Source organism: Brachyspira pilosicoli, from assembly GCF_036997485.1.
Lineage (GTDB): Bacteria > Spirochaetota > Brachyspiria > Brachyspirales > Brachyspiraceae > Brachyspira > Brachyspira pilosicoli_C.
In genome coordinates this window covers 346,030-403,700 of record NZ_JAWLPU010000002.1, presented here as the reverse complement: position 1 = coordinate 403,700, position 57,671 = coordinate 346,030, and the positions used below count along the sequence as shown (strand labels likewise).

Sequence of the window (57,671 nt, the reverse complement as noted above, 5' to 3'; positions counted from 1 at the left end):
CATCATACAGATTCTATAATATCATCAAATAAAGACAACATAGAAAAGTTTATGACTTATGTAGATTCTGCTAATGTATACTGCAATACTTCAACAAGATTTTCTGACGGGTTTAGATATGGTTTTGGTGCAGAAGTTGGCATTTCTACAAACAAAACTCATGCAAGAGGTCCTGTTGGTTTGGAAGGTTTAACTATATACAAATATAAGCTTTTTGGTAATTACCAGATAGTGGACGATTATGTTAGCCATAGAGCAAGTTTTAAACATAAAAGAATAAAATAATATAAAAAAACGATATATATTTAATATTGTTTTTTAGTTTGTTGCTACTTTAAAAACTAAAACAACCAAAAGAATAATTATCAATATACCTATTATTCCAATAATTAAAAGTCCCCATTTTAAGAATTTAATTATTTTTTTAACTGAACTACTATCATCTAAGACACCATTTTCTATTCCATTAAGTCCGCCTACTATCAAAAACAATATATCTTCTAACCAACCTGCAATAGGCAAAGTATCAGGAACTAAATCTACAGGTGAAACTGTATATATAACGGCTAATATTAAAGGTATCCAAGGTTTTATACCAGATTTGGCAGGTTTATTTGTATATTCAGTCATAAGAACCTCTATTTTTGGAAAAAAATATTTACGAAATTTATATTGAAATATATTAATAAGCTTCAGCAATCTCAAGCATTCTTATTATAAGATTATTTCCTGTCTTTTTTGCTATACTGTAAGCTGTCTCTCCGTCTTTGGTTTTAAGATAAATATTTGCTCTCTTGTTTATAAGAAGTTTTACCATTTCAGCATTTTCTTTTTCTATCGCCCACATCAAAGCAGTATATCCATTTCTGTCAGCTATATCAAGTTTAGCACCTTTCTCTACAAAAAGTTTAGCTATTTCTGTATTATTGTTATTAATTGCTAAAACTAAAGCAGTATGTCTATCATTATTTACCACATTAAGGTCTGCTTTTCTCTCTATAAGAAACTCTGCTACTTGCATATTTTCTTTAGTGATTGCTTTTAGAGACGCTATTCTCATAAGAACAGTATTGCCTTCATTATCTTGTACATTTATATGAACTTTTTTATTATATACATAGTCTTCTACTTTACCTATATGACCATAACTGCCCCAAAATAAAAAACCTTGTTCATCGGCAGTTATATTATATAAATTCGATTGAATTAATGTAAAAAATATTAATAGTAATAAAGTATTTCTCATTTTATAACCTCAATAATATATAAGTATAACAAAATATTCATTTTTCTCAATATTTTTGTTGTTTGAGAAGAATAAATACTTTTTAGTTTTATAAAGTTAATCAACATCAGTAAAAATATATTTCTAATTTATTAAAACACCAAAAAATTATTTTATTATCTCAATTAAGATTTTTAATGTAGTTAATAAAGATATAGTTACAAATATTGGTTTTATAACTTTTATTCCTTTTTTGATTGCAAATTTAGCACCGAAATATGTTGATGTCATTATAAACGGTATTACAAATATCCCAGCCATATAGTTAACTTTTCCTTCTATTGCGAATATTATTAATGAACATAAATTGCTTGTAAGGTTTAAAGCCTTAGCATTACCAGAGGCAAGGAGAAAATCCATTTTATAATAAAGTACAAAAAACATTATTAAAAAGCTTCCTGTACCTGGTCCAAATACTGCATCATAAAAACCCAAAAGAAAAGCAAAAAACATTCCTATTATATAATTTTTTGTTTTGAGCTTATTTTCGTCAAATAAGTTTTCAGAGCCGAAAGTTTTTGAGAATAATGTATAAAGCCCTACTAATAAAATAAGTATCATTATTAAAGGCTGTAATACTTTAGCATCTATAAGTACAATAATCTGAACACCTGCAATAGAGCCTAATATTGTCATTGGTATCAAAAATTTTATTAGTTTGGTTGTTAGTTTTCCGTTTTTGAAGAATGTAAAAGCAGAAACTACAGCTCCTGATGTAGAAGTGAGTTTGTTTGTGGCTAAGGCAGTGTGTGGAGGAATGCCGGCTATTAAATATGCAGGCAAACTTATAAGTCCTCCGCCTCCTGCAGCCGCATCAACGAAACCTGCTATAGAACAGCCTATAATCACTATAATTAAATTTTCTATACTAAGCATGATAAATAATACCAATAATTTTTTTATTTTTATTAACGAAAGATATTATATCTATGATGATTTTTTGTCAAATGATTGTTATAAATATAATGTGGATTTGTTTATATATGATAATCTTATAAATATTCTTTATAAGTAATAATAAAATATTTTATATTCCCAATGTATCAGTAAATAATGTTTAATAAATAATTATTGACTTATTTTTCATATTATTATATAGTACTTTTCAAGTAAACATAAGTTTTAATTATGTAAATTAAACATAATATTAAAATATAAACAAATTAATGAAACAACTTTTTCTATGTTTTATATTTTTTATGTTTTTTATTTAAAAAATATTTAATGGTATTTACAAAAACAAAAAAAGAGTTATCATATTACAGTTTACATAATAAATTTGAAGCTTGATATGATTATAAAAGAAGTGCATATAACAGATGCTAAAAATGTTGTTGATTTTATAAAAAAAGTATCAGATGAGAGTGATTTTTTAATATGTGCATCTGATGAGAGAGAGATGAGTGTAGAGAAAGAAAGTGAGTTTATACAGGCGATAGAAAAATCTGTATTAGAGAAAATGTTTTTGTGTGAGATTGATGAAAAGATAGTTGGAATATGCAGTATTAGAGGTGTTAATAAAAAAAGGGTAAAGCATAGGGTAAGTTTAGGTATAAGTGTTTTAAAAGAATATTGGGGACTTGGAATAGCTTCAAAGCTGCTTGAGTATACAATAAATTATTGCAAGGCTAATGATTTAAAAAAGATAGAGTTGAATGTAAGAGTTGATAATAATAGAGCAATAAGTTTATATAAGAAATTTGGCTTTGAAATAGAGGGAGAGATAAGAAATTTTTTTTATTTGAATGGAATTTACTACAACTGCTATTTGTTTGGGCTTTTACTATGAGTGATATTTTTTATATAGTTTTAGCTAAAAATAGTTAACATAATACTTGACTTTTTATAGTAATATGTTACCTTATATATCAACGGTATAATTTTGATTTTATTTAATAAAAAAAATTGGAGTAGGATAAAAAAATGAAAAAGTTTCTTGCTGTTATTGTTATATTGTGCTTATTTGCTCCGATTACTCTTTTTGCTCAAACACAAATTCCTATACCGACAATAGGTTTAAATGTTACGCAAGCTCAAACACCTCAGCAAGTTAGCTTAGGTCTTCAAATATTATTCTTGCTTACTATACTTTCACTTTCTCCGTCTATTATAATAATGACTACAAGTTTTGTGAGAGTTTCTATAGTTTTAAGTTTTGTTCAAAGGGCATTGTCTTTACAAGAAACACCTCCAAGAGCATTAATAATGGGGCTTTCTTTGTTTTTAACATTTTTTATAATGATGCCAACATTAACTCAAATAAACAATGAAGCTCTTCAGCCTTATTTAAACGGTACTATAGGAGTTAATGATTTATATAGCAGAGGAATACAGCCTATAAGAATGTTTATGTTCAACTCTTTGAGAGGTGAAAACGGTATGAAGAGTTTGGATTTATTTTTAAGTATCAGCGATAGCAATGTTAGATTAAGAGATATTCAGTCTGTAGAAGATTTAGCAAAGATTCCAACTATAGTTGTTGTGCCTGCATTTATTATTAATGAGCTTACTATAGCATTCAAGATGGGGATATATTTGTTTGTTCCTTTTATAGTTATTGATTTGGTTGTAGCTTCAATATTAATGGCTATGGGTATGATAATGCTTCCTCCAATTATGATATCGTTGCCTTTAAAAATAATATTGTTTGTGGCTGTCGATGGTTGGAAGCTATTAATATTGCAGCTTGTGCAAAGTTTTAATTAGAGAATTAATAAGAGGGTGAATTATGAATGATACTTCTATTATTGTTTTAGTTCAAGAAACATTATGGACTTTTATGCTTCTTTCAGCTCCTGTTTTAGGAGTTTCTATAATAGTTGGTCTTATTATATCTATTATACAGGCTACTACAAGTATTCAAGAGCAAACTTTGACTTTTGTACCAAAAATGATAGCTATGCTTGCAGTTATATATTTTTTAGCCTCTTGGATGATTAATTATATAAGCGGTTTTACGGTTAGACTTTTTAATATATTGCCTACTATAGCAAGATAAATAAATAAAAATGGAATAGTTAGAAGATGGATAATTTTGTTAATTTCTTTCAGATTTACCTTCTCATAATGGTAAGATTTTTGGCTATACTCATAGTAGCTCCTTTATTTTCTTCTAATGTTATTCCTAATACTATAAAAGCAGGATTAGCATTTATAGCAACAGCAACAATTTTTCCACTAGTAGCAAACACATCAGTTCAGGCAGCTCCTACTTTTTTGGAATATTTTTTAAGTTTGTTAAATGAAGCATTGATAGGTTTACTAATAGGTTTTTTAATGTCTATGATATTTTTAGCTTTTCAGGTTACAACTAACTTCTTTGAAATACAAATGGGTTTTGGTATATCTGAGGCAGTTGACCCTATAAGTCAAATTACTGTTCCTGTATTAGGTCAGCTTCAGGCTTTAGTTGTAATACTTATATTTATAGCTATAGATGGTCAGAATTGGGTAATAAGAACTTTATATAATAGTTTTAAAGCTATGCCAGTGTTGAGCGATGCTTCAAAGGCTGTATTTTTAGGTTCTTTTCAAGGTGTAATAGACAGAATGATTTATTATATGAGTTCTATGTTCTCTATTGCCTTATCACTTGCTTTGCCTATAATGCTTACTTTATTTTTACTTTCATTGAGCTTAGGGTTGTTGGCAAAAGCTGCTCCTCAAATGAATGTATTAATGCTTGGTTTTCCTATGCAAATAGCTGTTGGGATTGTAGCATACTATATACTTATTCCTGTATTAATTACTAATTTTATGAAGATAATGCAAAACACAATTGCAGATATTAATAATTTGTTTGTTTTTTTGTCAGGAGGCACAATATGATAATGCTTGCTTCTTTGATGAAATATTTACAAGTAAAAGATTTGTTCATTTCTATAAGAGCTAAACTTTATAGAAAATATTTGCGTTTAACAGGCAGAGGTTTTGCACTAACTTTATTTGCATCTGCTGAAGATGAAGGAAGAACAGAACTTCCTACAGAGAGAAAAAAGAGAAGAGCAAGAGAAGAAGAGGGACGTGTTGTAAACTCTGTTGAAATTAATCAAACTTTGGTATTGGGTGTTACCACTGTTTTAATAGCTTTACTTATAGGTTATCTTACTCACACATTATCACAGTTTTTTATTGATATTTTAAATAGAATTGCAAATGCTGATACAACAATGACTATGGACGGTTTGCCTGATATATTTATAGAAATAGTTTTATTAATAGCAAAAACAGCTGGTATAATTTTGCTTGCTGCATTGATTATTGGTGTTGGAGTAAATTTAGCGCAAACACAATTCTTATTTACTACCAAGAAATTAAAACCAAATTTCAAAAGAATAGCACCTACATGGTCAAATTTTAAAGAGAGAGTTTTTATATCTTCTCAAAACTTAATGAACTTAGCTAAAATACTTTTTAAAATGCTTGTTATAGCAGTATTGACATTTACAACAATAAACGGCAGGCGTAATGATTTATTTAATATGGTTCATATGGAATTAGCGCAGGCTATGAATGTATTTTTCTTTATAGTTTTAGAGATGATTGGAAAGGTAATGATATTTATGATAATAGTTGCTGTTGTGGACTATTATTTTCAAAGAAAGCAATATATCAATAGTTTAAAGATGACAAAGCATGAGATGAAAGAAGAGTTCAAAGAAATGGAAGGAGACCCTTTAGTAAAGAATCAGCTTCAAGAAATGGCAAGAAAGATTGTAAGCAGAACAATGCTCAAATCAGTACCAGAGGCAGATGTAATAATCACAAACCCAACGCACTTTGCCGTTGCTTTAAAATATCAAAGCGGTGATTATGCACCAATAGTAACTGCAAAAGGGGTTGATAATATTGCTTTAAAAATAAAAGAGATAGCAAAAGAACATGAAGTAGAAATAGTAGAAAATAAACCTTTAGCCCGTGAGCTTTATTATAATGTTGATATAGGGCAGTATATACCTGAGAAGTTGTTTCATGTTGTGTCAAGAATACTTGGCGAGGTATATAGAATACGTAATGAAAAAATGGCAAGGGCTATATAGGAGGAAATGAAAAGTGGCAACTATTAATAATGCTAAATCACTTTTAGATTCGATAAAATTACCTACAAATCTTAGCAGACACAGTGATATAATGTTTGCTATAGGTGCGGTTATGGTAATAATGATGCTTATTATACCGCTTCCTTCTATGATTTTGGATTTTCTTCTTATCATAAATATAGTTATATCTTTGCTTATACTTCTTATGGTTTTGAGTATAAAGAGTGCAAGTGAGTTTAGCGTATTTCCTTCTGTGCTTTTGGTGATGACAGCATTTAGGCTTGCATTAAACGTTTCTACAACAAGAGCAATACTTACGCAAGGTGCTAATTTTAATGGTAAGGTTATCACTTCATTTGCTGAGTTTGTAGTTGGTAATAATATAGTTGTTGGTGTTGTAATATTTATCATACTTATAATAGTTCAGTTTGTAGTAATTACTAAAGGTGCTACAAGAGTATCAGAAGTAGCTGCAAGATTTGCATTAGACAGTATGCCTTCAAAGATGATGGCTGTTGAAAGCGAACTTCAAGCTGGAGCTATTACAGATAAAGAAGCAGAAGAGAAGAGAAAAAAGATAAGAGGCGAGAGTGATTTTTATGGTACTATGGACGGTGCTTCAAAGTTCGTTCAAGGTGACGTTATAGCGGGTATCATAATCACTATCATAAATATAGTTGGCGGACTCATAATTGGCATGACAATGAGGGGAGAGCCTTTTGCTCAGGCTGCTGACGCTTATACTCGCTTTACTGTGGGCGATGGTTTGGTAAGCCAGATACCTTCTTTCTTTATGAGTTTTGCTACTGGTTTGCTTGTTACTAGAAGCAGCAGTGAGGATAATTTGTCTACACAGATTGCTGTACAGGTTTTTGCTAAACCAAAGAATTTATTTATTGGTGCAGGTTTTGCATTCTTCTTAATGTTCTTACCAGGTTTTCCAAAGATAGCATTATTTGTTATAGCATTAGCATTATTTTTAGCAGGTTATGCTCTAAGAAAAGAACAGCAGGAGCTTGGTCTTAATGAAGATGGTACTAAAGCAGAAGTTCAAGAACAGCCTCAAAATGGTCCTTTAGATGTTAGTCCGTTATTAAAAATCGAAAAAATAGAATTATCTATTGGTGTATCATTAGTACCTTTAGCAATGGAAAATGAGGGAGGGGATTTAATACACAGAGTAACTCAGGTTCGTAGAGAGCTTGCTTTAGAGATTGGCTTATCTGTACCTCCTGTTCGTATAGTAGACAACCAGACTATAGAGCCAGATGAATATATCATTAGCATAAATAATACAGAAATGGCTAGGGGTTTTGTTCGTCCTAATATGCTTCTTGCTTTGAATGCTAATTCTAATGAAGGTCCTACTGCTGATTGTGAGAGCGTTAAAGACCCAGCTTTTGGGCTTCCAGCTTATTGGATTAGAGTTGCTGATAGAGACGTTGCTGATAGAAAAGGTTTTATGTTGTTTGATCCTACTGCTGTTATAGCTACACATTTTACTGAAACAATTAAAAGAAATGCTAATCTTCTTATCGGACGTGAAGAAGTACAGAATATGCTTGATCGTATTAAAGATGATAATAAAGCTCTTGTATCAGAAATACTTGCTTCTAAACCTCATAATGAAAGCCCTCTTGGATATATACAAAAAGTATTGCAGAATTTGCTTCAAGAGGAAATACCTATCAGAAACAGTGTTGCTATATTAGAAGGTATTGCTGATGCTATAACAATTATGGGAAGCGAACAGGCTACTGAATTGGTAAGAAGCAGATTGGCTCCTCAAATATCGCAGCTTATAGCTGATGATCAAAGAAATATAAGAGTTATTACATTAAGTCAGCAGCTTCAAAATAATATAGCTCAAAATTTAGCTGACAGCGGAAATATACAAGGCTCTCAAATGATAGCTATGAGTTTTGAAAGTATGCAGGCTCTTATAAGAAATATAAAAGAGGCAGTAAAATTAGTTCAAGAGTCTGGAGTTGATGAAATAGTATTCTTAGTTTCACCGCTAATAAGAAGACCTTTGTATCAGTTTATTGCTAAGAATATTGGTAAGTATAAAGTAGTGGCAACAACTGAGATAGCACAGGGGTACAATGTAAAGGGTGTTGCTAGCATAAAATAAATAATTTTTTAATAAAATATTATTGGAGTTATGATTATGAAAACTATAAAAATCTTTGGAAAAAACAGAGAAGAAATTGAAAAACAGGCTAGGGATAAATATGGTGAAAATTATTTTATTATTAGCATAAGAGAATTAAGCAGAAAAAATATATTTGGTGTTATAAAAAAAGAATTTGAAGTATCTATCGGCGTTTTAGAGCAGTATTAATTTTTGGAGTTATTAAAATGGTTGACATAAAAGTAATCAATGGAAAAGACAGAAATGATGCATTTGCTAAGGCAAGAGTTGAATATGGCAGCAATTTTTTAATATTATCAAGTAAAGATATTCAAGTTGGCGGTTTTTTGGGCTTTGGAAAAAAGACTGAGCATGAGCTTAGAATAATGCTTAATAATTCTATATATGAAAGAAGAAATACTGAAAGGACAGATAACAGAGAAGAAGATGAGGAGTATTCAAATAAATTGAATAGTGATAGAATAGAAATGAATAAGCATAAAACTACTGAAGTATTAGATGCTAGTGAGATGGCTAATAGAATTATTAGTATAAATAATGCTTTAAAAAAATCTGCTCGTGAAAGAAATGAGAGTTTAATTAATAAAAAAGATACTCCTGCAGTTAATATTAGTGAATTAGAAAACACTGAAATTACAAATAAAAATAAACCTTTTAAACCTATGCAATTTGAAGAAAGATTTGAGGAAAGAAAAGTAGTAAATAATAATTTAAATGATTTTAATAATAATTTTGGTATGATGGGTAGTGCTTTATTGAGTGATTCTGATACTTCATATTCTAGAAATATTCAAAAGGAAGATGATTATTCATTATACGATTCTCAATATCAACAAAAAAATAATGTAGACAGCATAGAAGCAAATGTAAAAAGAATTGTTCAAGATCAACTAAAAGATATAGTTAAAGAATATTTAGAAAATAATATTCCAAACATAGATAGAAATAATTTTAACTCCAAGAATTATAATAGAAAAGAAAAAAGCAATAATGGTTTTTATCAAAACAATGATTATGATAGTATATTTCAAAATGAAGAGAGAAGTTTAAAAAACACTATAGAAGAAATAAAAAACTATAGAAGAGAGGATAACCATTTAAACACTTCTGTTAATAAAAATAATTTAAATAATAATAATTTTTATCAAGATGATTTTGATGATGAAGATTCATATTCTGATAGAAATATTATTACTAATAAAGATTCTTCCGTTACAGATAGTATGGAAGAAAGTTTTAATTTCTTAAGACATAGAGAGTTTCCAGAAGAAGTTTTGCTTGAATTAAGAGAATATTTACTTACATCAAGCAATGCCAGATTCTTTCAATCTAAAGACGTGATAAAAGAGGAGATAGAGAGATATTTTTCAAGCAGATTGCTCCTTGCAAATGGAATAGATATAGGTTCTAAAAAGAAGATAGTGGTATTTGTTGGACCTACTGGTGTTGGTAAAACTACCACAATACCTAAAATAGCAGCTCAGTATATGAGGTCAGGTAGGAGGGTATCTTTTGTAACAATAGATAATTATAGAATAGCAGCTGTTGATCAGCTTCAAAGATATGCAAGTATAATGAAAGTTCCTTTTACAAGTGCTAGTACTCCTGAAGCTTTGAGAGCAGAGATAAGAAAATTAGACAGTTCATCTTTACTCTTTATAGATACTATGGGACGTTCTCCTAAGAGTGTTGAGGAGATAGTATCTATGTCTAAATATTTTAATACTGTTGGAAGATTCGATATGGACGTGCAGCTTGTAATGAGCTCTACTGCTAAATACAAAGATGCTCTAAAGATTATGAATGCATTTAAACCTGCAAACTATAAAGGTATTATTTTAACTAAAGTAGATGAAACTGATTATTTAGCTTCATCTTTATGTGCTATATCAAAAAGCAAGGTTCCTATTACTTATGTAACTTATGGACAGGGAGTACCTAAAGATATTGCTCCTGCTAAAAGATATGCTCATAAGATGATAGAAGGTTTATTTGGAAATGATAGATAAAAAATTAATTTATATAGGAATTATAAAATATTATGAAAGATCAAGCAGATGAATTAAGAAAGATGATGGAAGTAAAAGATAAACGTCCTCAGCGTATAATTAGTGTAACTAGCGGCAAAGGCGGTGTTGGTAAAACTAATATTGCTATTAATTTAGCTATAGCATTACAGCAATTAGGAAAAAATGTACTTCTAATAGATGCGGATCTTGGACTTGGAAATGTTAATGTTATATTAGGAACTATACCTGAATATAATTTATATCATGTTATAAAGGGTACTAAAAAGATACATGAGGTTGTGCTTGAAACGGATTATGGAATTAGATATATTGCCGGAGCTTCTGGGTTTTCATCTTTGGCAAACTTGTCAAGCAGAGGTTTAACTAAATTAATAAATAGTATGGACTCTTTAAATGATGCTGATATTATTATAATTGATACGGGGGCTGGTATATCTGATAATGTTTTATATTTTTTGCTTTCTTCAGATGAGAACATTGTGGTTACTATACCAGAGCCTACAGCTATACTTGATGCTTATGGTGTGATAAAATCTATAGCTCCGGAGGATCCTAAATCTGATATTAAAATTTTAGTTAATAGAGTAACTAAAGCATCAGAAGGTAAGGAAGTAGGGGATAAAATTATAGAGGTGAGTAAGAGATATTTAGATATGGATATTAAGTATTTAGGTTATGTGCTTGAGGATAAAACTATAGCCTATTCTGTATCACAGCAGCTGCCTTTTTATCAATATGATAATAAATGTCATGCTTCTATTTCTATATACAATATAGCTAAGAGAATTATTGATATGGAATATGATGAAGAAAGAGATACTAAAGGATTGTCTGGATTTATGGAATCATTATTTGCTTTTGTTAGTAGAAGAGAAAATAGGATTTATTAAATATTGAAATTATAGAGGGTTTTTATTTATGAATGATTTTATGGCTAAAGTAAAAAATTATTTTTCCAGTAATTTTGGTAAATTATCACTTATTATAATGGGGTTATCTTTTATATTTACTTTTTTATTTTCTACTTTGTTTAGAAATAGAATAGATGTATCTATTATAAGAGCTTTTATATCTACGGTAATTACTGGTATTATATTATATATTTTAGCTATTGTACTCAAAAAGTTTTTATCTGATGCTATAGAATCTTCTGGAGTTTTTGACAGTAATACAAATAATAATCAAGCTGGAAATAATGAAGGAATTGGGGAAATTAAAGAAAATACAAATGATATTGCTAATACTCCTACAGAAAATACAAATGATGAAAACAAAACTTTTGAATCTTCTTCTGCAGATATTAATGCAGCTGAAGACTTAAAAATGGAAGATAATAATGCGGCAGATAATAATATAGTTCCTAGTATTGATAATATAAATGTTGATAAAAATAAAAAAGTAGATTATCATAATATGGGTGATATAGGCGACATAATATCTTCCGTTACTGATAATTCAAATGTTGGAGAATCAAGCGATTATTTTCCTCTCAGAAAAGAAAGTGCAGATGCGGTTAGTTTAGAGAGGGAGGTAAAGGAAGACCCAGAAAAGGTTGCTAAAGCGGTGAGAACTATGCTTTCTAAAGAAGAGAAAAAAGAAAGTAAATAAAAAAATAAAAAGTAGAGTATCATTATGAAAAAGAATAAGAAAGGCATAATACCAAATATTACAGATGATAATGAGCAGGAGTATTGGATTGAGTATAAAAAAACACTATCTCCACATATAAAAGAAGCATTAGTAATAAAATATTCTAATTTGGTTAAATATGTTGCTAATCAAATAAATTTTAACATGAAATCTACACGTGATATAGAATTTGATGATTTAGTAGGTTATGGTGCTATAGGTTTAATAGATGCTATAGAGAAGTATGACCCAAATAAAGAGGTTAAATTCAAAACCTATGCTACAACAAGAATAAAAGGCTCTATTTATGATGAGCTTAGAAAAATAGATAAGCTTCCAAGGTCTATAAGAAGAGAAATAAAAGATATAGAAATTGCAAGAGAGTTTTTAGAAAGCAAATTAGGACGCAATGTTAACTCTCAAGAGATAGCAGATACTATGGGAGTGCCTTTAAGTAAAATTAATGAGACTATGAGATATTCTATAGAAGCTTCTACTACTTCTTTAAGCGAAGTTTGGTATCATGGCGATGATTCTGATGAAATATCTATAATGGATACTTTAAAGGCAAGCGATAAAAATAATCCTGAATATCTTGCAGAGAGAAAAGATGTTCAGAAAAAGATTGTAGAGGCTTTAGATAAATTACCTGAAAAAGAGAGAAGTGTTCTTATATTATATTATTATGAAGAGTTAACTTTAAAAGAGATTGGCAAAGTATTAGATGTATCAGAGAGCAGAGTATCTCAGCTTCATACAAAGGCTGTGCAGCAATTAAGATACAGCCTTTCAGAGATAAAAAAACAATTACTATAGTAGGTGGTTTTTTATGAATGAATTAAAAAGAAAAATTTTACAAAGTGATTTTTACAAAGATATTTATAATAATCAGAATTCGCGTTCTATAGAATTGGAAGTTGAGAATTTGGAAGATGGTATGCATCAGGCTGCTGCCATATTTCAATGCCCAGTATATGAGTTATCTTATAAAATTATTAGAGATAGAAGCACTGGTATTTTTAAAAAGCTTCATTTTACTCCTTATTTAATAAGATACACACATATAAAATATGATAAATCAAGCATAACTTATGGACATACTGTTGATTATTCTACTGCTTCACATTTGGGTAAAGATGACAGCGTTGTTATAGATAAAGATACAAGCATAGTAGTGAGAGTAAAAAGAGATGGAGTATTTTTAAAGGTTTCTCCTCCTACTGCAGACGGAACTAGAATTGAAGACATGAAGGCTTTAGAGAAAAAATTAATAGAAGCTGGTCTTAAACATTATGATTCCAATTTAGCTAAAGAGATTTTACATGAACAAAAAGGTGAATATGTAAAAATAGCCGATTGGGACCCTTCAAAATCCGTATACAATGCTAAGATTACATATACTATTACAGAAGATAATATGCAAGCCTATATTACTGTGAGTAAGCCTAATAATGGCGGAAGAGAGATTGACTTGCAAGATGCTAAAGAGTTATTAGAAAATAGCGGAATTGTATTTGGTGTAAAAGAAGATAATATTTCAAAGCTTTTAGAAGAGGGTACTTTTAATGTTCCAATACTTGCTGCTGAAGGTCTTTACCCAAAGATTGGTCAGAATGCTAAGATAGAATATTTAGTTAAAGTTAATAAAGATGTTATACCAAAATATATAGATGAAGATGAATCTATAGATTATAAGGATTTGAGTATAGTTGAAAATGTATCTGAGGGACAAAAATTAGCGCATAAGATTCCTGCTACAGAGGGAGAGCATGGTATTAATGTTTTAGGAACAAAGATAGAGGCTAAAGACGGTAAAGATTTAGATTTAAAAGATATACTTGGAGATAATGTTGTTATAGATGGAGATTATATAGTTGCTGGTATAAATGGACAGGTTTTATTAAAGGGCAAGTTATTAAGTGTTGAGCCTGTATTTGAGGTTTCTGGAGATGTAGGACCTGAGACTGGTAATATTAATTTTATAGGAAGTGTACTTGTTAAGGGAAGTGTTAGCGATAATTTCTCTATAAAAGCTGAAGGCAATATAGAAGTTAATGGTACGGTTGGCAAATGCGACCTTGAGGCTAAGGGAGATATTATAGTAAAACTCGGTATTCAAGGTAATGAGAATAGTTTTGTTAGAGCGGGAGGAGATGTTATTGCTAAGTTTATACAGTTCTCAAATGTGGAATCAGCTAATAATGTTATAGTTACTGAGGCTATACTTAATTCTAATATAGATTCAGATAATAGAATAATACTTACAGGTAAGAGGGCTTCTGCGAGCGGAGGAGTATTAAGAGCTTTATATGAAGTTAATGGGAAGGTATTAGGTTCTCCTTCCGGAACCAAGACTGTTATAGAAACAGGAGTGAGTCCCGCCAAGAGAAGAAATATTGCTGCTATGGACAAAGAAAAAGAAGAGCTTGATGTTTCCATAGAAGAGATAGAAAGAAATATTAAATCATTAGAACAGGCCGCTAAGGTGAGAAAATTAGATGATGAGAAGACTGAGCAGTTGCAAAGTTTGAAAGAACAGCTTGAGCAGGCTAATAGCAGAAGAGAAGAGATTGTTTTAGAAAGAGAGGCTTTATTGCAGCAAATGGAAATAGAGAAAGTAGAGTCTACAATAAGTGCCGGTAAGGAAGCATTGGCTGGAGTTAAACTCATTATAGGAAGTGCTGAATTTGATATTAGACAAACCTATAAAGCTGTTACTTTTTATGAGGATAAGGGCTTAATACAAATTGATAAATATAGAGGTGAGCCTAAAAACGATAATAAGAAGAATGATATTTAATTTGGAGTTTTAATTTTGGCTAATAAATATTTTAATATAAGCGATTTTTATAAGACTGCTATAGAATGTGCAATAGATGCTGACCCTAGAGGAAGAGATATTGTAGAAAAAGAACTTGATATAGTAAAAAAAGATTATGAGGCTATAAAAGACAAAAGAAAAAAAGAGTGCTTTGATAAAGATAATTTGTTTAATCCATACTCTGATAGCAGAATATTAAATATTGCAGAAGATAAAGAAATAAAAAAAATATTTTGCGGTATTGATATGCAAACTTCTGAGCTTTTGCTTGCTGACAGATTAAATGAAAAAAATGCAAAAATTGATTTGATTGTTACTCACCATCCTAATGGTTATGCTTATGCTAAGTTTTATGAAGTAATAGCTATGCAAGCTGATAAAAACTATCTTAATGGTGTTAATATAAATGTATCCGAGGCGCTCACTAATAAAAGAATGTATGGAGTGGAGCGTTCTGTTTCTCCTTCCAATCATAATAGAGATGTTACAGCTGCTAAGCTTCTTAATCTTAATTATATGTGTATGCATACATTAGCAGATAATCATGTTGAAACTTTTTTAACTAATCTTGTAAAAGAAAAGAATCCTTATAAACTTTCTGATATATTAGATTTACTTAATGATATTGAAGAATATAAAATATCATCAAAAAATAATAATCCTCCTAAACTTTTTAATGGAAGTGAAAAAAACAGAGCTGGTAAAATTGTTGTAGATATGACTGGAGGAGCTTCTTTTGATATTGGAATGATTTCTGCTTTAGCTAATGCGGGTGTTGGTACTTTGGTTGTGATGCATTTATCTGATAATCATATAGAAGAGTGCAAAAAATATAATATTAATATTGTTTGTGCTGGGCATATGGCTAGTGATAGTTTGGGGCTTAATTTGCTTTTTAAAGCTATGAAAGAAAAAGCTAAAAAAAGTTTTGAAATACTTCCTGCTTCTGGATATACATTTGTGGAAAGATAATGAAAAGTAAATATAAAAATATTTTGTTTGATTTAGATGGTACTATTACAGATTCTGCTAATGGTATCACAAATGCTGTTAAATACGGCATAAAAAAAATGTCTGAGATTTATCCTGATTTAAATATTGTTTTACCTGAAGATAATATTTTAAGAAAGTTTATTGGACCTCCTCTTGATATTAGCTTTAAGAAATATATTTATGATAATCAAGATAAAGCAATGGAGTTTATAAAGTATTACAGAGAAGATTATAATGGTAATAATGGTCTTTTTAATTGCACACTTTATGACGGCATATATGATTTAATAAAAACTTTGTATAATAATAATTTTAATACTTATTTAGCAACTGCGAAACCTTTAGAATCAGCTGTTAGAATAATAAAGCATTTTGATTTGGATAAATATTTTACTAATATGTATGGAGCTATTTTGGGAGGAGCTATAAAAAATAAACTTGATGTTTTAAAAGAGGCTTCTCTTAAAGAAAACTTTAATAAAAATGAAACTATTATGATTGGCGACAGAATAGATGATATAGAAGCTTCTAAAAATATGGGGTTTGATTCTATTGCTGTGAGATATGGTTTTGGTAATGATGAAGAGTTTAGAGATGCTACATATATAGTAAATAATACTAAAGAGATTTTAGATATTATTATCACTAAATAAAATTTCTTCTAATACTTTTAAGCTTTTTAATTCTCTATGTATATGATTGTATATTGATTTTTGTAATATATCTTTTATTGTTGTTATTGAATTATGATAAAACTTTATTATATCATTGTTGTTTACTATATCGAGCATAGAAGAATGTTTTATTAGTTTCATGAATGTTATATCATTATAATCTAATTCTATAGCATCTTTTATATTTATTTTGCAATTGCTACAAACCAAGCCTCCTTCATTAATGGAATAATAATTTGCATTTTCTTTTTCGCACAATACACAATTATCTAACAAAGGAGAGAGTCCTGCTATATAAAGCAATTTTATTTCAAAGGCTCTTAATAAAATATTTATATAATATTTTAAATTATTTTGATTTTCTTTTTCATTTCCTTCTAATGCATATAATGTTTTATCCATTAAAATAAAATATCTTTCATCAAAATCTTTTGCAAAATAGAGTAATAATTCTCTTATATAAAATACTGCCAATGATGAATAAATAGATTTTTCTAAGATATTATAATTTTTTATTATATTTGATTCTTTTAATATTGAGAGGCTGTCAGATTTTTTTTCGTATATGTTTATGTTTAGTTTTGATATGCTTTCTAAATCAGAGCCGAAAGCTTTAGAGTTTTTTTTAGCCTGGTAGCAGATAGAAGATATTATATTTTTTTTTGTGAGAAAAGAAGCTATAATAGATGAGTTTTTATAATTATTGTATGATAATATAAAAGCCTCATAATTTTTTATCAAATTAAATTCCTTTTTAAAAATTAAAGGGCAGATCATAAATGACCCGCCCCAACTTATGCCTACTTAAGCATTAAGCTTGATGTATAGCGTTGCTAGGACAAACAGCTTCACAAGCTCCGCAATCAGTACATTTGTCTGGATCTATTTTGTAAATATCTCCTTCGCTAATTGCATCGAAAGCACACTCAGGAAGACATGATCCGCAAGCTACACAATCGTTATTTATAACACGTGGCATAATTTACCTCCATAAAAAAATTAAACTGTACGAGCATTATAACATAACTAAAAAATTATAGCAATATTACATATTATACAAATATACAATATATTTAATTCTCTTTACTATCCTCTAATTTTTCAACTATAACTTTATCTATTCTAGCTCCATCCATATCAACTATCTCTAAAGACAAATTTTTCCATGTTATAGATTCTCCTTCTTTTGGAACATGCTGTAATAATTCTAGTATTAGTCCGCTTATAGTGTTATAGTTGTTTGAGATGTTTTCATCTTCTATTTCAAAATATTCTAAAAAGTCATAAATAGGGCATTGTCCGTCAACAAAATATCCGCCATTTTTTCTTTTTCTTATGTCCATATTTTTATTTGTTTCGCTAATAGAACCAACCAAAGCAGAAAATATATCATGCTGTGTAATCATACCGTCTATATTTCCAAACTCATCTGATATAAAGCCTATTTTTGTATTATTTTTTTTCATCTCTTCTAATACTAAATAAACTTCCATATTGTTGTGAAAGTATGTGGCCTTTTGTGCATATTTTTCAATTTTTGACTTGCTGTTATTTAACTTATCAAATATTTCATTTATTTTTATAACACCAATTATATTATCTAAAGTTTTGTCTATTAGGGGGTATACAGTATAAGGATTTTTGGATATTGTTTTTTTTATTTCATCATTAGTCATATTTATATCCAAATACACTATATCAGCTCTATGAGTCATGATTGATTCTATTTTTCTGTCTCCCAAGAAGAATGCTCTTTCTATAATATCTTGTTCTACTTCTTTTACTTCTCCGCCTTGTTTGCCTTCTTCTATCATAGATTTTATTTCTTCTTCTGTAACAGGAGTTTTTTCGTCTTTTATTCCTAAAGTTCTGGAAACTATAATAGCACTGTTTGACAATATCCACACAAATGGAGCTCCTATTTTTGATAATATAGTCATAGGGCTTGCTACTGCTTTTGCTATTTTTTCCGGCATAACCATACCTAATCTTTTTGGTACTAATTCTCCAAATATTAATGTGAGGTAAGTAACTAATGCTACTATTATCACTTGAGATATTACATAAGAATATGCTGCGGGTATATTTATTTTTATTAAAATGTTTGATAAATCTTTTGATATAGTGTCTCCAGAGTATATACCTGTTAGTATACCTATTAATGTTATACCTATTTGTATGGTTGATAAAAACTTATCTGGTTCATTAGCTAAATCTAAAGCTATTTGTGCTTTTTTATTTCCCTCTTTAATATCTTTGGTTAAAGAGCTTTTTCTTGCTGATATTATAGCTATTTCAGACATAGCAAATATTCCATTTAAAAGTATAAGTATTATTACAATAATTATGTCCATTTATTATATTTCCTTACAAGCAGTAGATTTTTATTAATGAAAAAAATAAGATTGATTTTGAATATGTTATTACTCAGCGGCATATTTGTTAATAATTTCCTATATATTAATATTTTATAATATATAGGAAAAATTACAAGAGCTATTTTTGTTAGTGTTTTTTAATTATATAAAATACATAATTGCTAAAAATAATTAAACATGTATAATTAGTTCCAAAAAAATTAGGGATTTTGATTATGAAGAACTATTTGGAATTATTAAAAAAAGTTTTGGAAGAGGGTGAAGACAATAAAGACAGAACTGGAGTTGGTACGAGAAGAATATTTGCTCCGCAGTTAAGATTTAAATTTGAAGGCAATAAAATACCTATTATAACTACAAAAAGAGTATTTATGAAAGGTGTTATTATAGAATTATTATGGTTTTTGCAAGGCTCAACAAACATAAAATTTTTGCTTGAGAATAATGTTCATATATGGGACGAGTGGGCTGATGATATGGGAGAACTTGGACCAGTATACGGAAAGCAGTGGAGAGCTTGGGAAACTAAAGAAGGAAACAAAATAGACCAAATTTCTAATGTTGTTAATACATTAAGAAATAACCCTACAAGCAGAAGAAATATTTTGAGTGCTTGGAATGTGGGAGAGATTGATAAGATGCATTTACCTCCTTGTCACATGATGTGTCAATTTTTTGTTAATAATGAAGGCGGTATAATAACGCATTTATATCAGCGTTCTGCAGACTTGTTTTTGGGAGTTCCTTTTAATATAAGCTCTTATGCCATACTTACAAGACTTTTAGCTATGCATAGCGGACTTAAAGCTTCAGAATTAATAATGACATTTGGTGATGCTCATATTTATAATAATCATATGGAACAAGTTAAACTTCAGCTTTCAAGAGAGCCTTATGAACAGACTACAGAATTATTTATAGAAGAGCGTCCAAATATATTTAGTCATGTTTATGAGGATTTTAGATTAGAAGGCTATAAATATCATCCAACTATAAAAGCGGAGGTGGCAGTTTGATAGTTTCATTAATCGCTGCTGTTGATTCAAAAAACGGCATAGGCTTAAATGGTTTAATGCCTTGGGGACACATTAAAGAGGATATGCAGTTTTTTAGAAGCACCACCACAGGATATGCTGTTGTTATGGGGAGAGTTACTTTTGAGTCTTTAGGTTTAAAGCCTCTTCCAAATAGAAAAAATATTGTTATATCATCTAATAAAAATGAGCTTTCAGATAAATACGATAACCTTTTTTATGATGACAATTTTGAAAATGCTATTTCTAAGTTATTATTAGAAAAGCATAATCAAATATTTATTATAGGAGGGGAGTCAATTTATAAAAGAGCAATGGATTATGCAGATAAAATATATCTTACTCATATAAATAAAAATTATAATTGCGACAGATTTTTTCCAGAAGTAGATAATAAATTATTTTCTTCAAAAACATTAAAGAACTTTGTTTATGATAATGTAGATGTTAGCATTGTAGAATATACTAAAAATTTTTAATATATTTAATTTATCTTAAATAAAAAACATCATTAGTAAAATTTAGTATTATTTTTTATTTGCACTTTCGCGAAGCGTATCCGAAGTGATATAAGGTTCTTTGACGAAGTCCACACCGTGTGCGGCGGGAAAAAGAACAATATAATTTTTATAGTATAAAAAAATTAATGTATGTTAAAAATCTTTTTTAAGTTTTTATTTGTGGTGGCTTTGCCTCCTGCGAAGCGTGCCCATAGGGGTACACGCCCCCAGTTCTTTTACCAAGTAGGTACCTTTCGGTATTGGTATAAAAGAACCAAAAGAACTGTATTTTTTAGTTAAAAATAGAAATACTCTTTTACATTATTATAGATATTTATAATATATAAAATTAAAACATTTGCACTTTTTGCAACTTTGACGAAGTCCGCACCGCGACCGTAGGAAGTGCCTGTGGTACGAAGGCGGGAAAAAGTTGATAATATACTAATAAAAATGTACAAAATATAGTTTTTAGATATTTAACAAAATAAAAAGTGTTATGTAATTTTTACTTTATAATATATAATTTTGTTATCAATAAATAATAATGAGGAATATTATGAAGAAATTATTATATTTACAAGTTTTGTTTATTTTGTTTATTTGTGTTTCTTGTGCAAATAAAAAAGATAATAATTTACAAGTGTATTATAACGGTAATATTATCACTATGGAAGGAAACACAGAAGAGACTCTATATGCTAAGGCTTTAGAAGTAAGCAACGGAGTAATCACAAAAGTAGTATACACTGATGAAGAAGCAAATAATTTAATTAAAAATAAATCAGTAATAGACTTAAAAGGTAAAACTTTAATGCCTGCCTTTATAGACCCGCATAGCCATATAATAAGTTTTGCTCAAGCCCTCACAACTGTAGATTTATCAGGCTGTACAAACATAGCAGAGATTGATTCAAGATTAGAAGACTATATAAAAAATAATAAGCTTACAAACGGTGCTTGGGTTATAGGTTTTGGTTATGATAATAATTTGCTTCCAGGCAAAAAAAATCCTACAAGAGATGATTTAGATAAAGTTTCTACAAACTTAGCTATATTTATTACGCATGCATCTGGACATGTTGGAAGCATGAACTCTAAAGCATTAGAATATTTTGGTGTAGATGAAAATACTCCAGATATAGAAGGCGGAGTTATAGAAAGATATCCTAATAGCAGAAAGCCTACTGGTTATATGGAAGAGGCTGCTTTTATGAAATATGCAAGAGAGGTTGATTTTAAAGTTACTGATGAAGACATGATGAACTTTGTTAATCAGGCAGAAGATGTTTATTTAAGTTATGGTATTACAACTGCTCAAAACTCTTTAATAGTAAATGGTGATTTGCCTTTAATAGAGAATATGATAACAAATAATAGATTTAAAATAGATATAATAGGTTTTATAGATTTAAAGAATGCTCCTAATATTTTTGATGAACATAAAGATTTAATTGGTAAGTATAGCAATAGATTTAAAATATCAGGCTACAAAATATTTTTAGATGGTTCGCCTCAGGCTAAAACTGCTTGGTTAAAAGAGCCTTATATAACAGGGGAGAAAGGCTATAGAGGATATCCTATACATGATTATAACACTGTAAAGGAATATGTAAGAAAATCTTTTGATGATAAAATGCAATTACAGGCTCATTGTAATGGAGATGCTGCTGCTGAACAATATGTTGATGCAATATCAGAAGTTATGACTGAGAGAGGCACTACAAACAATTATAGGGCTGTGTTGGTTCATAGTCAAATAGTAAAAGAGAATGAATATAAAAGAATGAGTGAGTTTAATATAATACCTTCTTTATTTGTGGCTCATATATATTATTGGGGAGACACTCATATAGCAAATTTGGGAATGGAGAGAGCTTCTCAAATAAGTGTAAGCAAAACTGCATTAGATAATAACTTGCCTTTTACATATCATCAAGATACACCTGTTATAAAACCTAATATGATAGAGACTATAAGCTGTGCTTTAAATAGAACTACAAAAGATGGAGTATTACTTGGAGAAAATCAAAAGATAGATGCTCTAAATGCTTTTAAAGCTATTACAATAAATGCTGCTTATCAAAATGGAGAAGAGGATATAAAGGGAAGTTTGAAAGAGGGGAAATTGGCAGATTTAGTAATACTTTCTGATGACCCATTAAAAATAGATGCAAAAGAAATTAACAATATAGAAGTTTTAGAGACAATAAAAGAAGGAAAAACCTTATATAAAAAATAATATTTGCATAGATAAAGAGGTGAAAATAATATGGTTAGTATAATATCAGATATGGATGGAGTAATATACAGAGGAAATAATTTAATAGATGGTGCTAAAGATTTTATTAATATGCTTTTAGAGAAAAATGTATCTTTTTTATTTCTAACAAATAATGCAGAGCAGACACCAATTGATTTAAAAAGAAAATTAGAATCTCTTGGTATAGACGGTTTGGAGGAGAAACATTTTTTTACGGCTGCGCAGGCAACAGCAAAGTTTATAAAGACCCAACAAGAAAATGGAAGCGCTTATGTTATAGGTACAGGCGGATTAGTAAGCGAGCTTTATAATATAGGCTATAGTATAAATGATGTTAATCCTGATTATGTTGTAGTTGGTAAGACAAGTGCTTTTAATTATGATATGCTTAAAAAAGCTGTTTCACTTATAAATAAAGGTGCAAGGTTTATAGGCTGTAATCCAGATATAACGGACCCTGCTCCAGACGGCGAACTTATACCAGCAGTTGGACCAATACTTGCTGCTATAGAAACTGCCACTGGAAAAAAGCCGTATATAGTTGGTAAGCCAAATCCTGTTATGATGTCTATTGCCAAAAATAAAATTAATGCACACAGCGAAAATACTGTGATGATAGGCGATAGAATGGATACAGATATACTTGGGGGGCTTGGTGCTGGAATGAGAACTTGCCTAGTGTTGTCTGGAGTTACAAAAATTGATATGTTAAAAGAGTTTCCTTATAAGCCAAATTATGTGTTTAATTCTGTAGCTGAAATAGATGTAGATAAACTTTAAGCTGCTACAAAACTTATTGTTTTTTACAGATATATAGTATTTTTCACAATAAAAGATATATAAAAAAGTTATAGCCCTATAAATATAATTTTTATGTTATTGAATAATTTTTAAAACTGTTATAGAATTGTTTACTAAATTACTAATAAAATTAAAATAAATTGTTTAACTAAATAGAGAAATGGCTAAGAGTATTATAAATATAGTTAATATATCAAAAAGATTTATAGACAGAGTTTTGCTTGATGATGTTAATTTGCTTATAGAAGAGAAATCTAAAATAGGTATGATAGGCAGAAATGGAGCAGGCAAGACCACTCTTTTAAAAATTCTTATGGGTATTGAAGAGGCAGATGATGGAGAAATAATATTTTCAGATGATGTGAGGATTGGTTATCTTCGTCAGCAGGGGGATTTTGATGAGAGCGAAAAGGTTATAGATTATCTTGTAAGGGTTAGCGGTAAGGAATCTTGGAAATGTTCTAAGATAGCGAGCAGATTTGGAATTGACCATATAAAAGTAAATTATAATATAGGAAGTTTATCGAGCGGTTATAGAATGAGAGTGAAGCTTGCTGAAATGATGCTTGAGGAGCCTAATTTTTTAATACTTGATGAACCATCAAACTTTTTAGATTTAAATACATTAATAGATTTAGAAAATTTTTTAATGGATTATAACGGAGGTTTTTTAATAGTTTCTCACGATAGGGAGTTTTTAAAAACAACTTGCGATAAGACTGTTGAAATAGAAAAAGGCAAACTTACTTATTTTCCAGGCAATATAGAAGATTATTTTGAATATAAAGAAGAGAAAGAATATACAATAAAAAAATATAATAAGAATGTAGAAGAGAGAAAGGCACATTTAGAGAGATTTGTTGAAAGGTTTAGATATAAGGCATCAAAAGCAAAAGCAGTTCAATCTCGTATAAAACAAATAGAGAAATTAAAAACTATAGAGATTAATCACCCAGCAAAGAGTGTAAGAATAAGGCTGCCTGAAGTTGAATCTAAAAAAGGATTTGCCATTATATCTGATGATTTATCTGTGGGCTATGGTGAAAAGGTGGTAGCTACAAGCAGGAGAATGGAGATACCGAGAGGAAGCAGAGTTGCTGTGCTTGGAGAGAACGGAGAAGGTAAAACCACTTTTTTAAGAACTATAGCAGGAAGGCTTAAGCCTGTATCTGGAAGCTATAATTATTCTTATGGTATAAAGCTCGCTTATTTTGGAGAGGATACTTACAAAAACATCACTGCAAATGATAATGTACTTTCCTATTTAAAAAAGAATGCTAAACAAGGACTTCTAACTCAAGAGCTTTTAACACTTTTAGGAAGTTTTTTATTTTCTGGAGAAGATGTTAATAAAGATGTTAAGGTGTTAAGCGGAGGCGAGATGGCAAGGTTGTCTTTGCTTTGTGCTATTACACAATGTGCAGATGTACTTATATTAGATGAGCCTACTAACCATTTAGATTTTGAAACTGTTGAGGCACTTGCTAATTCTTTGCGTGATTATGGCGGCACTATATTTTTTACTTCGCACGATAGAACTTTTGCAAGTCTTCTTGCTGATACCATAATAGAAGTTAAAGACAAAAAACTTTCTCTATATAATGGCGATTATGAGGCTTATGTTTATAAGGTTCGTTTGGAGGCATTGGAAGAAGAAGAGAGAGAGTTAGAATATCAAGAAGCTAATAACAGTAAAGAAGCAAATATTGCAGAAAAAAATAATAGCAATTACGAAGAGCGAAAAAAGATTAGAAATAGGCTTTCTAAGGCTGAATCTATGTTAAAAAAATATGAGAAGGAAATAGAAGATTATAAGAAAGAAGAAATTGATATATTAAAGTTTTTTGAAAAAGATTATAATGATGATAAGAGCAAAAGGTTATTAGAGGTTAAAAAATTAATAGAAGAAAAAGAAAATGATTGGCTTTTAATCAATGAAGAGATTGATAGTATAAAGGCTATGTTGGAATAAAAATAATAAAATATAAAAATAGGTGTATTGGAGGATTAAAATAATGAGAATTTTTAAAAATGCTAAAATATATTCTATGGATAAAAATGATAGCATTTATGAAGCTGTTGCTGTTGATAATGGAGTTATAGTTTTTGCAGGAAGCAATGAAGAGGTATTAAAAAAATATAAAGATGCCACTGATATAATAGATTTAGAAGGAAAAACAGTGATACCTGGATTTAATGATAGTAATGTTAATTTTGTAATTTATGCACGTTTTAATACTATGTTAGATTTAGGTAATTGCAAATCTATAAAAGAGGTTATTGAGATTGCTAAGAAGGCTGAGAAGTATGATAATTGGCTTATAGGAAGAGGCTGGAATCAGGATTATTTTGAAGAGAAGAGAATGCTTAATAAACATGACTTAGATGAAATATCCAACGAATATCCTGTTGCTTTTAGAAGATGCTGCGGAGAGATGATAGTGGCAAATAGTAAGGCTCTTGAAATTTGCGGAATTACAGAGAGTATGCAATCTGATACTATAGATTTTGAGAATGGTCTTATCTCTTCTAAATCTATGAGTTTAATATTGTCAAAAATAAAATCTCTTGAGATGGATCAATTAAAAGAGATAATATTAGATACACAAGAAGAGTTTTTTAAGATGGGTATTACATCTGTACAGGCTGATGATTTAAGGGGGCTTACTGATTTTGATTATAAAAAGGTAATAGATGCTTATCAAAAACTTCATAGAGAAAAAAAATTAAAGATAAGAGTATGTGAACAGGCAGAGTTTATTAACAAAGAAGATATAGATGATTTTAGGCAATACTATTACTACCAATATATTAATGATAACAGATTTAAAGTAGCACGTATAAAACTTGTTATAGATGGCGGTATAGGTTCAAGAACCGCTTTACTTAGAGAAGATTATAATGATGCTCAAGGTGTTAGAGGGGTGAGCCAGTACAAACAAGATGAGCTTGATGAGTTGGTAAGATATGCAAATAGTTTAGATTATTCTGTTATTATACAGGCCACTGGGGACGGTGCTATAGAGATGGCATTAAACTCAATAGAGAAAATTAAAGATACTAAAGATTTTAAATATAGAAGAAACGGTTTAATAAATTGTCAGATAACAGATAAAAAATTATTAGAGAGAATAAAAGAGTTAAATGTTTGTATATATTATCATCCTATATTTTTGAATTATGATATGCATATAGTTGAAGAGCGTGTTGGCGAGGAGAGGGCTAAAACAAGTTATGCTTACAAAACCGCTATGGATATGGGGATTAATATAGGTTTTGGTACTGCTGGTCCTGCTGGCGGAATTAATATAATGGAAGGTATTCACTGTGCTGTTAATAGAGAAGATTTAAATGGTTGGCCAGAAGGCGGTTGGATGCCTGAAGAGAAACTTACTGTTAAAGAGGCTGTTTATTTATATACTATGGGAAGTGCCTATTTGTCTTCTGAAGATAAACTTAAAGGAAGTATAAAAGAAGATAAATTAGCAGATTTCATTGTATTAGATAGAGATATTTTTGAAGTTGATAAAAAAGAAATAAAAGATATTAAAGTATTAAAAACTATCATTGATGGGGATATTGTATATAGCAGTGATAATTGATTTTCTTATTGATTAAATAATAAATTAGTATATGATTATTATATTATGTTTATAGAAGATTTTAAGTTTGTATTTCTTTTTGTAGTTGTACCTGTGCTAATATTTTTTTTAGTTACTTCTCGTTTTAAAGTAAATAAAGTATTATCTGTATTTACTAAGAACACTAATTTTAAAAACGATAAAAATTATAAAAGAATATCAAAGCTGAGAATATTTTCTGCTTCATTTTTAATACTTGCATTATCATTATCAATATTTGCATTAATGCAGCCTAAATGGGGTATAATAGAGCAAAAAATTAAAACTGATAATTATATGATAACTATATTATTAGATTTATCTCGTTCTATGGAGGCTGATGATGTATGGCCTTCAAGATTAGAAAGGGCTAAATTGGAAATAGAAGATTTTGTAAAGAATACTGATAATCTTTCTGTAGCTTTAGTTGGGTTTGCGGGCACTAGTTTTGTTGCTTCGCCTTTCACTCAAGATATGGAAACTTTTTCTTATATATTAAATGAATTGAATACTAAATCTGTAACTTTGCAGGGCACTAGAATTGCTGATGCTTTGGTTACTGCAAAAAACACTTTTAATGTTAATATTCCAGGCAAGAAGTCAATTATACTTATAACAGACGGTGAAGACCATGCGGGGTATTTTGATAATATATTAAAAGAGTTAAAAGATAATGATATTAGTGTTTATACTGTTGGGGTTGGTTCTGAACTTGGAGCTGCTATAAAAAGCGATATTGGATATTCTGAAAAAACTGTTATATCAAAAAGAGATGATAAAACATTAAAATTAATAGCAGATTCTACAGGCGGTAAATCCTATATTTCTGATAATGTATCTTTAAAAGCTATATTTGATGATATAAAAAATAATATGGATAGCGTTTCAACAATAAAAAATAATAGAAGCTATAAAGATAGATTTCAAATATTTTTGCTTGCTTCTACTATTTTAATTATAATTGCTAGTATATTAAATATATTGACTCAAAAAAGAGTTCTTTACAAAAATAATAAAAGTAGTATCATTAAAGATACCAAATAAATAGGTGATTTGCATTGTGTTGTTTAGAATAAAAGTATTACTTCTATTTTTAATATTATTTTCAAGCTCTTATGCTTTATCTTTAAATGAGTTTACAGCGAAGATTGATGTTGATAGAGCTAATAGATTATTAAGAAAAGGAGATTATGATAATGCCATAAGCTTGTATGAGAAGGCTTTAAGTAAGTTGCCGAAATCCCCTGAAATATATTATAATATGGCTACTACTTTATCTTCTATGGGAGATATGGAGTCAGCAGTTCAAGCATTTGATATGGCTAAAAAAAATTTTACAGAAAAAACTCCTAAAGATATAAAAAACTCAACTTATTATAATGCCGGTATAAGCAAAATAGAAATGGAAGATTATGCTGGCGCTATAGAAGAATTAATAGAAGCTTTGGTTAATAATCCTAATGATAATAATGCAAAAAGTGCTTTAGAATATGCCAAAAAGAAATTAGAAGAGCAGAAAAAAAATAGCGGAGAGTCTGCCCAAAATAACAATAATGATAATCAAGATAATGCCAACTCTAATCAAAATAGCCAAGATAATAATGATAATCAAAATAATCAGGATAATCAAAATAGTAATAATGGCAATAATCAAGATAATCAAGAAAATCAGGATAATCAAAATAATAATCAGAACAATGATAATCAAGAAAATAATAATCAAAATAATAACCAAAATGACAACCAAGACAATAATGAGAATAATCAAGATAATAATAATGGAAACAACAACCAAAATGATGAAGAGCAAAATGCACAAACTGATATTGATAGACTGTTAGATTCTTTGAGACAATATAGAAAAGATAAAGAAAATGATGACCAATATTATGGCGGAGGAAGAATTGATAAAGACTGGTAAAGTAATAACTATTGTATTATTTTTATTAAATGTTTCTGTCTTATTTTCTCAAACTACAATTACGGCTAAACTCTCCGATGAAAAAATAGGTGTGGGTGAGCTTTTTAGTTTATCCGTAACTATTAATAATACAAAAGGAAAAGTTACTATACCAAACATAGACGGTTTACTATTAAGAGGAACTTCGCAAACAAGAAATATGACGTTAAGCGGGGGAACTTTTAAATCTATTCAAACCTATAGCTATACTTATGTGGCAAATAGGGTTGGAGTATATAAAATAGATAATATCACTGTAAAAATAGATAATACAACTTATAAGGCAAATCCGGTTGTTTTAGAGGTTGTAGATGATCCTGTTAGAACAAAACAAAATGATGCTCCTGATTCTGATTCTTTTGATAGCTTTATGAATTATTCTGAAGATATACATGTTGAAAATACAATAAATAAAAAAGAAGTATATTTGTATGAGCCTATATATATCACACAAAAAGCATATACTCATGTTCCTGTTAATGTAGTCGGCATATCTAAAATAGCTGACAGAACAGATTTTATTTCTTATACAGATTCTTCTGAATACAACTCTTTTACAGAGATAATTGACGGCAAGAGAGTGAGTGTTATACCATTAAAAAAAGAAGTATTATACGCTTTAAAAGAGGGAGATAAAAGTATTATCACTACTGAATTTGTTTTTGAAAAGAATAATATGTTTTTTGATAGAGTGCTTTATGGAGAAGAAGAGTATAATATAAAGGTACTGCCTCTTCCTGATAATACTGGATACAAAAACTTTTCCGGCGGGGTTGGTGAGTTTGATTTTACTGTTAAGGCTAATAAAACTAATTTAAAAATAGGCGAAGAGGTTGTTGTTAGTTTAGAGGTTTCTGGAGAGGGAAATACTTCTATTATAAATATGCCTAGTATTGATACAAACATCAATAAATATTTTTCTGTTTATCAGCCTAAAACTTATGAAACTAATTGGTTTGAAGATGATAGAATGATGGCTAAAAAGACAAAACAATATGTGATGGTGGCTACTAATAGCGGAGAGTTTAGCTTGTCAAATATCGCTTTTTGTTATTTTTCTCCAGAGGCTAAAAGTTATAGTAATGTTTATTCAGAAAATATATCTTTTAATATGATGGGCGGCAATATTGACTCTTCTTCTTTTATTGATAATAATAATCAGCCTAATGTTATTAATATTAGAGATACTTACATTAAAAAAAATGAAAAATATTTTAATTTGTTAAACATCAATATTATTTATATATATATTCTTATTTTGATAATATTTTCTTTTATTATAGTATTTTCAAAAAAGATTAAAACATTATCTTTGGCACATTCAAATAATAATAAAGAGTCTGGTATTAGTATAATGATTTCAAATTATAATGAAGGAAATAGAGAAGAGTATTGTAAAAGTGTTATTTCGTATATAGAAAAAGAGATTAAAAAGAAATCAAATACAAACTCCAAAGATATTTATTTAGACTTAAAGGGCAGAGTAGAAGAAGAAAAAATAAAAGAGATAAAGTCTATAATAGATTCTTGTGAGAGAGAGCTTTATTCTGGAAATAAACAAATTGAAAATATAGATTATCATAGTAAGGCTATTGAGATAATTACTAATATTAACAAAAAGAAGTAATTGGACTTTTATTTATGTGTATAAAAAAAATTATTATAATGTTTTTACTTTTTGGATGCAATTTCCTTTTTGCTCAAAATGATTTGGAAAGTATTAATAATATATTTAAAAGTGCAAATGATTTATATAATCAAGGGCAATATATAGAAGCTAATAATTTGTATCTTAATTTAATAAGCTCTAATGTGGTGTCTAAAGATTTGTATTATAATTTAGCTTCTTCATATTATGAGATTAATAGTAATGGTTATGCAGTATTATGGTATGAGAGGGCTTTGAATATAGAGCCTTTTGATAAAGAGATTAAAAACAATATAAATAAAATAACAGAAAGAAAAGATTATGATTCTTTTTATATAATTGGATTTTATATAGCTTTAGTTTTATTTGTGTTTTTTAGTGCATTTTTATTTGTATTATTCATTAAAAATAAAAACATAAATTGGTTATTATTGATTAGCTCTATTATTTTTCTTATTTTTTCCATATATTCATATAACATCATAATATCAGATTATATTATAATTGTTAAAAACACTAACATATATAGCGGAAGCAGTGTAAAGTCTGATATTGTTTCGAGTGTGTATGAAGGTGAAAAATTTAAAGTGATAAAAGAATCATCTAATTGGTATTATGTTAACGGCATATCAAAGGGCTGGATTAACAAAGAGTATTTGGAGAAGATATAATTATTTTTTCTTTACATACTTTCTTATAAATCTGCTTATAATCATAATAAACCCCATGATTCCAGATAATAAAAAACCAACAAGCCCAACTAATGATATACCATGTATTAGAGGCGGCATTTTTGTAGCTATTATGAGTCCGCTTGAAATGATTAATGAAGCTAATACTATAGAATAACTTAATCTATCTCCCAAACTGTCTAAAGTATTTGCAAGAGTGTCGAGTTTTTTATGTTCAAGCTGTATTCTAATATTTCCTTTTCTCATTAGGTTTATAACTTCACCTAAATCGGAAGGCACATTTTTTAAAACATGAAAATAATCATTAATTAAATTCCTCGATTGTTTTAATAGATTATCAGGTTTTAATTGTTCTTTAACATATTTAAAAGCAAAAGGCTTTATATGTTCTACCAATTTAAGGTCTTTATCCAAATCTCTTCCAACCCCTTCTAATACTATTAAAGATTTTATAAGAAGCATTATATTTCCAGAGAGCATTAATCTAAACTCTCTTATTATAGATATAAGTTCATTAAATATATCTTCTATGTTTATGTTTTCTAATGGCATATCTATATATTTATTTACCAGCATAAATATAGCCATATTAAAATCTTCCATATTCTGTATTTCGCTATGATTACACAAATCTAATACAGCTTTAGCAAGATTAATATAATCAGCATTATTGATGCTCATTATAAGAGAAGAGAAAGCCTCTTTTGAAGTAGGAGGTATAAACCCAATCATACCAAAATCTAAAAAACATAATACATTATTATCTAAAGCCATTAAATTACCAGGGTGCGGGTCAGCATGAAAGAAACCTAATTTAAATATCTGCTCTAATACACAATCAACACCAATAGAAACTAACTTTTTTCTATCATATTTTGTATCATCAGGACTAATATCAGAGATCTTAATTCCTTCTATATATTCCATAGTTAATATATTTTTTGTGCTGTATTCTTCGTAGATTTTAGCTATTTTTATATTTTTATTATTTTTGAAAAACTTTTGAAATTTTATAGTGTTATTTTTTTCGAAATTAAAATCTAATTCCTGTAAAAGCTGATTTTTAAAAGCCTTTATTAATTTTTCCGGTCTTATCAAAGCAAACTCTTCATTATATTTTTCTAATATAGAAGAAAGCCAAGTTATTATTTCAATATCATTAAGTATATTTTCTTCTATGTTTGGTCTTTTTACTTTTATAGCAACTTTTTCACCAGTTTTTAATACAGCAGTATGCACTTGAGAAATTGAGGCACTTGCTTTAGGAGTAGTATCAAAAGATTCAAAAGCTTCAGTTATAGTTTTTTTCAATTCTTGTTCTACTATTGCTACGGCTTCTTTTTCATCAAAAGGCTTAACATTATTTTGAAGTTTTTTTAATTCATCAATAATGTCTTTAGGAAGTATATCGCTTCTATTTGAAAGTATTTGACCTAACTTTACAAATGTAGTGCCAAGTTCTTCGCAGGCCATTCTTATTCTCTGACCTCGTGTGTAGCCTCTTAAATCTATACCTTTGTATTTTACGTTAAATTTCTGTATTGGATTTTTTACTAATTTTAGTATAGGCGTAACAGCAATTATATCTTTAAAACCGTATGCCATTATAACTGATATAATTTCTTTTGTTCTATTTAAAGACTTTTTTCCTTTCACAATATGCCCCAAATGTTTTAATAATGTTTATAATTTACAAATTACTGCTGATTGTTTATTTTGCTTTTTAATTCTTCTAACTCTTTTTTTATAGCATCATATTCTTCTTTTTTTACATATCCAGCTTTATCCATAGTAGTTTTTATTCTTTCATCTAAATACTGAGTAATTTCTTCTTTAGTTTCATTAGCCTTAGTAACCATTTCTTTTACAAATTTCTCGCCTTCTTCAGTGCTCATATTCTTATCTTTTATAAACTCTTTTGCTGCTTCTTCTACTTTTTCTTTGCCTTTAAGCATAAATCCTATACCAGTATAAATGCCGGATTTTATTTCATCTGAAATACCCATAATTATTCCTCCTAAAAAGTATTAATTTTATATATTATAATTATCTTTTTTTTAAATAAAAAGTCAACACTCTTAAATTACATATTTGTATTTTTTTGAATTATATTTTATTAGATAACATAATTTTTTTATCAAAATATTTGTTTTTGCTATTGCAATATTGTTAGAAGTATTATATAATATATACAAAAATAAGATAAGGGGAAGATGTATGAAGTCATTTTTCAAACATTTCAATCAAACTAACATATCTATTATTCTCCTATCTCTCATTATTATCCTGTAAAGTTTCTATCATAAAAAACAATACACATACATAAAAAAATAAAACAAAAATAATAATTATATTCTGTTATATTTGTATATATTTATAATACTATATATAGAATTTAGTAGATTTTAGGAGATTTTTATGCAATTGAACGGTTCAGACATCTTAATTGAAGTTTTAATAGAGGAGGGAGTAGATACTGTATTTGGTTATCCGGGCGGAGCTGCTTTAAACATATACGATGCTATTTATAAATATAGAGATAAAATAAGGCATATAATGCCAGTTGATGAAACAGGAGCCTGTCATGCAGCTGATGGGTATGCAAGAGCAAGCGGAAAAACAGGAGTAGTAATTGCAACAAGCGGACCGGGAGCTACTAATTTAGTAACACCATTAGCTACAGCATATATGGATAGTGTGCCTTTGATTGCTATTACTGCAAACGTGCCTACAAGTTTGATAGGTAAAGATTCTTTTCAAGAGGTTTATATTGCAGGAATAACAATGACTATTACAAAACATAATTTCGTTGTTAGAGATGTTAATGATTTGGCTGATACTATTAGAAAGGCTTTCTATATAGCAAATACTGGAAGAAAGGGACCTGTTTTAATAGACATACCAAAAAACATTACAATAGCAGAAACAGAATTTACTAAAAGACAAAAAATTACTCCAAAACAAGTTCAAATAAGTTCTGAAGATGAAAACACTATAAAAGAAGTAGCAAAATTAATAAATGAATCTAAAAAGCCTATCATATATTTTGGAGGAGGGGCTAAAGATTCAAGCGACAAATTAAGAGAGTTTATGATTAATACTAATATCCCTTCAGTGCATACCTTAATGGGGGCTGGTGTATTAGGATATAATGATAAATTAAATATAGGGCTTTTGGGAATGCATGGCTCTGCTACTGCCAATAAGGTTATGAATGAAGCTGATTTAATACTTGCTATTGGTACTAGGTTTAGTGATAGGGTTGCTTTGAATACTTCTAAATTTGGAGGAGCCGCTAAAAAGGTGCATATAGACATTGACAGAAGTGAGATTAATAAAAATGTTAATGTTGATTATAGCATAATAGGCGATTTGAATGATGTATTAGATAGGTTTAATAAACTTGTAAAAAGAGTGAAAGATGATGAATGGGTAAAATATTTATCTGATTTAATATCAAAAGAAAAAGAAGAAAATTTTAAGAGAAACACTAATAAAGACGGCATTTATCCAAGCAGAGTTATGAATATAATAGGTGATAAAACTAAAGATGATGCTATTTATGTTACAGATGTAGGTCAGCATCAGATGTGGGCTGTTCAGTATATACGTCATACTAAACCAAGGAGCTTTATAACAAGCGGAGGTTTGGGAACTATGGGCTTTGGATATGGAGCTGCTTTAGGCGTTCAGGTGGCTAAACCAGATAGGAAAGTCATACATATAACAGGAGACGGTTCTTTTTATATGAATTTAAATGAAGTAGCAACAGCTGTTGAGTATAATTTACCTATTATAACTATAATACTTAATAATAGTACATTGGGTATGGTTAGACAATGGCAAACTATATTTTATGACAAAAGATACTCAAGTACAGATATAAATAAAAGAATGGATTATGTAAAAGTTGCCGAAGGTTTTGGGGCTAAAGGTTTTAGATGCGAAACTATAAGTGAATTTGAAAGTGTTTTTGAAGAGGCATTAAAATGCAAATCTCCTGTGTGGATAGAATGTGTTATAGATAAAGATTTGAGAGTTTTGCCTATGATTCCAGCTGGCGGAACAGTAGATGATATAATAGTAGATTAAAAATAGTAGGAGTGAAAAATGAATAGCAAACAAAGAAGAGTTTTAGTTTTATTTGTAGATAATAGTTCTGGTGTATTAAACAGAATTACATTATTATTTAGTCAAAAAGGTTTTAATATAGAAACTATTACTTGTTCAGTAACTTGTGTTCCAAGTATATCAAGAATGACTATAGTTACAGAGGGAGATGATTTGCATATTACTCAGATTATGAAACAAACTTCTAAACTTATAGAGGTTCATTCAGTTCATTTAATAGACCATTGTAATAGCATAATAAGAGATTTATTATTAGTAAAAATAGAGATAGATGATTCTAATAAACGTAGAATTTGCGATATAACCAATGCTCATAATGGGCTTATACTTGATATAGGAAGTAAGAGCATGATAGTAGAGATTACTGCTTCTGCTTCTATAATAGACGGTTATTTAGAGGCGTTAAAAGATTTTAACATATTAGAGCTTTCAAGGACAGGGGTAACATCAATACAGCTGGGTGATGATGTGCCTGATATGAATATAATAAATAATTTTGATTTTTGATAATTTTAAATAATTTTTAATAAATATTTTTATAAAACTAAAAAAACAAATATTAAGGAGAAATAAAATGATAAAAAAATATTATGATGCTGATTGTAATCTAGGATTATTAGACGGAAAAACCATAGCTATAATGGGATACGGCAGTCAGGGGCATGCTCATGCTCAAAACCTAAAAGACAGCGGAATGAATGTTATAGTAGGACTTAGGAAAGACAGTGCTAATTGCAAAAAGGCTGAAGAAGCAGGATTTAAAGTAATGGAAGTATCAGAAGCTGCTAAGGCTGCTGATATAGTAATGATGCTTGTACCAGATGAGGTTGCTGCTGATATTTATAATAGTCAGGTAGCTCCATATATGAAAGAAGGCAATGTATTAATGTTTGCTCATGGATTTAATATTCATTTTCAATTTGTAATGCCTGCTAAAGATATAGATGTTATAATGGTAGCACCAAAAGGACCTGGACACACTGTAAGAAGTCAGTATTTAGAAGGAAGAGGCGTTCCAAGTTTAATAGCAGTTTATCAAGATAAAAGCGGAAGGGCTAAAGATTATGCATTAGCTTATGCTTCTGGAATAGGTGCAGGACGTGCTGGTATACTTGAGACAACATTTAGAGAAGAAACTGAAACAGACCTTTTTGGTGAGCAAGCAGTGTTATGCGGCGGTGTTACAGAGTTAATGAAAGCTGGTTTTGACACTTTAGTAGAAGCAGGTTATGAACCAGAAATGGCTTATTTTGAATGTATACATGAAATGAAGTTAATCGTTGATTTAATATATTCAGGCGGTTTTGCTATGATGAGATATTCTATTTCAAACACTGCTGAATACGGCGATTACAGAACTGGCAGAAGAATGATAACAGAAGAAACTAGAAAAGAGATGAAAAAAGTATTGAGAGAGATACAAGACGGAACTTTTGCTAGTGAGTTTATACAAGAGTTTAGTGCAGGACGCAAGGCTAAATTTAATGCTACTAAGAGATTAGAGAGTGAGCATAAATTAGAGAAAGTCGGTGCAGAGTTAAGAAAGATGATGAGCTGGATTAAAAAGTAATTTTTATCCAAACTCAGAGCTATAATTAAATATTTTTATATAGGAGTTTTATATTTAAAATTTTTAAGTTTGTAATTTTTTATTGTTCTTTTTCCCGCCGCAAAAAGAACCAAAAAGTGCAAGTAAAAAATAATTATAATGTATATTAACTATGATTGTTTGATATGAATATTAAATTTATATTAAAATATAGCCTTTTTGCTTCTTTGTGGCAACAAAAGAAGTGGGGTCTGGGGCAAAGCCCCAGATATCAAAATAAAAATATAATTTTACACAAGCAAAATTAATAAAAATATTTAATTATACAATGGTTTATTTATAAAAAGGTTTTAACAATGAGAAAGATTAAAATTTTTGATACTACTTTAAGAGATGGAGAGCAGTCTCCTGGTTGTACTATGAATTTGGCTGAAAAATTAGAGATGGCAGCTGAATTAGACAAATTAGGTGTTGATATCATAGAAGCAGGTTTTGCTATATGTTCTGATGATGATTTCAATGCCATAAGAGAAGTAAGTAAGGTTGTAGAAAATGCAAAATTGGTAAGCTTAGCAAGATGCAACAAAAAAGATATAGACAGAGCTTATGAGGCACTTGCTGAGGCAAAACACCCTATGCTTCATACATTTATAGCTACAAGTGATATACACTTAAAGCATAAATTAGAGATGACCAGAGAGCAAGTATTAGAAACTATAAAAGAATCTGTTTCTTATGCTAAAACCAAATTCGAATTTATAGAGTTTTCTGCTGAGGATGCATCAAGAAGCGACAGAGAGTTTTTGGCTAAGGCTTATTCTGTTGCTATTGAGAACGGGGCTACTACTATAAATGTTCCTGATACTGTAGGATATACTACTCCTATTGAAATGGCTGACTTAATAAAATATTTAAAAGAGAATGTTAAAGGTATAGAGAATGTTGATATATCTGTGCATTGTCATGATGATTTAGGACTTGGTACTGCTAATTCTTTATCTGCAGTGTTAGCTGGTGCTACTCAGGTAGAATGTACTATTAATGGTATAGGTGAGCGTGCTGGTAATGCTAGTTTAGAAGAGATTGTAATGGGCATAAAAACAAGAAAAGATTTTTATAATGCTTATACTGATATTAACACTAAACGCATTTATAAAGTTTCAAAATTATTATCTACAATTTCTGGTATGGTGGTTGCTCCAAATAAGGCTATAGTTGGAGCTAATGCTTTTGCTCATGAGGCTGGTATTCATCAACATGGTGTATTGAAAGAACGTTCTACTTATGAGATTATGAATGTTGAAGATATAGGAATACCTCAAAATAAAATGGTATTAGGAAAACATTCTGGTAAGCATGCTTTTAAAGACAGAATTGAATCTTTGGGTTATGACATTGATGATAAAGTCTTAGAGGATAAGTTTACAGAGTTTAAAGCTTTGGCAGATAAGAAGAAGATAGTTACTGATTCTGATATTGAAGCATTGTTAATAGGAAATACAAATATAGAAAATCCTACATACACATTAAAAAGCTTTATGGTTAATGACAGTGATTCAATATCTTCTTTTGCTTCTGTATCTATAATTGACAATAAAGAGAATGTTGTTGAGGCTATAGGAAAAGGAAACGGACCTATTGATGCGGCATTTGGAGCTATTGACTCTGTAACATCAAATAGAGCTAAATTGGTTACATATAGCATTAATGCCATTACAGAAGGTGAAGATGCTTTAGGAGAGGTTATTGTGAGACTTGCTTCTGATAATAAAACAGTTATTGGAAGAGCTGTAAGTACAGATATTATACAGGCAAGTTTGATGGCTTATATTAATGGTTTGAATAAATTATAATTTTTATATAGGGCTTATGCAATTTTTAATATTGTAGAAGCCCTTTTTTATGATATATTATGATTTTATATATTTATGCTAATTAATTATTGAAGGATATAAAAATGACTATCACACAAAAGATTTTAGCTGCACATGCTGGAGTTGATAAAGTTGAAGCAGGTGAGCTTATAATGGTTAGAACCGATTTAGTTTTAGGCAATGACATAACAAGTCCTGTTGCTATAAATGAATTTGAAAAGCATGGTTTTAATAAAGTTTTTGACAAAGAAAAAATAGCTTTGGTTATGGACCATTTCGCTCCAAACAAAGATATTAAAGCTGCAGAGCAGTGCAAACAATGTAGAGATTTTGCTAATAAGCATGATATTACTCATTATTATGATGTGGGTGATATGGGTGTTGAGCATGCACTTTTGCCAGAAAAGGGTTTAGTTGCTCCTGGTGAAGTTATAATTGGGGCGGATTCTCATACTTGTACTTATGGGGCTTTTGGTGCTTTTTCTACTGGTGTTGGAAGTACAGATATGGCTGCTGCTATGGCTACTGGAAAGGTTTGGTTTAAGGTCCCTGCTGCTATTAAGTTTAATCTTAAAGGAAAGTTAAAGCCAAATGTATCTGGAAAAGATGTTATACTTCATATTATAGGTATGATAGGAGTTGACGGTGCATTATATAAATCTATGGAGTTTAGGGGAGAGGGTGTTTCATCTCTTACTATGGACGACAGGGCTTGTATTTCTAATATGGCTATTGAGGCAGGCGCTAAAAACGGAATATTTGAAGTTGATGACAAAACTATAGAATTCTTGAAAGACATAGTAAAAAGAGATTATACTATTTTTAAAGCTGATGATGATGCAGTTTATGAAAAAGAGTATGATATTGATTTATCTGCAATTGAGCCTACAGTTGCTTGCCCGCATTTACCTGAAAACACAAAAGAAGCTAAAGAATTAAAAGACATAAAAGTTGATCAGGTTGTTATAGGTTCTTGTACTAATGGAAGATTATCCGACATGGCTATAGCTGCCAACATTTTAAAAGGAAAAAAAGTAGCTAAGAATGTAAGATGCATAATTATTCCTGCTACGCAGAAAGTTTATAAAGAGTGCATAAAATTAGGCTATATGGATATATTTATTGACGCTGGTTGTGCAGTATCAACTCCTACATGCGGACCTTGTTTAGGCGGATATATGGGAATACTTGCACATGATGAGGTTGCTGTTACTACAACTAATAGAAACTTTGTTGGAAGAATGGGAGATAAAACTTCAAAAGTATATTTGGCTAGTCCTGCTACAGCAGCATATAGTGCTTTGACAGGATACATAACAGAGCCTAAATAATAGAAATATTTCAAAATGTATTTAGAATAATTAAGTATAAAATTTTTTAATTATAGATATAATACATTATATAAATTATAATTTTGGATATAAAATTGCAGTCCTTTTGCTTCTTTGGGTCACCAAAAGAAGTGGGGTCTGGGGCAAAGCCCCAGAAATATTTACAACAAAATATAAAATTTTTAGTGTATTTAATTAATTTTACGGCTTAAAGTTTTTAGGAATGTAGTTTTTTATAGCCGTATTTATTATTAATAATAATTAAATTAGGAGAAAATATGAAAGCTAAAGGTTTCGTTCATAAATATGGAGATAATGTTGATACTGATGTTATCATTCCTGCAAGATATTTAAATACTGCTAATCATACAGAGTTGGCTTCTCATTGTATGGAAGATATTGATAAAGATTTTGTAGGCAAGGTTAAAGCAGGCGATATAATGGTGGGAGGAGAGAATTTCGGATGCGGTTCTTCAAGAGAGCATGCTCCTATTGCTATTAAAGAATCTGGTATATCCTGCGTTATAGCTTCATCTTTTGCTAGAATATTTTATAGAAACTCTATTAACATAGGGCTTGCTATATTAGAATGCGATGAGGCTAGTAAAAAAATAAATGCTGGTGATGAGGTTGAAGTTGATTTTGACAGCGGTATTATTACAAACATTACTAAAAATGAAAGCTACAAAGCAGAGCCTTTTCCAGAGTTTATAAAAAATATTATTAATTCTAATGGGCTTTTGAACTCTTTAAAAAATTAATTTAAGGGATAATTATTTATGGAAAAAAATATTGTTGTTATTGAAGGGGACGGGGTTGGTCCTGAAATTATTTCTAAGGCTATTGATGTATTAAAAAAAATAGAGCAAAAATATTCTCATAAATTCAATTTAGAATATGTTGATATGGGCGGAGCTTCTATAGATAAATATGGAGTTCCTTTAACTGATGAAAATTTAGAAAAATGCAAATCTTCTGATTCTGTGCTTTTGGGTGCTGTTGGAGGACCTAAATGGGATAATGTTCTTCCAGAAAACAGACCAGAGAAAGGGCTTCTTAAATTAAGAAAAGGTATGGGGCTTTATGCTAATATTAGACCTATAAAAATGCTTAAACCATTAGAATATGCTTCACCTCTAAAAGAAATTATCACTAAAAATGATATTGATTTTGTTATAGTGAGAGAGCTTACAGGGGGAGTATATTTTGGAGAGCATAAATTTGAAAACACTAATAACACAAAAAAAGCAATAGACATTATGCCTTATGATGAAAATGAAATAAAAAGAATAGGTAAGGTTGCTTTTGAGATGGCTAGAAAACTTAAAAAGCCTTTAACTTCCGTTGATAAAGCTAATGTGCTTCATACTTCTAAATTATGGCGTGAGGTTATGAATAATTTATCAAAAGAGTATAGCGACATTAAATATAATGATATGTATGTTGACAATGCTGCTATGCAGATTATTGCTAATCCTTCTCAATTTGGTATTATAGTTACAGAAAACATGTTTGGAGATATACTTTCTGATGAGGCTAGCGTTATAACTGGTTCTATTGGTATGGCTCCTTCTGCAAGTCTTGCTGATAATACAGTTGGCATGTATGAGCCTATTCATGGTTCTGCTCCTGATATTGCAGGTAAGGATTTGGTTAATCCTATAGGTACTATACTTTCTCTTGCTATGATGTTTAGACATTCTTTTAATTTAGATAAAGAGGCAGAAAATATAGAAAATGCCGTTTATAAAACCATAGAAGAAGGCTATAGAACTATAGATATTATGCCTAAAGATAAAAATATATCTAATTTATACAAATTAGTAAAATGTTCTGAAATATCAGACATTATTGTATCTAACATATAATAATTAATTGTTAAATAATTATTTGTATTATAGTTCATATTTACTTGATTATGATAATATAATTATGTAATTTAACTTGACAATTTAATTTTAATGTACATAATTATATTATATAGAAAAAATTAGGATTTGTATAAGTGGAATATAATGATAAAGAAACTATTTTAGAATTGCAGGAAGATAATAAACTTCTCGCTTCTAAAATAGACATCTATAAAGAAGAGATAAATGAATTAAAGCAAAAATTGGAATATGCACAGAAGTTTTTTGTTTTGTATGAAAATATTATGGAACAATCCAGAAGCGAAACTAAAGACCTTACTAATAAAGTAAAAGAATTAGAGGCGGAGATTAAAAGGCTAAAGAATGCATAATATTTATTATCCTAATAATAAAAATGATAATATATATATAGCTGTGCTTTCTAAAGAATCGAATGTAAATCCTAAAGACATTACTTTAGAATATAGAGACAATCAAGAGAAGACTTTTTTTAATACTATTGGTTTTGATATTAATAAAGCCATTTTTATGAATCAAGTCCATAAAGATAATATAGTAAAAATAGATGAAACTAATATTAATTTATTTGGAAGCAGAGAAAAATTAGTTAAAGAAACTGATTCTATAATAACCAGCTTAAAAAATATTCCATTAGTAGTTCAGACAGCTGATTGTGTTCCTATAATACTTTATTGCAGTGAAAGTAATTCTATGGCGGCAATTCATTCTGGTTGGAGAGGTACAGTTCAAAATATTACAGAAAAAACTATTAATACTATGATAAAAGAATATAATGCTAATCCATCTAAAATGTATGCTTATATTGGTCCTTACATAGCTTTAAAAGATTATGAAGTAGGCGAAGAAGTAGCAATTCATTTTAAAAATAAAACTATAATTAATAATAAATGGCATATTGATAATGGTTTAGAAGTAAAGAGTCAAATGATAGAATGCGGTATTTTAGAGAATAATATTGAACTTTCTAATCTTAATAGTTATGATGATAATTTTTATTCTTATAGAAGAGATGCTCTTCAGATTGGAAGAATGCTTACTATAGGGGTATTAAAATAATTTTAAATTTCTTTATCCTCACGCTAAACATATTTTATAAATTATATAAATTTCATTTTTTAATTTTTTTATATTTATATAAAATTATTAACCGTGCGGTAAATTTGCTCATAATCAAAATATTATAATCTCTTTGACAATTATTATTTTAGTATTATAATATTTAAAAAAGTATTTTAATTAAAAAGGTTTACTAATTATGTATGAAATGAAAGCAGTTGTTGGTACTAGTCAAATTGATAAAGACGGACTTTTAAAAACTTCATCAATATTTGATTTAATGCAGGATTGTTCATTTTTTCAATTAGATTCTGAGGAAGAACTTACAAAATATTTTAATGAAAATAATGTTAGTATGTTTTTAGTATCAAGACAGGTTGATATATACAAGCTTCCAAAATATAGCGACAAAGTTATAGTGCGTACTTATGTGTATGAATGCAATGAGGCTTACGGATACAGAAACACTGTGATATATGATGAGAATTATAATGAGCTTGTTATTTGTTATGCTATAGGCGGGTTTGTTGATTTATCCAATGGTAATTTAATTAGAGTACCTTCTGATTTTATTAAAAAAATTAAATTTGATAAAAAGCAGGAAATGAATTATTTGCCTAGAAAGATAAAAGTTGATAATAATACTTTAAAAGAAGTTGATAGATTTAAAGTAAAAAAATATTTTATAGATGATAATAATCATGTGAATAATGCAAGATATATTGATATGGCAATAGATTATGTAGAAGATAATTATAAAAGAATAAGAATAGAATACAGGGTTCCAGCTGCTTTGGGAGACACTATTGTTGTAAAGAAAGCTGTAATTGATGATAAAGTTTTACTAAAGTTTGATAGTGAAGATAATAAAACTTATGCTATATTAGAGTTTTCTTATAATTTATAAATAATTTTACATTGTTTGTTATAAATTGATTTTAATATTAGAAACAATATATATAAAAAGGAAATAAAATTATGAAAATTGCTATAGGCTGCGATCATTCAGCTGTTGAATTAAAAAAAGAGGTAATAAAATATTTAGAGGAATTAGGACATACTGTTACTGATTATGGTACACATACCACAGATAGTGTTGACTATCCAATATATGGGAAAAAGGTTGCTGATGCCATTGTAAGTAAAGAATGTGAATGCGGAGTTTTAATATGCGGAACTGGTATAGGTATTTCACTTGCTGCTAATAAAGTTAAAGGCATAAGAGCGGCAGTTTGCAGTGAGCCATATTCTGCTAAACTTTCCAAACAGCATAACAATTCTAACATCATAGCTTTTGGTGCGAGAGTGGTAGGAGTTGACTTAGCTAAGATGATAGTAAAAGAGTGGCTTGATGCTGAATATGAAGGCGGAAGACATGATAGGAGAGTTGCCTTACTTACTAAAATAGAGAACGGCGAGGAAATCTAATTTAAACTATAATTAATTTAAATACAAAAGGGTTTTGAGGTTTTTAATTGACTTAAAGCCCTTTATTATTTTTTATTTATTGTATTCTTCTATTAACTTACTAAAGAAACTTCTTTCTAAATCAATAGCTTTTATTCTGCTTGTGTGATTAAATTTAGCAGCATCTGTTTTGTAATTATAATAATGTTCTTCTTTTTGTTGTTTCATATCTGATATATTATACTTAGAAAAAGAAAATTTATCTAAATAAAAATCATTATCTTCTATTATAAATGTATAATAATATGTACCGTCATCTATTGCTTCTATTGTAACGTAATTTCCTGATGAAGCAATATCATAAGTTTGTGAATAGTCTTCATTTTGCATCGGATAAAAGCCTGTTATAAACTCTGCTTTATTTTCATCGTTTTTATCTCTTTTCCACATAGTTACATAATTAAAATATTTATCATTTACTTCAAAATCGTATACATATTTTTCCATTGATATAAGGTTTTCTACATATTCTTCATTTAATATATGACTTTGTATTAAAATATATTTTTCATTATTATTTGTAAATTCAGTTTGCGATGCAGGTGAATAAATATAGCTTGTATCTGCAAATTTAAAAGTTTGAGATATTTTATTTAATATTCTTATCATTAAATCTTCATTATTATTTCCAGTGATAACAGTATTAATTAAATTTGTAGGACTTAAAACAGGAAAATCTTCCATCAATACAAAAGATATATGGCTATCATTATGGATACTTTCTAATTCTTCTGTATCTTGAAAGCAGTGAATAGTAATATCCGCATTTTTATCTTTTAAATAATCCATAATATCATACTTTTCATAATAGGCACTATACATTAAAGGAGTTCCCACATAACCATCTCTCATTCTGTTTATGGAATTAATATCAGCACCAAGTTTTAAAAATAATTTTACTAAATCTAAATTATCAGCTAAAATTGATTGAAATAATAAATCGCTTTGTAATTGATAATCTATATCAGAAAAATAATAACCTGCAGATTCTAACTTTTTAATCAATTTTGATATTAAATTATAATTATTATTGTTTAAGTCAATTTTATTATATACTGTTTGATAGTCAAAATTAACTCCGCTATCTAATAAATAATCTATTATTTTATCAGTATAATTGTAATTTAGTATTTCAGTATCATCTAAACTAATGCCATGTTCAACAAGCCATCTTACTAAATCATTATAAGCATAATTTCTATAATCAAGTTTAGGTATTAACATTAATACATTATTTCCATTTTCATCTTTGCTATTTATGCCTTTTAATAATAAATCTTTTATAGGCTCTAATCTTTGTTTCTCTTCTTCTCTTCTTTCTTTTTTGGAATTGTCGGATATTCCATAATCTGCTAATTCTGAGTCAATAGTTTTGTATAATATTTCATCGATTTCTTCTTCTGTGTAATTTTTAATTGGATATTTATTTTTGAATTCAGGTTTTTTATTTCTTGTTGCAGTTGTTTGGTTATTTATAATTTGATTTGTATTTTGAGTATTATTATTGATTATTATGTTTGTATTGTTATTAACTGTTGTATTGTTTTGTGTGTTATCTGATTTGTTATTATTGCAGCTTATTAAGAAAGCCATTATTAATAATATAATTTTTTTCATAAACTTTCCTTAAACTTATTTAAACCTTATTTTTTAATTATGTTAAGTATTATACTAACTTTTTTTTAGTTGTCAATTTTTTGTTATTTGAAAATATAGTTTATGGTTTTAATGATTTTCTTAATATAAAGTATATTGATTTTTGTTTATATAATGTATTGATAATATTATAATATAAAGTATAATAATCCTAATTTTATCATAATAGGGGGTAAAAATGAAAAGAAGTGTATTTTTTATAGTTATTAGTTTATTTATGTCATTATCTTTGTATTCTCAAGTTACTAGATTTACAAGATTAACTCCGGAACAATTAACTAATTTAGCAAATCCAAGAAGGCTTTCTCATAGAATATTTTATAGAGAAAAATCTAAAGGCCCTAATGCAAAATGGTTTGATGCTGTTAAAGAGGGTAATTTAGAAGAGATAAAAAGAATGGTTGAAGCAGGACAGGATATTGAAGTTCAAGATACAGCAAGCTTAAAACAAACAGCTTTAGGTTGGGCGGCATTTATAGGATATTTGGATATAGTTGAGTATTTAGTAGATAGAGGAGCTAATTTATATGCTGGGGACACTGCTGATGTTACAAGTGCTTTCAAATCTGCTATACTTGGCGGAAATATAGATGTAATTGAATATTTGTATCCTTTATATAATGGTAAGCTTGATTTAAATGAGCAGGATAAAAGAGACGGAGAAACTATGCTAATGGTAGCAGCAGGTAATAGCAGAGAAGAAGCTGTTAAATTTCTTTTGGATAAAAAAGTAGATGTAAATATTGTAAGCAAGCAATTAAATAAGACAGCCTATACTTATGCTTGCGAGTCAAAAAATCAGAATATTATAAGTATGATAAAAGCAGCAGGCGGAACAAATATAAGAACAGGTAAGGCATCTTGTAATTAATGCTTTTATAATAGATTAAAGAAATATTATGTTCTATTTAGTTCCAGTGTTTATAATTCTTCCATTAATATTAATGGCTGTAATGATATTAGTACCTAACCATATAGGAAAAAAATTATATCCATCATTTACAAAATCAAAATCTTCTATTTTACAAATAAAAAGAAATGATTTATTTGATTTGTTAGTAAATTATGAGAATTATCCTATATGGTTAAAATATTTATCATTAGTACAAGTAGAAAATATAGAAAATGATAAATTAAAGATTATGCAAACCTATAGTAACAGGAAAACATATCAAGAGCTAACTGAAGTGAGAAGAATCAATACTGATGATAGAACAGAAGTGTCTATTGTTAAATTAGAGAATGAATTTACTGTTTTGTGGACATATATATTGGAAGATGAAGGTGAAGATAAGACAAAAATAACAATAAAAGAAACTATATATGTTTATCATCCTTATTTTAGATTTATTTTTAAATATATTCTTACAGATGAGAATGGTAAAAATGAGTTTTTGATTAAATTAAAAAAATATGTTAATAAAAATAATAGATAATTTTATTGACTATTTTTGTTTTTTTAATATACTAATACAAATATGGAAAATAAAGAATTTAGTTTAGTGTCTTTAAATATATCTGAGAATACTGGTACTATAAAAATACCTGTAAAAAACATTGTTTTAGTTGAGGATAAAGGTGTATTTAATGATGCTCATTTTGGTAAATTGACAGATAGACAAGTTTCTTTGCTTGCAATTGAAGATATAGAGTACACAAATAAAAAAATGAATACTAATTTAAAGCCTGGTGATTTTGCTGAAAATATTACTACCAAAGGTGTAGAGCTTTATAGTTTAAAAATAGGCACTAAAATATATATAGGTGATACAATATTAGAAGTTTCAAAAATAGGAAAAGAATGCCATAAAGGCTGCGACATAAAAAAGTTGGTTGGCGATTGTATTATGCCTAAGAGGGGCATATTTGCAAGGGTAATTAAGGGAGGAGAGATTACAGTTGAGGATACTTGTTATTACTGTATCTGATAGGGCATATAAAGGCATATATCAAGATAAATCTGGTGAGATTATTATAAAAACTTTGGAAGAAGAATTAAAAGATAAAATTATAAATAAAATTATTATACCAGATGAATATGATGTAATATTAAATACATTAGAAAATAATAAAGATAAGTTTGATATAATAATAACTACAGGAGGAACAGGTTTATCAAAAAGAGATGTAACTCCTGAAGCTACAATGGCGTTTTGTAAGAAAGAGGTTAGGGGAGTATCTGATTATTTAAGGCAGGAATCTATAAAAGAGACTATATTTGCTTCTCTTTCAAGAGGTTATGCTGGGATTAATGATAATGTATTTGTGGTAAACTTTCCAGGAAGTGAGAAAGCAGCAAAATATTGCACTAAATTAATTATACCTTTGCTTGAACATATTATAGCTATGATAAAAGGTGAAGGGCATTAATAATATTTAATAAAATTTTATTAAAAGAAATATAAGGAAATTTTATGAAAAAGATTATGTTTGCATTTTTTTTAATATCATATTTGTTTGTATCATGTAATCAATCAAATAATACTCAATCTAATTCAGAAAATAAAGAAATATATGTATTAGCAGCAGCAAGCCTAACAGATGTACTTACAGAATTAGCTAATAATTATAAACAAGAAACATCAACAGAAGTTATATTTTCTTTTGCTTCATCAGGTGCTTTGCAAGCTCAAATAGAAGCCTCTGCTCCTGCCGATATATTTTTCTCTGCAGCTCAAAAACAAATGAATGCTTTAGAAGAAAAAGGTTTAATTGACAGTGAAACTAGAAAAGATTTACTTGAAAATAAAGTTGTTTTAATTACTCCAAAAAACTCTAATTTAAATATTAAATCATTTACAGATATAACTAATTCTAATGTGAAAAAAATTGGACTTGGCGAGCCAAAAAGTGTGCCAGTAGGACAGTATTCTGAAGAGATATTAAGTAATTTATCTATATTAGATATTGCTAAAGAAAAAGCTGTTTATGGTTCTGATGTTAGAAATGTTCTTGATTGGGTAGAGACTGCTGAAGTTGATTGCGGAATAGTGTATGCTACAGATGCTAAAATAGCAAAAAATATTAATATAATAGCAGAAGCTCCAGAAGGTACTCATAAAAAAGTTATTTATCCTATATCGATAATAAAATCTTCTCAAAACAAAGAAGAAGCAAAGAAGTTTATAGAGTATATTTCTACAGATAAATCAAAAGAGATATTTCAAAATTATGGTTTTACTGTAGTAAAATAATGTAGTAGAATAATATGGAATATTCTCCATTAATACTTTCTTTAAAAACAGCATTCTATTCTACTATAATTACTTTTTTTGTTGGAATATATATTGCTTTTGCAGTTTTTAAGATAAAGAGATTTTCATCTATATTTGATATAGTATTTACTCTTCCTTTAGTACTTCCTCCTACGGTTGTTGGATTTTTTTTGCTTATATTTTTCGGAAGAAATTCTTTTATAGGAAGCATAGTTGAAAAATTAGGTTTTCCTTTTATCTTTACTTTGAGGGGGGCTATACTTGCTTCTTTTATAGTTTCTTTTCCATTAATGTACAGAACTAGTAAAGGAGCTTTTGAGCAGATAGACACTAATATTATAAATGCCGCTAAAACATTAGGTAAATCTGAAAATTGGATATTTTGGAGAATAATACTTCCAAATAGCTGGCAATCTATATTAGGTGGAACTATACTTTCTTTTACAAGGGCTTTAGGAGAATTTGGCGCTACTATTATGATTGCTGGAAACATACCTAATAGAACTCAAACTATATCTCTTGCTATATATACAGCCGTGCAGGCTGGAGATAGAGATTTAGCTTTTAGGTGGGTTGCAATAATTGTTGCTATATCGTTTATAAGCATAATGATGATGAATATTATAATACCTGTTTCTAATAGCATTAAAAAAAGATTATAAAAAATATATTTTGAGGTTTTAATATTGAGCTTAATAGTTGATATTAAAAAGAGATTATCTAATTTTGATTTAGATTTGCAATTTGAGGCGAGTGGTGGAGGAGTGTTCGCTATACTTGGGGCTTCTGGAAGCGGTAAGAGTATGGCTTTGAAATGTATTGCAGGTATAGAGAAACCAGACAGCGGATATATAGAACTTGACGGAAAAATTTTTTATGATTCTAAAAGACATATTAATATTAAACCGCAAAAAAGAAATGTTGGATTTTTATTTCAAAATTATGCTTTATTTCCAAACATGACAGTCGAAGAAAATATAAAAACAGGAATTAGAAATAAAGATATTAATATTGAAGATATAACGAAAAAGTTTTTTATATATGATATAAGAAATAAAAAGCCAAGAGAGATATCTGGAGGCGAACAGCAGAGGACAGCTTTAGCAAGAATATTTGTATCATCACCTAATATGTTATTATTAGATGAACCTTTGAGTGCTTTAGATTATCATATAAAGTTGGAGTTAGAAAAGTTTATTTTATTTAATATAAAAGAGTTTAACGGCACTACATTATTTGTATCCCATAATAGAGAAGAAGTTTATAAGATGGCTGATAATATAGGTATATTAAACAGAGGTAAATTTGAAGTTATAGATTCTAAGCATAATATTTTTAAAACTCCAAAGACATATTTTTCTGCTTTGCTTGTTGGGTGTGAGAACTTTTCGAAAGTGAGATTATTAGGTGATAAAAAAATAGAGTGTGTTGATTGGAATATTATAATTAATAATAATAATAATAATATAAATTATGTTGGAGTTAGGGCTAATAGTTTTTTTGAATATAATGATTTTAATAATTCTCAAAACATTAATATGAAATGCCGTATTAAAAAGATAGTAGAAGAGATTTTTTCTTATGTTATCACTGTTACTCCTATAAATACTGAAAGTGAAATAATATGGCATTTGAATAAAGATAATTATAAAAAAGATTATTATATTGGAATGGAGATAAATTTAGCTATTAATATTGATAATATTATGTTTTTAGAATAATATAGTTTAATATTTTATTTTTGAGGTAATTAAAAATGTCTAGAACTTTTTTGCATCCTGATGAGGCTTTAAAATTGGTATTAGAAAATATAGAGGATTATGGCGAAGAGAAAATATCTGTACTTGATTCTTATAATAGAGTTTTAGTTAATGATATTTATGCTTTGAATGATGACCCTCCTTTTAGTAAATCATCTATGGACGGGTATGCCTATAATAAAGAAGATGAAAATAAAGATAATTATGTTTTAATTGAAGACAAAATAATATATGCCGGGCTTTGTGAGAAAATAAAAATTAATAGCGGTGAATGTGTAAAGATTATGACAGGAGCAATGCTGCCAGAAAATTGCAATGCTGTACAGAGAGTTGAATGGACTGAAAAAATAGAAGCAGATAAAACTACTATTAAATTTACAAAAAAAGAAATTAGTAATAATGTAATAAAAAAAGGAAACAATAAAAAAACAGGTGAAAAGATACTAGATAAAAAATTTTTACTTCCAAAAGATATAGCGATATTAGCAGGTTTTGGTTTTTCAAATATTGATGTGAAGAAAAAAATCAAAGTAGCAGTTGTTTCTACAGGAGATGAAATAGCAAATATTGGAGAGAGGTTAAAAGATGGTCAGATATATGATGCTAATGCTCCTATGCTTGTATCAAGAACTTTAGCATTATCTTGTGATAGTAAGTTTTATGGCAAAGTAAATGATGATGAAAGAGAGATAAAAAATATACTTTCTAAAGCTATAGAAGAAAATGATATTGTGCTTATAAGCGGCGGAGTATCTATGGGAGATTTTGATTATGTGCATAAAGAGTTATTGGAGCTTGGAGTAAAACAAATATTTCATGGTATAGCTATGAAGCCTGGCAAACCTTTATTTTTTGGTAAGCTTAATAAAAAGGCTGTGTTTGCTTTGCCTGGTAACACTGTTTCTTCATTTATGACTTTTGAGATTATGGTTAAGGCTTATATATTAAGTTGTTTAGGTTTGAAATATGAAAGTAGTTATACAAATGCTGTATTAACAGATGAGTTTAACAGAAAAGATAATGAAAGACTTGAATATGTACCTGTAAAGCTCATTCATAATAATACAAAGTTAGAAGCAAGGCTTATAAATTATAATAATTCTTCTATGATAGCATCCTTCTCCGAGGCTAATGGAATACTAAAAATAGATATAGGTGTTTCTAATATAAAAAAAGGGAGTATAGTTGATGTTAGATTCATTTAATAGAGAGATTAATTATATTAGGGTATCTGTTACAGATAGATGCAATTTAAGGTGTGTTTATTGTATGCCTGAAGAGGATTTTGAAAAAAAAAGTCATAATGAAATTTTATCTTATGAACAAATATGTAATGTTGTAAAAGAGGCAGCAGAGCTTGGAGTTAAAAAGGTTCGTCTTACTGGAGGAGAGCCTTTGGTGAGAAAAGATATTGATAATCTTGTTTCTATGATTAGAATGGTAAAAAAAATTGAAACTATAGCTATGACTACAAATGCTTTGCTTCTCTCTACTATCGCAGAAAAATTAAAAAAATCAGGGCTTGATTCTATTAATGTTTCTCTTGATACTTTAGACGATGAAAGATATAAATATATTACAAGAGGCGGTAATTTGAAAGATGCTTTAAGAGGAATTGAAACAGCTTCTAAACTTGGTTTTCAATTAAAGATTAATGTTGTTGTTTATGATAAGAAGAGTAGGGAGGAACTACCATTATTAGAAAAATATGCAAGTAGTATTAATGCTAAATTACAAACTATTCAATATTATAATATTAATGCTCAAAAGGTTGATAGTATTAATTATGACAGACCTCATAGATGCAAATATTGTAATAGAATAAGGCTTCTTTCTGATGGTTATTTGCTTAGCTGTTTGCATAGTAATATTAAGTTTAAAATTGACTTTAACGATATAAGAGGCTCTATTATAAAATGCATTGAAGGGAAGCCTGAGAATGGCACTTATAGCGATGTTAAATCTATTAGTATGATAGGAGGATAATATGGAATTAACTCATATAGATGAAAATGGAAATGCCAATATGGTTGATGTTGGAAATAAAGATATTGTAAAAAGAGAAGCCAAAGCTCAAGGAAAAATATATTTGTCTAAAGAGACTATTTATTTAATAAAAGAAAACAATATAAAAAAAGGCGATGTTATATCTGTTGCAAGAATAGCTGGTATAATGGGGGCAAAACAAACTTCTAATCTTATACCTTTATGCCATAATATTAATATAGAAAAAGTGTCTATTGATTTTATTTTGGAAGATGACGGAATAATTGCAATGTCTTATTGCAGATGCAGCTATAAAACAGGAATAGAAATGGAAGCTTTAACTGCAGTTAGTATATCTCTTTTAACTATATGGGATATGTGTAAGGCAGTAGATAAAAAAATGCAAATAGGCGATATTGTATTAATTTCAAAAACTAAAGAGGATATTTAATAAAAGAACATTATTTTTATTAAATAATGCTCTTTATATTATATTTTTAATTTTTTTAATTTTTAGCAGGCTTAAATCTTAAAGAAAGCTGTAAACCAATATCAAAGCTGTCTGTTCCTATATAAGTTCTTGATTTAGGTCCGAAATCATATCCCAAATAAAATCCAATACCCAAATCTCTTGTATCAACAAATTCTCTAGTTTTATAATTAATATCTGAGAAAAACCATTCAAAAGTTAATTTTATATATGGTATAACATACATTTGATTGTATATTGATTTTATATCATTAAAATTAATTCTTTCATAACGTCTATAACTTTCAGTATCTGATACTCTTGTATATGTTTCTATTCTTCCATGAAAAGGAATTTTTACCCCAGCTCCTAATCCAAGAGCAAAATTATTAATATTAAATTTAGGCAATACTCCTAATTGTAAACTAGTAAAACGATTACGAATAGTATGCCTTTGATATACTGTATTAGGAACTTTATAAGAAAAACTATCATGACTAAAACCTATTTCTCCTAATATACTCATAGCCATATTATTATTAAAATCTGCTAAAAAACCAAGCTGAGCAGTAAGAGCACCATCAAAACCAAAAGAAGCTTTTCTCTCAAAACCAGCATCTCCAATAGGTATGCCAATAGATTTACCAATATCAGCATTGATTATTGCTTCAAAACCGCTTTTAGCAAAAACAGAACTATTGATTATTAATATCATTAGAAATAGATACTTTTTCATTATAGTCTCCTTATATAATTAAGTATTTTTATAATAAGCTATTATTATATTTTGTCAATTAAAAATGAGAATATAAATATTTTTATTTTCCTTTACAGATTCTATTTGATAATTCATCAAAACCTTCTTCAACAGTAAGTCCCCAATCTGTTTTTATTTTATACCACTCTCTAATATATTCGCATTGATACTCTTCATTTTCTGGAAGCCATTCGAGAGGTGATTTATCTCCCTTAGAACGATTAGCACTTCTTGAAACAGCTATTAAATGATGCTCGTTTTTCAAATAATTATAATATCTATTTTTTTTCTCTTTGCTCCAATTACTAGCACCGCTCATATAAGCGTTTTTTAAAGGCACCAAATGGTCTATATCCAAATCTTTAGGGTCATCAAAATATTTGCCGGTGTATTTATCATACCATCTTCCAGATACTACTTTATTATTTGATATTATAGGTTTTATTAAAGACTCTTCCAAAAGAACTTCATTTCTTGTATTAAGCCCATCATTGTCATCATCTCTCCATTTTCCCCAATCATCTCTGTTATATCTTTCTATTTTTTTAGTAAAATATTTAGCTTCTATTATGTCATATTTATCATAACAATAATATATTAAAGCAAAAACAACTGCTATAAAAAGCACAAATAATTTATTTAACTTTTTATTTTTTCTTCTTGCCATATTTTATAATATAATTAAATCAGTTGGTGTGCTATTTAAAATTGCAGGACCATCTTTAGTTACTATAGCCATATTCTCTATTCTCACTCCTCCAAAATCTGGAAGATATATTCCAGGCTCAATAGTAACTACAGCCCCCCCATCAAGTATATGATCAACTATAGGTGATAACCTAGGAGATTCATGTATCTCAAGTCCAACACCATGTCCAAGACCATGTCCGAAATACTGTCCATATCCAGCATTTTTTATTACTTCTCTTGCAACATTATCAACTTCTTTTCCTGTTATTCCAGAATGTATAGCAGCTGCTCCTTTCTCATTTGCTTCTTTTACTATATTGTATATTTTTTGCATTTTATCAAATTTATCGCCTTTGCCAAAAAAGAAAGTTCTTGTAATATCACTTTTATATCCATCTCTTGATAAGCCAAAGTCCATTAAAATATTATCCCCAAGTTTTAATTTTCTATCTGACGGAACTCCATGAGGAAGAGATGTTCTATCGCCAAAAAGAAGTATAGTGTCAAATGCTGTTTTATCTCCGCCTTCTTTTCTCATTTGATATTCTAATTCTGCAGCCAAATCTTTTTCTGTAACTCCTTCTTTTACAGTTGATAGCATTTTTATCATAGCCTTTTCAGCACTGTGTAGATTCTCTTTTATTATATTAATTTCTTCTTTTTCTTTTACTATTCTTATAGAGTCTATATCAGCTTTACTTATAGATACCTTAATAGAGTTATTTACCATAGCAGCTACTACGTTTTCATAATCAGTAAGATATAATGCATTCTTAGCAACAGTTATTTCTTTTATATTGTTTTCTTTTATAAAATCAGCTAAAGCATCTTGATAAGTATTCGCAACCAAAACAACTGTAGTTTTATGAGTAATTTTAGATGCTACTTCAAAATATCTTGAATCTACAAATAAATACTTTTTAGAATCATATATTAAAAGCCAGCCTGCTGTACCTTTAAAACCTGTCAAATAAAATATGTTTTCATTTTTTGTTATTAAAATTGTTTCTTTTGTAATATCTAATAGTCTATTTAATCTTGAATCATAATCAAATTTATTATTTTCTTTGCTTATAAAAGTTTTTAATGTTGACATAGTTTGCCTACCTTAATAATTGTTTATATAACTTAATATTATACTAATAAATTATATTTTGTCAAAATTAATATTTTTATAATTTTTTTATAGCTATATCTATTCTGCTTAAAAAATAGGTAACATTGCTTAATGTTTCAGTTAGTAGGAATATAAGTTTATTTCTTTTTGTTGAATTAGCTCTATTTGTCATCATCATAGTAGAAGAGAGTATTGTTTTTAATATATTTGCTTTCTCTTGATAAACTTTTATTGTTTTTATAGATTCATCATAAATACTATTTACTTTCTCTTCATCATTATTATTTTTTGCTTCATTATAAATATTAAATATTTTAATTTTAAACTCTTCTAATATAGTTTTTAATTTATTATAAGCTTCTTTTATGTTAGTTTTATTATTTTCTTTATATCTTTTATTTGCTACAATTAATGCCATATTTCTATCGAATACGAAATCATCAATATTTCCCTCTTCAATATATTCTATCTTTACAGCATCATAAGTCAGTCTTTTTATATTCATGTCTTTGTATTTATCTTTGAAACTTTTAAAATATTCTATTTGGTTTTCAAATATAAACTCTGTAGGAGGATAAACATCAATATTAGTATTATTTTTTATTGTATTAAAATAATAAGACTCAAACGTTTTTATTTTATTTGTTTTGTTTATCATATATTCGTATGACAATGTATGCTTAATATGCCTTTGATAAAATGGATAGCTATTGTCAAAACCTATTAAAAGCACATCTTTAAAACCTGCATAATATGCAAAATCTATCATGGTGCTTGCTACTGTACTTGAAGTATTTAATGCTGATATAGCAGCGTACTCATTAATATATTTTACCAATTCTAAATTTTCATTTGAACTAAATCTTATTAAATTAGTTTTATTTTCTAATCTTTTAGGTATTATTTTATTGCATGCTATATCCATTATTAAATATGGAAAATCATCACTTTCATAAATAAAATCTAAAGAATTAAAAAATCCGCCGTCTACAGTAACGACAAAATCTGGTATTATATTATTCTTACAAAGTACACTATAAGCTGTATCTACGCATATTACTATAAATGATTCTCTATTATTTTTTATTTTTTTTATAGAATATTCTAAAGTAGGCCCGGGGCATATTAATAAAGCCTTGAAATCTTTGAATGCATTTTTTAATATAGATACATCAGATGATTTGCTAATATACTCGCTA

The 57,671-nt window shown here is 28.6% G+C and carries 59 protein-coding genes (2 of these 59 only partly in view); 46 read left to right on the top strand and 13 right to left on the bottom strand.

Features of this window, described 5'->3' with window-relative positions; all coding sequences use genetic code 11:
* Positions 1-285: the end of a glutamate-5-semialdehyde dehydrogenase gene (locus R4I97_RS07145; RefSeq protein ID WP_335784386.1), read on the top strand. 1,014 nt of this gene lie to the left of the window's left edge; only the last 285 of its 1,299 coding nucleotides appear in the window; its start codon lies beyond the left edge, outside the window; the stop codon is at positions 283-285.
* 33 nt (positions 286-318) lie between these two features.
* Here the strand turns inward: R4I97_RS07145 and R4I97_RS07140 are convergent, their stop codons facing one another.
* The 3 genes from R4I97_RS07140 to R4I97_RS07130 form a co-directional block, all read right to left on the bottom strand.
* The gene (locus R4I97_RS07140) at positions 319-630 is read right to left on the bottom strand and encodes a DUF1232 domain-containing protein (RefSeq protein WP_335784385.1); all 312 of its coding nucleotides are present in this window, start codon (positions 628-630) and stop codon (positions 319-321) included.
* Between the two features lie 52 nt (positions 631-682).
* Positions 683-1,246 carry an ankyrin repeat domain-containing protein gene (locus R4I97_RS07135; RefSeq protein ID WP_335784384.1) on the bottom strand — a complete coding sequence of 188 codons (564 nt, stop codon included), beginning with the start codon at positions 1,244-1,246 and terminating at the stop codon, positions 683-685.
* Positions 1,247-1,393: 147 nt separating this feature from the next.
* Entirely contained in the window at positions 1,394-2,161 is a 768-nt protein-coding gene (locus R4I97_RS07130) for a sulfite exporter TauE/SafE family protein (RefSeq protein WP_335784383.1), read from the bottom strand.
* Between the two features lie 415 nt (positions 2,162-2,576).
* Between R4I97_RS07130 and R4I97_RS07125 the strand changes: the two genes are divergently transcribed.
* The 14 genes from R4I97_RS07125 to R4I97_RS07060 all read left to right on the top strand — a co-directional run bounded on the left by R4I97_RS07125 (position 2,577) and on the right by R4I97_RS07060 (position 16,605).
* Positions 2,577-3,074, top strand: coding sequence for a GNAT family N-acetyltransferase (locus R4I97_RS07125; RefSeq protein WP_335784382.1), 498 nt, complete (start codon positions 2,577-2,579; stop codon positions 3,072-3,074).
* A gap of 134 nt (positions 3,075-3,208) precedes the next feature.
* Positions 3,209-3,991, top strand: a complete 783-nt coding sequence (gene fliP / locus R4I97_RS07120; RefSeq protein ID WP_219709297.1) for a flagellar type III secretion system pore protein FliP — start codon at positions 3,209-3,211, stop codon at positions 3,989-3,991.
* A 22-nt stretch (positions 3,992-4,013) separates the two neighbouring features.
* The gene (gene fliQ / locus R4I97_RS07115; RefSeq protein WP_147730250.1) at positions 4,014-4,283 is read left to right on the top strand and encodes a flagellar biosynthesis protein FliQ; all 270 of its coding nucleotides are present in this window, start codon (positions 4,014-4,016) and stop codon (positions 4,281-4,283) included.
* A gap of 26 nt (positions 4,284-4,309) precedes the next feature.
* Entirely contained in the window at positions 4,310-5,113 is an 804-nt protein-coding gene (fliR, locus tag R4I97_RS07110; RefSeq protein ID WP_335784381.1) for a flagellar biosynthetic protein FliR, read from the top strand.
* The gene (gene flhB / locus R4I97_RS07105; RefSeq protein WP_335784380.1) at positions 5,110-6,324 is read left to right on the top strand and encodes a flagellar biosynthesis protein FlhB; all 1,215 of its coding nucleotides are present in this window, start codon (positions 5,110-5,112) and stop codon (positions 6,322-6,324) included. Before fliR ends, flhB begins: the two co-directional genes overlap by 4 nt.
* Positions 6,325-6,337: 13 nt before the next feature.
* Positions 6,338-8,458, top strand: a complete 2,121-nt coding sequence (locus tag R4I97_RS07100; protein WP_335784379.1) for a flagellar biosynthesis protein FlhA — start codon at positions 6,338-6,340, stop codon at positions 8,456-8,458.
* A 36-nt stretch (positions 8,459-8,494) separates the two neighbouring features.
* Positions 8,495-8,668: a hypothetical protein gene (locus R4I97_RS07095; protein ID WP_335784378.1), complete on the top strand. Its 174-nt coding sequence runs from the start codon at positions 8,495-8,497 to the stop codon at positions 8,666-8,668.
* A gap of 17 nt (positions 8,669-8,685) precedes the next feature.
* Positions 8,686-10,488, top strand: coding sequence for a flagellar biosynthesis regulator FlhF (locus tag R4I97_RS07090; protein WP_335784377.1), 1,803 nt, complete (start codon positions 8,686-8,688; stop codon positions 10,486-10,488).
* Between the two features lie 32 nt (positions 10,489-10,520).
* The gene (locus tag R4I97_RS07085) at positions 10,521-11,399 is read left to right on the top strand and encodes a MinD/ParA family protein (RefSeq protein WP_335784376.1); all 879 of its coding nucleotides are present in this window, start codon (positions 10,521-10,523) and stop codon (positions 11,397-11,399) included.
* Between the two features lie 28 nt (positions 11,400-11,427).
* Entirely contained in the window at positions 11,428-12,117 is a 690-nt protein-coding gene (locus R4I97_RS07080) for a hypothetical protein (protein ID WP_335784375.1), read from the top strand.
* Between the two features lie 24 nt (positions 12,118-12,141).
* Positions 12,142-12,954, top strand: a complete 813-nt coding sequence (whiG, locus tag R4I97_RS07075; RefSeq protein ID WP_335784374.1) for an RNA polymerase sigma factor WhiG — start codon at positions 12,142-12,144, stop codon at positions 12,952-12,954.
* A 13-nt stretch (positions 12,955-12,967) separates the two neighbouring features.
* Complete coding sequence (locus tag R4I97_RS07070; RefSeq protein WP_335784373.1) at positions 12,968-14,938, top strand: FapA family protein; 1,971 nt, start codon at positions 12,968-12,970, stop codon at positions 14,936-14,938.
* A 15-nt stretch (positions 14,939-14,953) separates the two neighbouring features.
* Positions 14,954-15,931 (top strand): hypothetical protein, encoded by a 978-nt coding sequence (locus R4I97_RS07065; protein ID WP_335784372.1) that lies wholly within the window; start codon positions 14,954-14,956, stop codon positions 15,929-15,931.
* Positions 15,931-16,605, top strand: a complete 675-nt coding sequence (locus R4I97_RS07060; RefSeq protein ID WP_335784371.1) for an HAD hydrolase-like protein — start codon at positions 15,931-15,933, stop codon at positions 16,603-16,605. The genes R4I97_RS07065 and R4I97_RS07060 overlap by 1 nt, the downstream gene beginning before the upstream one ends.
* Here the strand turns inward: R4I97_RS07060 and recO are convergent.
* The 3 genes from recO to R4I97_RS07045 all read right to left on the bottom strand — a co-directional run bounded on the left by recO (position 16,582) and on the right by R4I97_RS07045 (position 18,980).
* On the bottom strand, positions 16,582-17,367 hold the full coding sequence (gene recO, locus R4I97_RS07055) for a DNA repair protein RecO (RefSeq protein ID WP_335784370.1): 786 nt from the start codon (positions 17,365-17,367) through the stop codon (positions 16,582-16,584). The two genes, R4I97_RS07060 and recO, sit on opposite strands and share 24 nt — an antisense overlap.
* Before the next feature lie 70 nt (positions 17,368-17,437).
* Positions 17,438-17,605 (bottom strand): DUF362 domain-containing protein, encoded by a 168-nt coding sequence (locus tag R4I97_RS07050; RefSeq protein WP_013245128.1) that lies wholly within the window; start codon positions 17,603-17,605, stop codon positions 17,438-17,440.
* Positions 17,606-17,699: 94 nt separating this feature from the next.
* Positions 17,700-18,980, bottom strand: a complete 1,281-nt coding sequence (locus tag R4I97_RS07045; protein ID WP_335784369.1) for a hemolysin family protein — start codon at positions 18,978-18,980, stop codon at positions 17,700-17,702.
* Positions 18,981-19,219: 239 nt separating this feature from the next.
* Here R4I97_RS07045 and R4I97_RS07040 point away from each other — a divergent pair, with 239 nt between their 5' ends.
* The 10 genes from R4I97_RS07040 to R4I97_RS06995 all read left to right on the top strand — a co-directional run bounded on the left by R4I97_RS07040 (position 19,220) and on the right by R4I97_RS06995 (position 31,501).
* Positions 19,220-20,020: a thymidylate synthase gene (locus R4I97_RS07040; protein WP_335784368.1), complete on the top strand. Its 801-nt coding sequence runs from the start codon at positions 19,220-19,222 to the stop codon at positions 20,018-20,020.
* A complete protein-coding gene (locus tag R4I97_RS07035) occupies positions 20,017-20,517 on the top strand; it encodes a dihydrofolate reductase (RefSeq protein WP_335784367.1) in 501 nt (166 codons plus the stop codon). Before R4I97_RS07040 ends, R4I97_RS07035 begins: the two co-directional genes overlap by 4 nt.
* 580 nt (positions 20,518-21,097) lie before the next feature.
* On the top strand, positions 21,098-22,780 hold the full coding sequence (locus R4I97_RS07030) for an amidohydrolase (RefSeq protein WP_335784366.1): 1,683 nt from the start codon (positions 21,098-21,100) through the stop codon (positions 22,778-22,780).
* A gap of 30 nt (positions 22,781-22,810) precedes the next feature.
* A complete protein-coding gene (locus R4I97_RS07025) occupies positions 22,811-23,581 on the top strand; it encodes an HAD-IIA family hydrolase (RefSeq protein WP_335784365.1) in 771 nt (256 codons plus the stop codon).
* Positions 23,582-23,762: 181 nt separating this feature from the next.
* Positions 23,763-25,574 carry an ABC-F family ATP-binding cassette domain-containing protein gene (locus R4I97_RS07020; RefSeq protein ID WP_335784364.1) on the top strand — a complete coding sequence of 604 codons (1,812 nt, stop codon included), beginning with the start codon at positions 23,763-23,765 and terminating at the stop codon, positions 25,572-25,574.
* 43 nt (positions 25,575-25,617) lie between these two features.
* Complete coding sequence (locus R4I97_RS07015; protein ID WP_335784363.1) at positions 25,618-27,204, top strand: amidohydrolase; 1,587 nt, start codon at positions 25,618-25,620, stop codon at positions 27,202-27,204.
* Positions 27,205-27,249: 45 nt separating this feature from the next.
* Positions 27,250-28,266, top strand: coding sequence for a vWA domain-containing protein (locus tag R4I97_RS07010; RefSeq protein ID WP_335784362.1), 1,017 nt, complete (start codon positions 27,250-27,252; stop codon positions 28,264-28,266).
* Between the two features lie 16 nt (positions 28,267-28,282).
* Positions 28,283-29,143, top strand: a complete 861-nt coding sequence (locus R4I97_RS07005; RefSeq protein ID WP_335784361.1) for a tetratricopeptide repeat protein — start codon at positions 28,283-28,285, stop codon at positions 29,141-29,143.
* Entirely contained in the window at positions 29,127-30,809 is a 1,683-nt protein-coding gene (locus R4I97_RS07000; RefSeq protein ID WP_335784541.1) for a BatD family protein, read from the top strand. The genes R4I97_RS07005 and R4I97_RS07000 overlap by 17 nt, the downstream gene beginning before the upstream one ends.
* Positions 30,810-30,847: 38 nt before the next feature.
* On the top strand, positions 30,848-31,501 hold the full coding sequence (locus R4I97_RS06995) for an SH3 domain-containing protein (RefSeq protein ID WP_335784360.1): 654 nt from the start codon (positions 30,848-30,850) through the stop codon (positions 31,499-31,501).
* Here R4I97_RS06995 and R4I97_RS06990 read toward each other — a convergent pair whose 3' ends face one another.
* Entirely contained in the window at positions 31,502-33,178 is a 1,677-nt protein-coding gene (locus R4I97_RS06990; protein WP_335784359.1) for an AarF/ABC1/UbiB kinase family protein, read from the bottom strand.
* A 41-nt stretch (positions 33,179-33,219) separates the two neighbouring features.
* Positions 33,220-33,528: a phasin family protein gene (locus tag R4I97_RS06985; RefSeq protein WP_013243153.1), complete on the bottom strand. Its 309-nt coding sequence runs from the start codon at positions 33,526-33,528 to the stop codon at positions 33,220-33,222.
* Positions 33,529-33,940: 412 nt separating this feature from the next.
* Here R4I97_RS06985 and ilvB point away from each other — a divergent pair, with 412 nt between their 5' ends.
* The 11 genes from ilvB to rpiB all read left to right on the top strand — a co-directional run bounded on the left by ilvB (position 33,941) and on the right by rpiB (position 44,783).
* Positions 33,941-35,614 (top strand): biosynthetic-type acetolactate synthase large subunit, encoded by a 1,674-nt coding sequence (gene ilvB, locus R4I97_RS06980; RefSeq protein WP_335784358.1) that lies wholly within the window; start codon positions 33,941-33,943, stop codon positions 35,612-35,614.
* 18 nt (positions 35,615-35,632) lie between these two features.
* The gene (gene ilvN / locus R4I97_RS06975) at positions 35,633-36,160 is read left to right on the top strand and encodes an acetolactate synthase small subunit (RefSeq protein ID WP_335784357.1); all 528 of its coding nucleotides are present in this window, start codon (positions 35,633-35,635) and stop codon (positions 36,158-36,160) included.
* 67 nt (positions 36,161-36,227) lie between these two features.
* A complete protein-coding gene (gene ilvC, locus R4I97_RS06970) occupies positions 36,228-37,223 on the top strand; it encodes a ketol-acid reductoisomerase (RefSeq protein ID WP_335784356.1) in 996 nt (331 codons plus the stop codon).
* A 335-nt stretch (positions 37,224-37,558) separates the two neighbouring features.
* A complete protein-coding gene (locus R4I97_RS06965; RefSeq protein WP_335784355.1) occupies positions 37,559-39,055 on the top strand; it encodes a 2-isopropylmalate synthase in 1,497 nt (498 codons plus the stop codon).
* 104 nt (positions 39,056-39,159) lie between these two features.
* A complete protein-coding gene (gene leuC, locus R4I97_RS06960; protein ID WP_014936084.1) occupies positions 39,160-40,407 on the top strand; it encodes a 3-isopropylmalate dehydratase large subunit in 1,248 nt (415 codons plus the stop codon).
* Positions 40,408-40,685: 278 nt separating this feature from the next.
* Positions 40,686-41,168, top strand: coding sequence for a 3-isopropylmalate dehydratase small subunit (gene leuD / locus R4I97_RS06955; protein WP_335784354.1), 483 nt, complete (start codon positions 40,686-40,688; stop codon positions 41,166-41,168).
* Between the two features lie 18 nt (positions 41,169-41,186).
* On the top strand, positions 41,187-42,275 hold the full coding sequence (gene leuB / locus R4I97_RS06950) for a 3-isopropylmalate dehydrogenase (RefSeq protein ID WP_335784353.1): 1,089 nt from the start codon (positions 41,187-41,189) through the stop codon (positions 42,273-42,275).
* A gap of 137 nt (positions 42,276-42,412) precedes the next feature.
* A complete protein-coding gene (locus R4I97_RS06945) occupies positions 42,413-42,649 on the top strand; it encodes a hypothetical protein (protein WP_013243145.1) in 237 nt (78 codons plus the stop codon).
* Positions 42,642-43,355 (top strand): peptidoglycan editing factor PgeF, encoded by a 714-nt coding sequence (pgeF, locus tag R4I97_RS06940; protein WP_335784352.1) that lies wholly within the window; start codon positions 42,642-42,644, stop codon positions 43,353-43,355. The genes R4I97_RS06945 and pgeF overlap by 8 nt, the downstream gene beginning before the upstream one ends.
* 199 nt (positions 43,356-43,554) lie before the next feature.
* Positions 43,555-44,262 (top strand): acyl-[acyl-carrier-protein] thioesterase, encoded by a 708-nt coding sequence (locus tag R4I97_RS06935; RefSeq protein WP_335784351.1) that lies wholly within the window; start codon positions 43,555-43,557, stop codon positions 44,260-44,262.
* 71 nt (positions 44,263-44,333) lie between these two features.
* Positions 44,334-44,783 carry a ribose 5-phosphate isomerase B gene (gene rpiB / locus R4I97_RS06930; protein WP_335784350.1) on the top strand — a complete coding sequence of 150 codons (450 nt, stop codon included), beginning with the start codon at positions 44,334-44,336 and terminating at the stop codon, positions 44,781-44,783.
* Positions 44,784-44,855: 72 nt separating this feature from the next.
* On the opposite strand, the gene R4I97_RS06925 is transcribed toward rpiB, so the two are convergent.
* Positions 44,856-46,439 (bottom strand): ankyrin repeat domain-containing protein, encoded by a 1,584-nt coding sequence (locus R4I97_RS06925; protein ID WP_335784349.1) that lies wholly within the window; start codon positions 46,437-46,439, stop codon positions 44,856-44,858.
* Positions 46,440-46,656: 217 nt separating this feature from the next.
* On the opposite strand from R4I97_RS06925, the gene R4I97_RS06920 reads away from it, so the two are divergent.
* The 10 genes from R4I97_RS06920 to moaC are packed head-to-tail and all read left to right on the top strand — an operon-like array spanning position 46,657 to position 53,890.
* A complete protein-coding gene (locus R4I97_RS06920; protein WP_335784348.1) occupies positions 46,657-47,349 on the top strand; it encodes an ankyrin repeat domain-containing protein in 693 nt (230 codons plus the stop codon).
* Positions 47,350-47,377: 28 nt separating this feature from the next.
* The gene (locus tag R4I97_RS06915; protein WP_335784347.1) at positions 47,378-47,914 is read left to right on the top strand and encodes an SRPBCC family protein; all 537 of its coding nucleotides are present in this window, start codon (positions 47,378-47,380) and stop codon (positions 47,912-47,914) included.
* Between the two features lie 42 nt (positions 47,915-47,956).
* Positions 47,957-48,406 carry an MOSC domain-containing protein gene (locus R4I97_RS06910; protein ID WP_335784346.1) on the top strand — a complete coding sequence of 150 codons (450 nt, stop codon included), beginning with the start codon at positions 47,957-47,959 and terminating at the stop codon, positions 48,404-48,406.
* On the top strand, positions 48,378-48,848 hold the full coding sequence (locus R4I97_RS06905) for a MogA/MoaB family molybdenum cofactor biosynthesis protein (protein ID WP_335784345.1): 471 nt from the start codon (positions 48,378-48,380) through the stop codon (positions 48,846-48,848). Before R4I97_RS06910 ends, R4I97_RS06905 begins: the two co-directional genes overlap by 29 nt.
* A 44-nt stretch (positions 48,849-48,892) precedes the next feature.
* Complete coding sequence (gene modA, locus R4I97_RS06900) at positions 48,893-49,672, top strand: molybdate ABC transporter substrate-binding protein (protein ID WP_335784344.1); 780 nt, start codon at positions 48,893-48,895, stop codon at positions 49,670-49,672.
* Between the two features lie 14 nt (positions 49,673-49,686).
* Positions 49,687-50,355, top strand: a complete 669-nt coding sequence (gene modB / locus R4I97_RS06895; protein ID WP_335784343.1) for a molybdate ABC transporter permease subunit — start codon at positions 49,687-49,689, stop codon at positions 50,353-50,355.
* Positions 50,356-50,379: 24 nt separating this feature from the next.
* Positions 50,380-51,414 (top strand): sulfate/molybdate ABC transporter ATP-binding protein, encoded by a 1,035-nt coding sequence (locus R4I97_RS06890; RefSeq protein WP_335784342.1) that lies wholly within the window; start codon positions 50,380-50,382, stop codon positions 51,412-51,414.
* A 35-nt stretch (positions 51,415-51,449) separates the two neighbouring features.
* Positions 51,450-52,658 (top strand): molybdopterin molybdotransferase MoeA, encoded by a 1,209-nt coding sequence (locus R4I97_RS06885; protein ID WP_335784341.1) that lies wholly within the window; start codon positions 51,450-51,452, stop codon positions 52,656-52,658.
* Positions 52,642-53,439, top strand: coding sequence for a GTP 3',8-cyclase MoaA (locus R4I97_RS06880; protein ID WP_335784340.1), 798 nt, complete (start codon positions 52,642-52,644; stop codon positions 53,437-53,439). Before R4I97_RS06885 ends, R4I97_RS06880 begins: the two co-directional genes overlap by 17 nt.
* 1 nt (position 53,440) lies before the next feature.
* Positions 53,441-53,890, top strand: a complete 450-nt coding sequence (moaC, locus tag R4I97_RS06875) for a cyclic pyranopterin monophosphate synthase MoaC (RefSeq protein ID WP_335784339.1) — start codon at positions 53,441-53,443, stop codon at positions 53,888-53,890.
* Between the two features lie 55 nt (positions 53,891-53,945).
* Here the strand turns inward: moaC and R4I97_RS06870 are convergent, their stop codons facing one another.
* The 4 genes from R4I97_RS06870 to R4I97_RS06855 all read right to left on the bottom strand — a co-directional run.
* Positions 53,946-54,644 carry a hypothetical protein gene (locus R4I97_RS06870; protein WP_335784338.1) on the bottom strand — a complete coding sequence of 233 codons (699 nt, stop codon included), beginning with the start codon at positions 54,642-54,644 and terminating at the stop codon, positions 53,946-53,948.
* Positions 54,645-54,726: 82 nt separating this feature from the next.
* Entirely contained in the window at positions 54,727-55,332 is a 606-nt protein-coding gene (locus R4I97_RS06865) for an HNH endonuclease family protein (RefSeq protein ID WP_335784337.1), read from the bottom strand.
* Positions 55,333-55,335: 3 nt separating this feature from the next.
* A complete protein-coding gene (locus R4I97_RS06860; RefSeq protein ID WP_335784336.1) occupies positions 55,336-56,451 on the bottom strand; it encodes an aminopeptidase P family protein in 1,116 nt (371 codons plus the stop codon).
* 76 nt (positions 56,452-56,527) lie between these two features.
* On the bottom strand, positions 56,528-57,671 hold the 3' portion of the coding sequence (locus R4I97_RS06855) for a motility associated factor glycosyltransferase family protein (protein WP_335784335.1). It continues 584 nt past the right edge of the window; the window shows 1,144 of its 1,728 coding nt (coding positions 585-1,728); its start codon lies off the right edge, out of view; its stop codon occupies positions 56,528-56,530.

Excerpts from the sequence above, each read along its gene's own strand:
- R4I97_RS07140 (WP_335784385.1), bottom strand. The coding sequence starts at position 630 with ATGACTGAATATACAAATAAACCTGCCAAATCTGGTATAAAACCTTGG.
- R4I97_RS07135 (WP_335784384.1), bottom strand. The coding sequence starts at position 1,246 with ATGAGAAATACTTTATTACTATTAATATTTTTTACATTAATTCAATCG.
- R4I97_RS07130 (WP_335784383.1), bottom strand. The coding sequence starts at position 2,161 with ATGCTTAGTATAGAAAATTTAATTATAGTGATTATAGGCTGTTCTATA.
- R4I97_RS07125 (WP_335784382.1), top strand. The coding sequence starts at position 2,577 with ATGATTATAAAAGAAGTGCATATAACAGATGCTAAAAATGTTGTTGAT.
- fliP (WP_219709297.1), top strand. The coding sequence starts at position 3,209 with ATGAAAAAGTTTCTTGCTGTTATTGTTATATTGTGCTTATTTGCTCCG.
- fliQ (WP_147730250.1), top strand. The coding sequence starts at position 4,014 with ATGAATGATACTTCTATTATTGTTTTAGTTCAAGAAACATTATGGACT.
- fliR (WP_335784381.1), top strand. The coding sequence starts at position 4,310 with ATGGATAATTTTGTTAATTTCTTTCAGATTTACCTTCTCATAATGGTA.
- flhB (WP_335784380.1), top strand. The coding sequence starts at position 5,110 with ATGATAATGCTTGCTTCTTTGATGAAATATTTACAAGTAAAAGATTTG.
- R4I97_RS07095 (WP_335784378.1), top strand. The coding sequence starts at position 8,495 with ATGAAAACTATAAAAATCTTTGGAAAAAACAGAGAAGAAATTGAAAAA.
- R4I97_RS07090 (WP_335784377.1), top strand. The coding sequence starts at position 8,686 with ATGGTTGACATAAAAGTAATCAATGGAAAAGACAGAAATGATGCATTT.
- R4I97_RS07085 (WP_335784376.1), top strand. The coding sequence starts at position 10,521 with ATGAAAGATCAAGCAGATGAATTAAGAAAGATGATGGAAGTAAAAGAT.
- R4I97_RS07080 (WP_335784375.1), top strand. The coding sequence starts at position 11,428 with ATGAATGATTTTATGGCTAAAGTAAAAAATTATTTTTCCAGTAATTTT.
- whiG (WP_335784374.1), top strand. The coding sequence starts at position 12,142 with ATGAAAAAGAATAAGAAAGGCATAATACCAAATATTACAGATGATAAT.
- R4I97_RS07070 (WP_335784373.1), top strand. The coding sequence starts at position 12,968 with ATGAATGAATTAAAAAGAAAAATTTTACAAAGTGATTTTTACAAAGAT.
- R4I97_RS07060 (WP_335784371.1), top strand. The coding sequence starts at position 15,931 with ATGAAAAGTAAATATAAAAATATTTTGTTTGATTTAGATGGTACTATT.
- R4I97_RS07050 (WP_013245128.1), bottom strand. The coding sequence starts at position 17,605 with ATGCCACGTGTTATAAATAACGATTGTGTAGCTTGCGGATCATGTCTT.
- R4I97_RS07045 (WP_335784369.1), bottom strand. The coding sequence starts at position 18,980 with ATGGACATAATTATTGTAATAATACTTATACTTTTAAATGGAATATTT.
- R4I97_RS07040 (WP_335784368.1), top strand. The coding sequence starts at position 19,220 with ATGAAGAACTATTTGGAATTATTAAAAAAAGTTTTGGAAGAGGGTGAA.
- R4I97_RS07030 (WP_335784366.1), top strand. The coding sequence starts at position 21,098 with ATGAAGAAATTATTATATTTACAAGTTTTGTTTATTTTGTTTATTTGT.
- R4I97_RS07025 (WP_335784365.1), top strand. The coding sequence starts at position 22,811 with ATGGTTAGTATAATATCAGATATGGATGGAGTAATATACAGAGGAAAT.
- R4I97_RS07020 (WP_335784364.1), top strand. The coding sequence starts at position 23,763 with ATGGCTAAGAGTATTATAAATATAGTTAATATATCAAAAAGATTTATA.
- R4I97_RS07015 (WP_335784363.1), top strand. The coding sequence starts at position 25,618 with ATGAGAATTTTTAAAAATGCTAAAATATATTCTATGGATAAAAATGAT.
- R4I97_RS07010 (WP_335784362.1), top strand. The coding sequence starts at position 27,250 with ATGTTTATAGAAGATTTTAAGTTTGTATTTCTTTTTGTAGTTGTACCT.
- R4I97_RS06995 (WP_335784360.1), top strand. The coding sequence starts at position 30,848 with ATGTTTTTACTTTTTGGATGCAATTTCCTTTTTGCTCAAAATGATTTG.
- R4I97_RS06985 (WP_013243153.1), bottom strand. The coding sequence starts at position 33,528 with ATGGGTATTTCAGATGAAATAAAATCCGGCATTTATACTGGTATAGGA.
- ilvB (WP_335784358.1), top strand. The coding sequence starts at position 33,941 with ATGCAATTGAACGGTTCAGACATCTTAATTGAAGTTTTAATAGAGGAG.
- ilvN (WP_335784357.1), top strand. The coding sequence starts at position 35,633 with ATGAATAGCAAACAAAGAAGAGTTTTAGTTTTATTTGTAGATAATAGT.
- ilvC (WP_335784356.1), top strand. The coding sequence starts at position 36,228 with ATGATAAAAAAATATTATGATGCTGATTGTAATCTAGGATTATTAGAC.
- R4I97_RS06965 (WP_335784355.1), top strand. The coding sequence starts at position 37,559 with ATGAGAAAGATTAAAATTTTTGATACTACTTTAAGAGATGGAGAGCAG.
- leuC (WP_014936084.1), top strand. The coding sequence starts at position 39,160 with ATGACTATCACACAAAAGATTTTAGCTGCACATGCTGGAGTTGATAAA.
- leuD (WP_335784354.1), top strand. The coding sequence starts at position 40,686 with ATGAAAGCTAAAGGTTTCGTTCATAAATATGGAGATAATGTTGATACT.
- leuB (WP_335784353.1), top strand. The coding sequence starts at position 41,187 with ATGGAAAAAAATATTGTTGTTATTGAAGGGGACGGGGTTGGTCCTGAA.
- pgeF (WP_335784352.1), top strand. The coding sequence starts at position 42,642 with ATGCATAATATTTATTATCCTAATAATAAAAATGATAATATATATATA.
- R4I97_RS06935 (WP_335784351.1), top strand. The coding sequence starts at position 43,555 with ATGTATGAAATGAAAGCAGTTGTTGGTACTAGTCAAATTGATAAAGAC.
- rpiB (WP_335784350.1), top strand. The coding sequence starts at position 44,334 with ATGAAAATTGCTATAGGCTGCGATCATTCAGCTGTTGAATTAAAAAAA.
- R4I97_RS06925 (WP_335784349.1), bottom strand. The coding sequence starts at position 46,439 with ATGAAAAAAATTATATTATTAATAATGGCTTTCTTAATAAGCTGCAAT.
- R4I97_RS06920 (WP_335784348.1), top strand. The coding sequence starts at position 46,657 with ATGAAAAGAAGTGTATTTTTTATAGTTATTAGTTTATTTATGTCATTA.
- R4I97_RS06915 (WP_335784347.1), top strand. The coding sequence starts at position 47,378 with ATGTTCTATTTAGTTCCAGTGTTTATAATTCTTCCATTAATATTAATG.
- R4I97_RS06910 (WP_335784346.1), top strand. The coding sequence starts at position 47,957 with ATGGAAAATAAAGAATTTAGTTTAGTGTCTTTAAATATATCTGAGAAT.
- modA (WP_335784344.1), top strand. The coding sequence starts at position 48,893 with ATGAAAAAGATTATGTTTGCATTTTTTTTAATATCATATTTGTTTGTA.
- modB (WP_335784343.1), top strand. The coding sequence starts at position 49,687 with ATGGAATATTCTCCATTAATACTTTCTTTAAAAACAGCATTCTATTCT.
- R4I97_RS06885 (WP_335784341.1), top strand. The coding sequence starts at position 51,450 with ATGTCTAGAACTTTTTTGCATCCTGATGAGGCTTTAAAATTGGTATTA.
- R4I97_RS06880 (WP_335784340.1), top strand. The coding sequence starts at position 52,642 with ATGTTAGATTCATTTAATAGAGAGATTAATTATATTAGGGTATCTGTT.
- moaC (WP_335784339.1), top strand. The coding sequence starts at position 53,441 with ATGGAATTAACTCATATAGATGAAAATGGAAATGCCAATATGGTTGAT.
- R4I97_RS06870 (WP_335784338.1), bottom strand. The coding sequence starts at position 54,644 with ATGAAAAAGTATCTATTTCTAATGATATTAATAATCAATAGTTCTGTT.
- R4I97_RS06865 (WP_335784337.1), bottom strand. The coding sequence starts at position 55,332 with ATGGCAAGAAGAAAAAATAAAAAGTTAAATAAATTATTTGTGCTTTTT.
- R4I97_RS06860 (WP_335784336.1), bottom strand. The coding sequence starts at position 56,451 with ATGTCAACATTAAAAACTTTTATAAGCAAAGAAAATAATAAATTTGAT.